Origin of the sequence: Neptunomonas japonica DSM 18939, assembly GCF_000422765.1 — a bacterium.
Lineage (GTDB): Bacteria > Pseudomonadota > Gammaproteobacteria > Pseudomonadales > Balneatricaceae > Neptunomonas > Neptunomonas japonica.
This window is the reverse complement of the sequence record NZ_AUGR01000016.1, coordinates 1-57,671: the sequence shown is the minus strand read 5'-3', so window position 1 is coordinate 57,671 and position 57,671 is coordinate 1. Positions and strand designations below refer to the sequence as shown.

The 57,671-nt window shown below is 43.1% G+C and carries 56 protein-coding genes (1 of these 56 running past the window's edge); 25 read left to right on the top strand and 31 right to left on the bottom strand.

What is annotated here, in order from left to right:
* The 5 genes from G511_RS0111405 to G511_RS24225 all read left to right on the top strand — a co-directional run.
* A protein-coding gene (locus tag G511_RS0111405) for a septation protein A (RefSeq protein WP_028469726.1) crosses the window boundary here: on the top strand, positions 1 to 61 show its final stretch. Its footprint begins 476 nt before the window's first position; 61 of the gene's 537 nt are visible here — the last part of the coding sequence; its start codon lies beyond the left edge, outside the window; it ends in the stop codon at positions 59 to 61.
* A 13-nt stretch (positions 62 to 74) separates the two neighbouring features.
* Positions 75 to 374, top strand: a complete 300-nt coding sequence (locus G511_RS0111400) for a YciI family protein (protein ID WP_028469725.1) — start codon at positions 75 to 77, stop codon at positions 372 to 374.
* 193 nt (positions 375 to 567) lie between these two features.
* The gene (locus tag G511_RS0111395) at positions 568 to 1,167 is read left to right on the top strand and encodes an OmpA family protein (protein WP_028469724.1); all 600 of its coding nucleotides are present in this window, start codon (positions 568 to 570) and stop codon (positions 1,165 to 1,167) included.
* 70 nt (positions 1,168 to 1,237) lie between these two features.
* Positions 1,238 to 1,675: a DsrE family protein gene (locus tag G511_RS0111390; protein ID WP_028469723.1), complete on the top strand. Its 438-nt coding sequence runs from the start codon at positions 1,238 to 1,240 to the stop codon at positions 1,673 to 1,675.
* The gene (locus G511_RS24225) at positions 1,672 to 2,013 is read left to right on the top strand and encodes a rhodanese-like domain-containing protein (RefSeq protein ID WP_084629090.1); all 342 of its coding nucleotides are present in this window, start codon (positions 1,672 to 1,674) and stop codon (positions 2,011 to 2,013) included. Before G511_RS0111390 ends, G511_RS24225 begins: the two co-directional genes overlap by 4 nt.
* A gap of 58 nt (positions 2,014 to 2,071) precedes the next feature.
* Here the strand turns inward: G511_RS24225 and purL are convergent, their stop codons facing one another.
* On the bottom strand, positions 2,072 to 5,974 hold the full coding sequence (gene purL, locus G511_RS0111385) for a phosphoribosylformylglycinamidine synthase (RefSeq protein WP_028469722.1): 3,903 nt from the start codon (positions 5,972 to 5,974) through the stop codon (positions 2,072 to 2,074).
* Between the two features lie 94 nt (positions 5,975 to 6,068).
* Here purL and mltF point away from each other — a divergent pair, with 94 nt between their 5' ends.
* Positions 6,069 to 7,550, top strand: a complete 1,482-nt coding sequence (mltF, locus tag G511_RS0111380) for a membrane-bound lytic murein transglycosylase MltF (RefSeq protein WP_028469721.1) — start codon at positions 6,069 to 6,071, stop codon at positions 7,548 to 7,550.
* On the opposite strand, the gene tadA is transcribed toward mltF, so the two are convergent.
* The 3 genes from tadA to guaB all read right to left on the bottom strand — a co-directional run bounded on the left by tadA (position 7,545) and on the right by guaB (position 11,336).
* The gene (tadA, locus tag G511_RS0111375; RefSeq protein ID WP_084629089.1) at positions 7,545 to 8,105 is read right to left on the bottom strand and encodes a tRNA adenosine(34) deaminase TadA; all 561 of its coding nucleotides are present in this window, start codon (positions 8,103 to 8,105) and stop codon (positions 7,545 to 7,547) included. The genes mltF and tadA overlap by 6 nt on opposite strands.
* Before the next feature lie 87 nt (positions 8,106 to 8,192).
* Positions 8,193 to 9,773 (bottom strand): glutamine-hydrolyzing GMP synthase, encoded by a 1,581-nt coding sequence (gene guaA / locus G511_RS0111370; protein ID WP_028469719.1) that lies wholly within the window; start codon positions 9,771 to 9,773, stop codon positions 8,193 to 8,195.
* A gap of 93 nt (positions 9,774 to 9,866) precedes the next feature.
* Complete coding sequence (gene guaB, locus G511_RS0111365; RefSeq protein ID WP_028469718.1) at positions 9,867 to 11,336, bottom strand: IMP dehydrogenase; 1,470 nt, start codon at positions 11,334 to 11,336, stop codon at positions 9,867 to 9,869.
* A 145-nt stretch (positions 11,337 to 11,481) separates the two neighbouring features.
* Here guaB and xseA point away from each other — a divergent pair, with 145 nt between their 5' ends.
* The 4 genes from xseA to G511_RS0111345 all read left to right on the top strand — a co-directional run bounded on the left by xseA (position 11,482) and on the right by G511_RS0111345 (position 15,192).
* Positions 11,482 to 12,861, top strand: a complete 1,380-nt coding sequence (xseA, locus tag G511_RS0111360) for an exodeoxyribonuclease VII large subunit (protein ID WP_028469717.1) — start codon at positions 11,482 to 11,484, stop codon at positions 12,859 to 12,861.
* On the top strand, positions 12,854 to 13,696 hold the full coding sequence (locus G511_RS0111355) for a M23 family metallopeptidase (RefSeq protein WP_028469716.1): 843 nt from the start codon (positions 12,854 to 12,856) through the stop codon (positions 13,694 to 13,696). Before xseA ends, G511_RS0111355 begins: the two co-directional genes overlap by 8 nt.
* Before the next feature lie 44 nt (positions 13,697 to 13,740).
* Positions 13,741 to 14,367 (top strand): BamJ family beta-barrel-assembly machinery protein, encoded by a 627-nt coding sequence (bamJ, locus tag G511_RS0111350; protein WP_028469715.1) that lies wholly within the window; start codon positions 13,741 to 13,743, stop codon positions 14,365 to 14,367.
* Positions 14,368 to 14,430: 63 nt separating this feature from the next.
* Positions 14,431 to 15,192, top strand: coding sequence for an alpha/beta fold hydrolase (locus G511_RS0111345; protein WP_028469714.1), 762 nt, complete (start codon positions 14,431 to 14,433; stop codon positions 15,190 to 15,192).
* A gap of 102 nt (positions 15,193 to 15,294) precedes the next feature.
* Here the strand turns inward: G511_RS0111345 and G511_RS22700 are convergent, their stop codons facing one another.
* The 7 genes from G511_RS22700 to bioB all read right to left on the bottom strand — a co-directional run bounded on the left by G511_RS22700 (position 15,295) and on the right by bioB (position 21,177).
* Positions 15,295 to 16,221 carry a putative metalloprotease CJM1_0395 family protein gene (locus G511_RS22700; RefSeq protein ID WP_051221938.1) on the bottom strand — a complete coding sequence of 309 codons (927 nt, stop codon included), beginning with the start codon at positions 16,219 to 16,221 and terminating at the stop codon, positions 15,295 to 15,297.
* A gap of 62 nt (positions 16,222 to 16,283) precedes the next feature.
* The gene (locus G511_RS0111335; RefSeq protein ID WP_028469713.1) at positions 16,284 to 16,529 is read right to left on the bottom strand and encodes a hypothetical protein; all 246 of its coding nucleotides are present in this window, start codon (positions 16,527 to 16,529) and stop codon (positions 16,284 to 16,286) included.
* Positions 16,530 to 16,625: 96 nt separating this feature from the next.
* Complete coding sequence (bioD, locus tag G511_RS0111330) at positions 16,626 to 17,312, bottom strand: dethiobiotin synthase (protein ID WP_028469712.1); 687 nt, start codon at positions 17,310 to 17,312, stop codon at positions 16,626 to 16,628.
* Positions 17,312 to 18,112 (bottom strand): malonyl-ACP O-methyltransferase BioC, encoded by an 801-nt coding sequence (bioC, locus tag G511_RS0111325; protein WP_028469711.1) that lies wholly within the window; start codon positions 18,110 to 18,112, stop codon positions 17,312 to 17,314. Before bioC ends, bioD begins: the two co-directional genes overlap by 1 nt.
* Complete coding sequence (bioH, locus tag G511_RS0111320; RefSeq protein WP_036551922.1) at positions 18,105 to 18,908, bottom strand: pimeloyl-ACP methyl ester esterase BioH; 804 nt, start codon at positions 18,906 to 18,908, stop codon at positions 18,105 to 18,107. The genes bioC and bioH overlap by 8 nt, the downstream gene beginning before the upstream one ends.
* Complete coding sequence (gene bioF / locus G511_RS0111315) at positions 18,908 to 20,062, bottom strand: 8-amino-7-oxononanoate synthase (RefSeq protein WP_028469709.1); 1,155 nt, start codon at positions 20,060 to 20,062, stop codon at positions 18,908 to 18,910. Before bioF ends, bioH begins: the two co-directional genes overlap by 1 nt.
* A 71-nt stretch (positions 20,063 to 20,133) precedes the next feature.
* Positions 20,134 to 21,177: a biotin synthase BioB gene (bioB, locus tag G511_RS0111310; protein ID WP_028469708.1), complete on the bottom strand. Its 1,044-nt coding sequence runs from the start codon at positions 21,175 to 21,177 to the stop codon at positions 20,134 to 20,136.
* Positions 21,178 to 21,265: 88 nt separating this feature from the next.
* Here bioB and G511_RS22695 point away from each other — a divergent pair, with 88 nt between their 5' ends.
* From G511_RS22695 to bioA, 6 genes are all read left to right on the top strand, one after another.
* The gene (locus tag G511_RS22695; RefSeq protein ID WP_051221937.1) at positions 21,266 to 21,970 is read left to right on the top strand and encodes a ComFC family protein; all 705 of its coding nucleotides are present in this window, start codon (positions 21,266 to 21,268) and stop codon (positions 21,968 to 21,970) included.
* A 123-nt stretch (positions 21,971 to 22,093) separates the two neighbouring features.
* The gene (locus tag G511_RS0111300; RefSeq protein ID WP_028469707.1) at positions 22,094 to 23,731 is read left to right on the top strand and encodes a Na/Pi cotransporter family protein; all 1,638 of its coding nucleotides are present in this window, start codon (positions 22,094 to 22,096) and stop codon (positions 23,729 to 23,731) included.
* Positions 23,732 to 23,758: 27 nt separating this feature from the next.
* On the top strand, positions 23,759 to 24,499 hold the full coding sequence (locus G511_RS0111295) for a sulfite exporter TauE/SafE family protein (protein ID WP_028469706.1): 741 nt from the start codon (positions 23,759 to 23,761) through the stop codon (positions 24,497 to 24,499).
* Between the two features lie 60 nt (positions 24,500 to 24,559).
* Positions 24,560 to 25,276: a tRNA (N6-threonylcarbamoyladenosine(37)-N6)-methyltransferase TrmO gene (tsaA, locus tag G511_RS0111290; RefSeq protein WP_028469705.1), complete on the top strand. Its 717-nt coding sequence runs from the start codon at positions 24,560 to 24,562 to the stop codon at positions 25,274 to 25,276.
* A gap of 74 nt (positions 25,277 to 25,350) precedes the next feature.
* On the top strand, positions 25,351 to 26,334 hold the full coding sequence (locus G511_RS0111285; protein ID WP_028469704.1) for an SLAC1 anion channel family protein: 984 nt from the start codon (positions 25,351 to 25,353) through the stop codon (positions 26,332 to 26,334).
* A gap of 110 nt (positions 26,335 to 26,444) precedes the next feature.
* Positions 26,445 to 27,740, top strand: a complete 1,296-nt coding sequence (gene bioA, locus G511_RS0111280) for an adenosylmethionine--8-amino-7-oxononanoate transaminase (protein ID WP_036551920.1) — start codon at positions 26,445 to 26,447, stop codon at positions 27,738 to 27,740.
* Positions 27,741 to 27,766: 26 nt separating this feature from the next.
* Here bioA and G511_RS0111275 read toward each other — a convergent pair whose 3' ends face one another.
* Positions 27,767 to 28,393: a class I SAM-dependent methyltransferase gene (locus G511_RS0111275; protein ID WP_051221936.1), complete on the bottom strand. Its 627-nt coding sequence runs from the start codon at positions 28,391 to 28,393 to the stop codon at positions 27,767 to 27,769.
* A gap of 53 nt (positions 28,394 to 28,446) precedes the next feature.
* Here G511_RS0111275 and G511_RS0111270 point away from each other — a divergent pair, with 53 nt between their 5' ends.
* Entirely contained in the window at positions 28,447 to 28,878 is a 432-nt protein-coding gene (locus G511_RS0111270; protein WP_028469701.1) for an acyl-CoA thioesterase, read from the top strand.
* Positions 28,879 to 28,979: 101 nt separating this feature from the next.
* On the opposite strand, the gene dnaB is transcribed toward G511_RS0111270, so the two are convergent.
* The 4 genes from dnaB to rpsF all read right to left on the bottom strand — a co-directional run bounded on the left by dnaB (position 28,980) and on the right by rpsF (position 31,727).
* Positions 28,980 to 30,365 (bottom strand): replicative DNA helicase, encoded by a 1,386-nt coding sequence (gene dnaB, locus G511_RS0111265; protein ID WP_156905204.1) that lies wholly within the window; start codon positions 30,363 to 30,365, stop codon positions 28,980 to 28,982.
* 81 nt (positions 30,366 to 30,446) lie between these two features.
* On the bottom strand, positions 30,447 to 30,896 hold the full coding sequence (gene rplI / locus G511_RS0111260) for a 50S ribosomal protein L9 (protein WP_028469699.1): 450 nt from the start codon (positions 30,894 to 30,896) through the stop codon (positions 30,447 to 30,449).
* A gap of 154 nt (positions 30,897 to 31,050) precedes the next feature.
* Positions 31,051 to 31,278, bottom strand: a complete 228-nt coding sequence (rpsR, locus tag G511_RS0111255; RefSeq protein ID WP_028469698.1) for a 30S ribosomal protein S18 — start codon at positions 31,276 to 31,278, stop codon at positions 31,051 to 31,053.
* Positions 31,279 to 31,301: 23 nt separating this feature from the next.
* Positions 31,302 to 31,727: a 30S ribosomal protein S6 gene (gene rpsF / locus G511_RS0111250; RefSeq protein ID WP_028469697.1), complete on the bottom strand. Its 426-nt coding sequence runs from the start codon at positions 31,725 to 31,727 to the stop codon at positions 31,302 to 31,304.
* Between the two features lie 224 nt (positions 31,728 to 31,951).
* Here rpsF and G511_RS0111245 point away from each other — a divergent pair, with 224 nt between their 5' ends.
* The gene (locus G511_RS0111245; protein ID WP_028469696.1) at positions 31,952 to 32,233 is read left to right on the top strand and encodes a DUF4124 domain-containing protein; all 282 of its coding nucleotides are present in this window, start codon (positions 31,952 to 31,954) and stop codon (positions 32,231 to 32,233) included.
* 32 nt (positions 32,234 to 32,265) lie between these two features.
* Here G511_RS0111245 and G511_RS0111240 read toward each other — a convergent pair whose 3' ends face one another.
* The 8 genes from G511_RS0111240 to G511_RS23870 all read right to left on the bottom strand — a co-directional run bounded on the left by G511_RS0111240 (position 32,266) and on the right by G511_RS23870 (position 39,850).
* Positions 32,266 to 32,676 carry an OsmC family protein gene (locus G511_RS0111240; protein WP_036551918.1) on the bottom strand — a complete coding sequence of 137 codons (411 nt, stop codon included), beginning with the start codon at positions 32,674 to 32,676 and terminating at the stop codon, positions 32,266 to 32,268.
* Positions 32,677 to 32,693: 17 nt separating this feature from the next.
* Complete coding sequence (gene trpC / locus G511_RS0111235) at positions 32,694 to 33,506, bottom strand: indole-3-glycerol phosphate synthase TrpC (RefSeq protein WP_028469694.1); 813 nt, start codon at positions 33,504 to 33,506, stop codon at positions 32,694 to 32,696.
* A gap of 4 nt (positions 33,507 to 33,510) precedes the next feature.
* On the bottom strand, positions 33,511 to 34,533 hold the full coding sequence (gene trpD, locus G511_RS0111230) for an anthranilate phosphoribosyltransferase (protein ID WP_028469693.1): 1,023 nt from the start codon (positions 34,531 to 34,533) through the stop codon (positions 33,511 to 33,513).
* 40 nt (positions 34,534 to 34,573) lie between these two features.
* Complete coding sequence (locus G511_RS0111225) at positions 34,574 to 35,152, bottom strand: aminodeoxychorismate/anthranilate synthase component II (RefSeq protein WP_028469692.1); 579 nt, start codon at positions 35,150 to 35,152, stop codon at positions 34,574 to 34,576.
* A 257-nt stretch (positions 35,153 to 35,409) separates the two neighbouring features.
* A complete protein-coding gene (locus tag G511_RS0111220) occupies positions 35,410 to 35,934 on the bottom strand; it encodes a DUF411 domain-containing protein (protein WP_028469691.1) in 525 nt (174 codons plus the stop codon).
* A 606-nt stretch (positions 35,935 to 36,540) separates the two neighbouring features.
* Positions 36,541 to 37,347: a spondin domain-containing protein gene (locus G511_RS22690; protein ID WP_051221934.1), complete on the bottom strand. Its 807-nt coding sequence runs from the start codon at positions 37,345 to 37,347 to the stop codon at positions 36,541 to 36,543.
* A gap of 256 nt (positions 37,348 to 37,603) precedes the next feature.
* Positions 37,604 to 38,512, bottom strand: a complete 909-nt coding sequence (locus tag G511_RS22685; protein WP_051221933.1) for a D-alanyl-D-alanine carboxypeptidase family protein — start codon at positions 38,510 to 38,512, stop codon at positions 37,604 to 37,606.
* A 27-nt stretch (positions 38,513 to 38,539) separates the two neighbouring features.
* On the bottom strand, positions 38,540 to 39,850 hold the full coding sequence (locus tag G511_RS23870) for an ExeA family protein (protein WP_051221932.1): 1,311 nt from the start codon (positions 39,848 to 39,850) through the stop codon (positions 38,540 to 38,542).
* Positions 39,851 to 40,132: 282 nt separating this feature from the next.
* Between G511_RS23870 and G511_RS22675 the strand changes: the two genes are divergently transcribed.
* Both G511_RS22675 and G511_RS0111195 read left to right on the top strand, forming a co-directional pair.
* The gene (locus G511_RS22675; protein ID WP_051221930.1) at positions 40,133 to 40,975 is read left to right on the top strand and encodes an ExeA family protein; all 843 of its coding nucleotides are present in this window, start codon (positions 40,133 to 40,135) and stop codon (positions 40,973 to 40,975) included.
* 32 nt (positions 40,976 to 41,007) lie between these two features.
* Positions 41,008 to 41,748: a GAF domain-containing protein gene (locus G511_RS0111195; RefSeq protein ID WP_051221928.1), complete on the top strand. Its 741-nt coding sequence runs from the start codon at positions 41,008 to 41,010 to the stop codon at positions 41,746 to 41,748.
* Positions 41,749 to 41,782: 34 nt separating this feature from the next.
* On the opposite strand, the gene G511_RS0111190 is transcribed toward G511_RS0111195, so the two are convergent.
* The 4 genes from G511_RS0111190 to G511_RS0111175 are packed head-to-tail and all read right to left on the bottom strand — an operon-like array spanning position 41,783 to position 44,852.
* Entirely contained in the window at positions 41,783 to 42,874 is a 1,092-nt protein-coding gene (locus G511_RS0111190; protein WP_028469689.1) for a nucleotidyltransferase domain-containing protein, read from the bottom strand.
* Entirely contained in the window at positions 42,871 to 43,770 is a 900-nt protein-coding gene (locus tag G511_RS0111185) for an HprK-related kinase A (RefSeq protein ID WP_211224900.1), read from the bottom strand. Before G511_RS0111185 ends, G511_RS0111190 begins: the two co-directional genes overlap by 4 nt.
* 2 nt (positions 43,771 to 43,772) lie before the next feature.
* Positions 43,773 to 44,066: a hypothetical protein gene (locus G511_RS0111180; RefSeq protein WP_028469687.1), complete on the bottom strand. Its 294-nt coding sequence runs from the start codon at positions 44,064 to 44,066 to the stop codon at positions 43,773 to 43,775.
* 27 nt (positions 44,067 to 44,093) lie between these two features.
* Positions 44,094 to 44,852 (bottom strand): hypothetical protein, encoded by a 759-nt coding sequence (locus G511_RS0111175; protein WP_156905203.1) that lies wholly within the window; start codon positions 44,850 to 44,852, stop codon positions 44,094 to 44,096.
* 501 nt (positions 44,853 to 45,353) lie between these two features.
* On the opposite strand from G511_RS0111175, the gene prsK reads away from it, so the two are divergent.
* Positions 45,354 to 47,432: an XrtA/PEP-CTERM system histidine kinase PrsK gene (gene prsK / locus G511_RS0111170; protein WP_028469685.1), complete on the top strand. Its 2,079-nt coding sequence runs from the start codon at positions 45,354 to 45,356 to the stop codon at positions 47,430 to 47,432.
* Positions 47,433 to 47,462: 30 nt separating this feature from the next.
* Positions 47,463 to 48,824 (top strand): PEP-CTERM-box response regulator transcription factor, encoded by a 1,362-nt coding sequence (gene prsR / locus G511_RS0111165; RefSeq protein ID WP_028469684.1) that lies wholly within the window; start codon positions 47,463 to 47,465, stop codon positions 48,822 to 48,824.
* A 67-nt stretch (positions 48,825 to 48,891) separates the two neighbouring features.
* On the opposite strand, the gene G511_RS0111160 is transcribed toward prsR, so the two are convergent.
* Together G511_RS0111160 and prsT are read right to left on the bottom strand one after the other, a co-directional pair.
* The gene (locus G511_RS0111160) at positions 48,892 to 50,385 is read right to left on the bottom strand and encodes a TIGR03013 family XrtA/PEP-CTERM system glycosyltransferase (protein ID WP_051221926.1); all 1,494 of its coding nucleotides are present in this window, start codon (positions 50,383 to 50,385) and stop codon (positions 48,892 to 48,894) included.
* Positions 50,386 to 50,708: 323 nt separating this feature from the next.
* A complete protein-coding gene (prsT, locus tag G511_RS0111155) occupies positions 50,709 to 53,528 on the bottom strand; it encodes an XrtA/PEP-CTERM system TPR-repeat protein PrsT (protein WP_028469682.1) in 2,820 nt (939 codons plus the stop codon).
* A 931-nt stretch (positions 53,529 to 54,459) separates the two neighbouring features.
* Between prsT and G511_RS0111150 the strand changes: the two genes are divergently transcribed.
* From G511_RS0111150 to G511_RS22670, 3 genes are all read left to right on the top strand, one after another.
* Complete coding sequence (locus tag G511_RS0111150; RefSeq protein WP_156905202.1) at positions 54,460 to 55,203, top strand: PEP-CTERM/exosortase system-associated acyltransferase; 744 nt, start codon at positions 54,460 to 54,462, stop codon at positions 55,201 to 55,203.
* A 210-nt stretch (positions 55,204 to 55,413) separates the two neighbouring features.
* Complete coding sequence (locus G511_RS0111145; protein ID WP_028469680.1) at positions 55,414 to 56,301, top strand: N-acyl amino acid synthase FeeM domain-containing protein; 888 nt, start codon at positions 55,414 to 55,416, stop codon at positions 56,299 to 56,301.
* A gap of 35 nt (positions 56,302 to 56,336) precedes the next feature.
* Complete coding sequence (locus tag G511_RS22670; protein ID WP_051221924.1) at positions 56,337 to 57,221, top strand: ThiF family adenylyltransferase; 885 nt, start codon at positions 56,337 to 56,339, stop codon at positions 57,219 to 57,221.
* 220 nt (positions 57,222 to 57,441) lie between these two features.
* Here the strand turns inward: G511_RS22670 and G511_RS22665 are convergent.
* A partial coding sequence (locus G511_RS22665; RefSeq protein WP_036551915.1) for a PEP-CTERM sorting domain-containing protein occupies positions 57,442 to 57,671 on the bottom strand: 230 nt, incomplete at its 5' end.

Sequence of the window (57,671 nt, the reverse complement as noted above, 5' to 3'; positions counted from 1 at the left end):
TATTGTATTTATAGTCCTTCAGGGGCTTTATATGTCTAAATATATAAAGAACACAGACTAGGAAACCTTACCTTATGTTTTACGCTATTATCGCTGAAGACAAACCCGGCACTCACGATGCTCGCATGGCCGCCAGACCCGACCACCTCAGTAGATTGGTTGCACTGAAAGACCAAGGCAAGCTATTTGTAGCGGGCCCACATCCCGCTATTGATTCAGAGGATCCAGGATCAGCCGGCTTTACTGGCAGCCTTGTGATTGCAGAGTTTGACTCATTAGCGCAGGCACAAGACTGGGCTAACACCGACCCTTATGTGGCCGCCGGAGTTTATGCCAAAGTCACTGTAAAGCCTTATAAGAAAGTATTGCCCTAAATAAAAGCTAAATTATTAATAATAGTGGCTTTAAATGGTTCCAAACTTGCGACAGTCAACGTAAAATACTATAAAGCTTATGTATATGAATGTTTTCCCATTTTTAGATCTGCTAAACGTAGATTAATAGACAGTGGGCTAGATTCATGAAATATTACGAATGCTATAACCCACTTTTTACAAGGATATTAATATGAAAAAGCTCGCTATGACCGCAGGTTTCGCTCTTGCGATGAGCATGTCAGCTGCTGCCCTGGCTCACCCAGTAAACAGCGGTTACGTTACTGACTCTGGTGATACTGTATGGCGCACAGGTTTTGGTGAGTGCTGGCATACTGGTACCTGGGGACAAGACGACGCAACAGTTGAAGGTTGTGACGGTTACCAGAAAATGACTGCCGCTGCTCCAGCTCCAACACCAGCTGCTCCAGCTCCAGCAATGATGGCTGCTGACAAAAAATTCGCTGTATTCTTTGATTTCGATAGCGCTGTTGTAGATAGCGTTTCTGACATCGCTAACTACGTTAACGGTTTGGCTACTGTTAAGAGCATCCGCTTAATCGGTAACGCTGACCCTATCGGTTCAAGCGCATACAATGACGCCCTATCTCGTCGTCGTGCTGACAACGTTGCAGCAGCTCTTCGCTCTGCTGGTGTTGATAGCAACGCTATGACTGTTGACGCTCTAGGTGAAACTGCTCCTATCGCTCAATGCTCTGGCCGTGGTGCTGCTTTAATCAGCTGCCTACGTGCTGATCGTCGCGTAGACGTTCAGATCTCTGGCAAGAAGTAATACTTTGCTTTTAGAAAAAGGCTGACCCTGTGTCGGCCTTTTTTTTAATCTTTTTTTAGCAGGTGATTATATGCGTGCCCTTAAAACACTTATTTTAGCAGCCGGCCTATTATTACTAAGCCTCAATAGTTTTTCAGCCCCTCTCTACAACGATCAAAAAGTTGTCTATCACATGAATTATCATGATGAGAGCCGCATCGCCGAAACAATGACTAACATATCAAACCACCTTCAATCACTTGGAGAAGAGCATATTGATATCAAGGTAGTCGTTCACGGTAGAGCCATTGAATATTTTATGGACGCAGTAGAGGATCAAGCAAAACAGATAAGCATAGACTCCCTTCGCCTTAGGGATGTGCAGTTTATCATGTGCGGCAATACACTTGATGGCTATAATATTACTCGCGAAGATCTATACGAAGTGGAAGAAGAAGATGTTGTTCAAGCAGGCTTACCTACCATTGTTGATCTACAACAGAAAGGCTACATATACGTGCGCCCATGAAAATCAAAGACTGGCTATCATTTACGTCAACCCCTCAAATTTCAGCTCAAGCATTAAACAAACAGCTGAGCGAGGAACATCACAACCTATTCTTACTTGATGTACGCAGCCATACTGAGTGGAAATTAAGCCATATTCCTTCAAGTCATTCCAACTCGGTTTTTAACGTAAACCTATCCAATATCCCCAAAGATAAAACCATTATTTGTATCTGCCTAACAGCCCACCGAAGTACGCCGGTTGTTAGAGAACTATTACGTCATGGATATGATGCCTACGAACTCCACGGCGGAATGCGACTCTGGTGGAAACACAATTTCCCTACAGAAAATTCATAAAAAAGGCAGCTAGATTAGCTGCCTTTTAAATGGATCTATTCAGTATTTAGCTAAGCGACTAACCAACCCAAACACGCGCATTACGGAACATCCGCATCCACGCCCCATCTTCACTCCACTCATCTGGAGCCCAAGAGTTTTGAACTGCTCTAAAGACACGCTCAGGGTGAGGCATCATAATAGTGACGCGACCATCAGGCGTAGTCAGTCCTGTAATACCGCCCACAGAACCATTTGGATTCAGAGGGTATTCTTGCGTAACCTTACCGTAGTTATCTACATACTTTAAGGCAACCGTACCGGACGACTGCAACGCCGCCAACTGCTCAGAGGAAGCAAACTCCGCATGCCCTTCTCCATGCGCTACAGCGATTGGCATACGTGAACCTTCCATTCCTTTCAAGAAAATAGAATCACTTTCTTGCACTTCAACCGTAGCAACACGCGCTTCAAACTGCTCAGACATGTTGCGTACAAAGTGAGGCCACAGCTCAGCACCAGGAATAAGCTCGTGCAAGTTGGACAGCATCTGACAACCATTACAAACCCCTAGCGTGAATGTGTCTTCACGCTTGAAAAATGCACTAAATTGCTCGCGCGCAAGCTGATTGAAAAGAATGGATTTAGCCCACCCCTCTCCTGCCCCCAATACATCACCGTACGAGAAACCACCACATGCCACTAAGCCTTTAAACGCATCTAAAGAAACACGCCCTTCAAGAATATCGCTCATATGAACATCAATAGTCGCAAAACCTGCACGATCAAACGCAGCCGCCATCTCTATCTGGCCATTAACGCCTTGCTCACGAAGAATAGCAACGCGCGGACGCTCACCAGAGGCAATTAGAGGCGCTGCCACATCTTCATTAACATCATATGACAATGCAACTTGAATACCTGGATCTGCTTTATCCAACACACGATCAAATTCTTGGTCTGCACACGAAGAGTTATCACGCAAAGACTGTAAACAATAAGAAGTTTCAGACCACCAACGCTGTAGCTGCACACGCGACGCACTATAAATCTCATCTTCATCAAAGTGCAGACGTATCTCATCATCAGAGTTAGTCGACCCTACAACCATGACAATATCACCCAAGCCTGCAGCGTTTAACTCCACCAATACACGCTCAGTATCTTCACGCCTTACCTGAATAACTGCACCCAACTCTTCATTAAAGAGAGACGCAAGCCATTCTGATTTATCTTCAGCAATCAGGTCTAGATTAAGATCAACACCAACATGCCCTGCAAAAGACATTTCAGTAATAGTTGCTAACAACCCACCATCAGAACGGTCATGATAAGCCAACAACAGCCCTAAGTTATTAAGCTCTTGAATAGCAGAAAAGAATGTCGCCAACTGCTGTGCATCATCGACATTAGGCACCGTCGTACCAACGCGGTTATAAACCTGCGCCAAGGCAGATAAACCCAAACGGTTTTTGCCATTACCAAGATCAAGCAGAATCAGATCTGTATGCCCCTGATCAGAACGCAACTGCGGTGTTAACGCTTTACGCGCGTCAGTCACAGGAGCAAAACCAGAAATAATTAGTGATAGTGGCGCCGTTACGCTCTTATCTTCCTCACCATCTTTCCATACCGTGCGCATCGACATAGAGTCTTTACCCACGGGCACAGTAATACCTAGCTCAGGACACAGCTCCATACCGACAGCTTTCACCGTGTCATACAGCTTCTCATCTTCACCGGGATGCCCTGCAGCACACATCCAGTTAGCTGATAGCTTCACATCGGAAATATCAGCGATAGGCGCTGCTGCAATATTTGTTAGCACTTCACCAATAGCCATTCGCCCTGAAGCGGCAGCATCAACCAACGCGAGCGGCGTGCGCTCACCCATAGCCATCGCTTCTCCGGCATAAGTATCATATGCAGCAGTAGTAACAGCACAATCAGCTACAGGAACCTGCCAAGGACCCACCATCTGATCACGTGCAACCTGCCCAGTAATGGAACGGTCACCAATGGTGATCAAGAATGATTTTGAGGCTACCGCCGGGAACTTAAGAACACGCTCAATTGCTTCACCCAGCTGAATATCGCTTGTTACGAATTCAGGCACTTGATAAGCAATACGCTCTACTGATCGATGCATTTTTGGCGGCTTACCAAAAAGCACGTTCATTGGCAGATCAACAGGCTTATTATCAAAGTGCGTATCACCAAGCGTTAAGTGATGCTCAGCAGTCGCATCCCCAACAACAGCATATGGGCAACGCTCGCGCGCGCACAAAGCTTCAAAACGCGCCATATCTTCTGGCTTAACAGCCATGACATAACGCTCTTGAGCTTCGTTACACCAGATCTCCAAAGGAGACATGCCTGGCTCATCATTATTCACATTACGCAGTTCAAAATGCCCACCACAACCGCCATCTTTAACAAGCTCAGGGAATGCGTTAGACAAACCACCTGCCCCAACATCATGGATAAATGCGATAGGGTTGTTTTCCCCTTGCTGCCAGCAGCGATCAATTACTTCCTGACAACGACGTTCCAGTTCAGGATTGTCACGCTGAACCGATGCAAAATCTAAATTCTCAGAAGACGTACCCGATGACATAGAAGATGCAGCACCACCTCCCAGACCAATTAACATGGCAGGACCGCCCAAGCAGATCAACTTAGCACCCACACTAATCTGGCCTTTATCAACGTGACCATCACGGATATTGCCCATACCACCGGCAATCATGATCGGCTTGTGGTAACCACGTACTTCTTCACCTGCAGCACCATTAACTTTTTGCTCGAATGTTCTGAAATAACCTGTCAGATTTGGACGACCAAACTCATTATTGAATGCAGCTCCGCCGATAGGTCCTTCAAGCATGATATCTAAGGCAGAAACGATACGCCCCGGCTTACCGTACTGAGACTCCCAAGGCTGACCAAAACCAGGAATATTAAGATCTGAAACCGTAAACCCAGACAAGCCTGCTTTTGGTTTACCACCTTTACCTGTTGCACCCTCATCACGGATTTCACCACCGGAACCAGTTGCCGCACCAGGATGCGGAGCAATAGCCGTAGGATGGTTATGTGTTTCCACCTTAATCAAGATATGTATATCTTCCTGATTAGCAGAATACTCAGCAGTTTGTGGATCTGGGAAGAAACGCCCTGCTTTACTTCCCGCAATAACAGCCGCGTTATCAGAATAAGCCGACAGTACATTTTCGCCGCCCAACTCATTCGTATTACGAATCATAGAAAAGAGTGATTTTTCCTGCGCTTCGCCATCAATATCCCACGACGCATTAAAAATCTTATGACGGCAATGCTCAGAGTTTGCTTGCGCAAACATCATCAACTCAACATCAGAAGGGTCACGCTGTAATGTAGTAAAGCTAGAAACTAGATAATCAATTTCATCTTCAGCCAGCGCTAAACCCAAATCAACATTGGCTTTGGCTAATGCCTTATGACCATCTCCCTTAATGCTAATAAGGTTAAGAGGCTTAGGCTGAGTATGAATAAACAACTCACCGGCAGCTTCAATATCAGACAATACACGCTCAACCATACGGTCATGTAACAGCGCTGCCACAGCAGATTTTTGCTCTTCAGATAGTGCAGCCGATGATTCAACAGAGTAAGCGACACCTCTTTCGAGACGATTAATTTTGCTTAGGCCGCAATTTCTGGCAATATCTGTTGCCTTGCTTGACCAAGGAGAGATAGTACCGGGACGAGGGACAACCAATTGCATCAAGCCTGCAGGCTCTTGAACCTCGGCTTTAGGGCCATAACGAAGAATACGAGACAGTATTTGCTGCTCGTCATCAGTCAACTCTTCAGAGATGTCGGCAAAGTGATAAAATTCACCATAAACAGCGGTCACTACAGAAATTTCACTCTGTAAAGCGGCTAACAGTTTATCGTGACGGAAGGCAGAAAGAGCAGGCGCTCCACGCATTACTAGCATGTTGATCTCGAGCCTCTTGAATGAGCAAAAACAGACAGGAAAGAAAACAGGCATTTTACCCGAAATTATCACTTGAGTACCAGAAAACCACCCTATGTTATTTAACTTACGCAGAAGAAAAGACGTTTTACACCTGCTGACGATCCTCGTGATCATCAGTTTGCCTGCGCTTGTCAGTTATAACACCATATCTCAGCTCGAAGTGATCCAAGCCAACGGCAGCATCAGAGTCGCCACACGCAATACTCCTAGCGCTTACTACATTGATAAAAGCGGACCTGCCGGATTCGAATATGAGCTAGCGAAGGCCTTTGCAGATGATTTGGGTGTAGAAATAGACCTCATCATCCCAGACACTATCAATGGACTTTTCCAAACCATTGAGAAGCGTGACGCCCATATCGTGGCCGCGGGCATTAATATTTCCAGTGCACGACAAACTTCTTTTGAATTCTCCACGCCTTATGCTGAAAGTATTTCCACTGTCATCTACCGCCTAAAACAAGGCATCCCAGCCCCCAAAAGCGTTGATGACCTAATAGACAAAAAAACACTTGTACTAGCAAACTCAATTCAAGAAGAGCAACTTGAAAATATAAAATCTGCACATCCTAACTTAGCTTGGCAAGCAACTAGCGAATTAACCAACACAGATATTCTCGACAAGGTATTTTCGCAAGAAGTCGATTACGCCATCGTTGATTCAAGCGTTTACGAGTCTCAAAGCTCATTCTACCCCGGCTTAAACTCTGCATTTACTATTGGCAAAAGCCAACCTATCGCCTGGGTACTAACACCAAACCAAGACGGATCTCTCAAACGCGCGGTTAATAAGTTTCTGGAAAAGCCCAAAACAAAAACGTTAATCAAAAGCCTAAAAGAGAAATACTTCGAAAAACGCAACCCTCTCAACTATTTTGACACGGTCACATTTAAGCAAGACATGGAAACTCGCCTTTCCTGTTTAGAGCAGTATTTCTATATGGCTGAACAAGAAACAGACTTTGATTGGATGCTATTAGCCTCAATTGCTTACCAAGAGTCGCACTGGAAAGCCGATGCGGTATCACCAACTGGCGTAAGGGGCATCATGATGCTCACCAATGCGGCAGCAAAAGAAGTCGGGGTTGCTGACCGAACTGACCCTATTCAAAGCATTCGGGGGGGCGCTGAATACTTACTCAATGTGAAAAGGAAAATCCCTGAGCGCATAAAGGAGCCTGACCATACATGGTTTGCGCTAGCTGGGTACAATGTAGGCTTTGGACATTTAGAAGATGCCAGAGTACTGACACAACGTGCCAATAAAGATCCTGACAAGTGGGATGATGTTAAAGAGTTTTTACCACTACTGTCTAAGAAGAAATATTTTTCTACCGTCAAATACGGCTACGCACGCGGCCAAGAGCCGGTTCAGTACGTTGCAAACATCAAGAAATATATAGAGTTACTTGAGTGGGAAAAGCAGATTCAGCAAATAAGAAAAGCACGCGACGCATCATTACGCGCTGAGCAGAAAGCTAAAACCGAACCCGCTGCACTGATTGAACTACAAAGCATTCCTGCAACGCTATAATTTTTGATCCGCGTCTTGATCTTTATCACGACGCTTTTGCGCTCGTCTACTTTTGAAAAACTGACTTAGTTTCTTACTACAGACATCTGCTAACACTCCTGCGGTATGCTCTACGTTATGATTTAGCCAGCCCTGCTCTAAGAAGTGCTGCTGACTCACAATTACGCCAGCTTTGGGCTCGTAAGCACCAAAAATCACCCGACGGACACGCGCATGCACCATAGCCCCAGCGCACATAGAGCAAGGCTCAAGCGTCACATAAAGATCTGCATTAACAACCCGATAATTACCTACATTAGATGCAGCTTCTCGTAGCGCTATTATCTCAGCATGCGCGGTAGGATCATGAAGACCAATCGGCTGATTCCAGCCTTGCCCGATGATTTCTCCATCTAATACCACAACAGCACCTACTGGCACCTCACCAAGCTCTGCAGCCTTATCAGCAAGCAACAAAGCTTTTAACATCCACCCCTGATCTATTAATTCTTGCTGAGAGCCTGACTGAGACTCTTCACTCTCTTCAACTACACCTTGATCGTCTTTGTGCTGCATTTAACTATTCCACCACACCCACAAAAAAGCTCACCTTATGTGAGCTTTTAAATGTTATCAATTACTTAAGCGCAAATTACTCGCAGCTTATTCCCACTCGATAGTTGCAGGCGGCTTACTAGATACATCATAAGCAACGCGGGAAACCTTTGGAATCTCGTTGATAATACGGCCTGAGACCGTTTCTAGCAGCTCATAAGGCAGATGCGCCCAGCGTGCTGTCATAAAGTCGATCGTTTCAACCGCACGAATAGCAATAACATATTCATAACGACGCCCATCACCTACCACTCCGACAGATTTCACTGGCAAGAAGACAGCAAATGCCTGGCTGGTTTTATGATACCAATCCGCTTTATGCAACTCTTCAAGAAAGATTGCATCCGCTTCGCGTAGAATATCAGCATATTCTTTTTTCACTTCGCCTAAGATACGCACACCTAGACCCGGCCCAGGAAACGGATGGCGATAAACCATATCATACGGCAAGCCTAGCTCAAGGCCGATTTTGCGCACTTCGTCTTTAAATAATTCACGAAGAGGCTCAACTAAGTCCATCTTCATATCATCAGGCAAACCACCTACATTGTGGTGGGATTTTATGACATGAGCCTTACCTGTTTTAGCACCTGCAGACTCAATTACATCAGGGTAAATAGTCCCCTGCGCAAGGAAGTTAACGTCTTTAAGCTTGGTCGCTTCTTCATCAAATACCTCGATAAAAGAATTGCCAATGATTTTACGTTTTTTCTCAGGGTCATTTTCGCCTTTCAAGCGCCCCAAAAACAGGTCAGCGCTATCTGAACGGATCACTTTGACACCCATGTTCTTAGCGAACATATCCATCACCTGGTCACCTTCGTTCTTACGCAACAAACCGTTATCAACGAAGACACATGTCAGCTGATCACCAATTGCCTTGTGTAGTAATGCCGCTACAACAGAGGAGTCCACACCACCAGAAAGCCCCAAAAGCACTTTTTGATCACCAACTTGCTCACGCACTTTTTCGATCTGATCACTGATAATATTTTCAGCAGTCCACAGCGCTTCTGTTTGGCAAATTTCACGAACGAAACGCTCAAGAATACGCCCACCTTGCTTGGTGTGCGTAACCTCTGGGTGAAACTGAACACCGTAAAAGTGTTTAGCTGGATGGCAAATAGCAGCGATAGGAGCAGAATCAGTAGAAGCAATAACAGCAAAGCCTTCTGGCAATTCTGTCACTTTATCACCGTGGCTCATCCATACATCCAGTAACAAAGACCCATTATTAGCAATGTGATCTTCTATACCTTCCAGCAAACGGCTCGCACTATCGGACAAGCGTACTTTTGCATAACCAAACTCACGCTGATCAGAGGTTTCGACTTTACCTCCCAATTGAGCTGCCATAGTTTGCATGCCATAACAGATACCCAACACAGGAACACCCAGATCAAACACCAGTTCAGGAGCTCGTGGTGAATCACCTTCAGTTACCGATTCAGGGCCACCCGCCAGAATAACCCCCTTAGGGTTAAACTCACGAATTTCTGCCTCTTCCATATCCCAGGCACGAATTTCACAATACACTCCAATCTCACGAATACGACGTGCGATTAATTGCGTGTATTGAGATCCAAAATCAAGAATTAGTATACGTTGTGCGTGAATATCTGTAGTCATGCTCAGTGGCTCCACCGAATGGCTGTTTAACAGCCCTTAAAACTAAAAATGGGGCAACCATAGCAGCGCCCCACTTAATAAAAATCTAGAAATTTAACCGACGCGATAGTTAGGAGCTTCTTTAGTAATGCTCACATCATGTACGTGGCTTTCATTCATACCTGCATTAGTAATACGTACAAACTGAGGCTTAGTACGCATCTCTTCAATATCTTGGCTACCGGTATACCCCATGGAAGCACGTACACCACCCATCAATTGATGAACAACGCCTACCATAGGCCCTTTACAGGCAACACGCCCTTCGATACCTTCTGGTACTAGTTTCTCAGCACCTTCTGAAGCATCTTGGAAGTAGCGATCAGATGAACCTGTGCTTTGTGCCATCGCACCAATAGAACCCATACCACGGTATGACTTATAAGCTCGTCCCTGGAAAAGTTCTACTTCACCCGGTGCTTCATCAGTCCCCGCCAACATAGACCCAACCATGACTGCAGAGGCCCCTGCCGCAATCGCTTTAGCGATATCACCAGAGAAACGAATACCACCATCAGCAATCAAAGGAACACCGCGCCCTTTTAGGGCTTCAGCAACATTTGCTACTGCTGTAATTTGTGGAACACCGATACCTGACACAATACGTGTTGTGCAAATAGAACCAGGACCAATACCTACTTTAACACCGTCTGCTCCAGCATCAGCCAATGCTGTTGCTGCAGCGGCTGTAGCAATATTTCCGCCAATAACCTGTACCTTAGGAAAGTTTTTCTTCACCCACGATACACGTTCAATTACACCCTTAGAATGACCATGTGCTGTATCAACAACAATAACGTCAACCCCAGATTCAGCAAGCGCAGTCACACGATCCGGTGTTTCAGGACCGGTACCAACAGCTGCACCGACAATCAAACGGCCCTTACTGTCTTTTGCTGCATGCGGAAAAGCTTCAGCTTTATACATATCTTTAACAGTCATCATGCCTTTTAGCTTGAAGGCACCATCGACTACTAAAATCTTTTCGATGCGATGCTTGCGTAGCAAATTACGAACTTTGTCTTTATCAACACCTTCATCAACCGTCACTAAACGATCTTTAGGTGTCATAACAGAAGCAACGGTAGCATCTAGGTAGTTTTCAAAACGCATATCACGGCTAGTAACAATACCCACTAGCTCGCCATTATCGATAACAGGGAAGCCAGAAAAACCTAATCGAACAGCCATTTGGCGCAGCTCGCCAACCGTCATATCTGAAGAACAAGTAATAGGGTCACTAACAACACCCGCTTCGTATTTTTTAACTTTACGAACTTCGTTTGCCTGCTCTTCAATGGTCAGATTTTTATGAATAATACCAATACCACCTTCCTGAGCCATGGCAATTGCCAATCGAGACTCAGTTACAGTATCCATCGCAGCAGATACCAATGGTATATTCAGAGAGATCCCTTTAGTGATCTGAGTAGCCAGAGAAACGTCCTTCGGCAGAACTTCTGAATACCCAGGCATCAGTAAAACATCATCAAAAGTCAGTGCTTCTTCAACGATTCGTAACATTGTCTAAACAACCCGTTTCTTTAAGAAAAATTTAATCGATCAATTATACAGATTTAGCCATATACGAACAATCATATTTGCATTTTAAGCAGTGAAATGTTTTAGCTTAATGACTATTCTGCAAAGCTTAGATTAAGATAGCCCCATGCATTCATTTTCTGACCGATCTCATCACGCTTTTAGCGTTTCCGAACTTAACCGCCAAGTTAAGTCACTACTCGAATCTTCCTTTTTACAAGTCAGGGTTCAAGGGGAGATTTCTAACTTTGCCAAGCCCTCATCTGGCCATTGGTATTTCACCTTAAAAGATGGAAAGGCGCAGGTTAAATGCGCACTTTTTCGCAATAAAAACCTTCGCGTTAAATTTTTACCTAAAGACGGCGATCAAGTAGTACTCACGGCTAAAGTTAGTCTTTACGAAGGTCGCGGTGATTTCCAATTGATCGGAGAAATGCTTGAAGCCGACGGTGAAGGCCAACTACAGCAAGCCTACGAGGCACTAAAAGCCTCACTTTCCAAAGAAGGACTATTTTCAACTGAGCACAAACAGCCAATCCCAAATCACCCTAAACACCTAGGCGTTATTACCTCACCAAGCGGGGCTGCTGTTCATGATATTTTGTCAGTCCTTAAGCGCCGCTTTCCTAGCCTTCCTGTCACTATTTACCCTTCCGCCGTACAGGGAGCAGAAGCGGCCCCGCAGCTAAAAGCGGCATTAACGTTAGCCCAACAACACAACCAGGCTGACTTAATCATTATTGGACGTGGCGGTGGCTCTCTTGAAGACCTTTGGCCATTCAATGATGAAGCACTAGCACGAGCTATATTTGCCTGCCCAATTCCTATTATTAGTGCCGTCGGGCATGAGGTAGATTTTTCTATAGCCGACTTAGTCGCTGATCTCAGAGCACCCACCCCCTCTGCTGCTGCTGAGGTCATCAGTCCCGACCAAGATGCTATGCACATACTACTAGACCAGCAAACTAATCGCTTGAGCAGGCAATTCAAAGAGTTACTATCCCGCCAGCATCAGCGTGTTTTACACTTACGCCAGCGATTGCGCCACCCCGGAGAGCGTATAAGAGAACAACAGAATAAACTTAACACCACACAGCAGCGCTTGATCTCGGCAATCAATCAGCATTTAACAAAAGCCAAACACAGCTTCTCTCTGCAAGACCAAAAACTCAACCAATTGCATCCCAGCAGTAAAATTGAGCAGAGACGTTCACTACTACTGAGACATGAGGAGCACCTCACTCATCTATTACATCAGCGCAGCGACCAAAGACGCTACACTCTAGGGCAGCTCGTCACACGCCTTAATGCTGTCAGCCCTTTAGCAACCCTTGAACGAGGCTATGCTATTGTTCAAAGCGCTAACGGCAAAGTGATTACACAATCAGAACAAATAAATATTGGTGACATTGTCACAAACCGACTTCATAAGGGCTCATTTAATAGCCGTGTTGAAGCCATATACCCAGATAACAAACCGGCTAATCCAAGGAATGAACATGATTAGATCTTTCATCGTTTTTATCGGCCTTTTACTTTCAGTTAACAGTTACGCGCTAACCTTACCGAAAGATTCCAACACCCCGGGAGGCATAGTCATTGTGCCGCTCGAGGGCATCATTTCTGAGCGCTTACCCAATGCGTGGTATAGAAGCAACCGTGTCATGGTGGTTGCAAGCAAAGCCACGCCTTATGCAGATAAGGCAAAGTGGTTAGCTATTGTCGGTATTCGCCTATCGGCCAAACATACGAAAGAGCAGCTATTGGTCGCCAACGGCATTTCCTACCCATTTACTATTGAGGGCAAAGAATACAAAGCACAGTACCTCACCATTAAAAATAAGAAGCATGTCAACCCAGATCCTAAGCAAATAGAGCGCTGGAAACGTGAAAAAGCAGAAATGGTCGCGGCTTTCAAACTATGGACAACCCCTGAGCAAACCGTCAGCGAATTCATTCTGCCAGCAAAAGGGCCTTTTAGCAGTCCCTTCGGTTTAAAACGTTTTTTTAATAAGCAAGCTCGCAACCCCCATAGCGGGCTAGATATCGCAGCGCCAATGGGTGCTCCCATCTGGGCTCCAGCAAACGCTACTGTTGCCGCTGTAGGTAACTATTTTTTTAATGGCAACACCGTTATTTTAGATCACGGCAACGGCCTAACAACTATGTACTGCCATATGAGTAAAATTGATGTCAAAGTAGGCGACAAGCTCAACACAGGCGACGTAATAGGTGAGATTGGTAAGACAGGACGTGTTACAGGGCCGCACCTTCATTGGGGCGTTAGCCTTAACAATACCCGCGTTGACCCTCTTCTCTTTGTGACCGAGAAAAGCCAATAATAATATGTTAATCTGCAGCTTCATTTTCATCGGTAGAAAAAAGAATGTCTGAACTAAAATTTGAAACACTAGAACAACACGCCAGCTATGGTATCGGCCGCCAAATGGGTGACCAACTTGCACAAAACGGCTTCGAAGGTATTGACCTTGATGCAGTTGCTGCAGGTTTGAAAGATTCTTACGCAGGTGAAGAGCTCGCAGTACCTGTTGAAAGCATTCAAACTGCTTTTAACGAAATTAACACTCGCATTCAGGCAGCACGTGAAGCAGCAGCAAAAGAAGCAGGCGCTGCTGGCGAAGCTCTTTTGGCTGAAAATGCAAAACGTGAAGGCGTTTTCGTACTTGAATCTGGTCTTCAATACGAAATCACTGAAGCAGGTAACGCTGAAAGCGATAAACCAAATGCAGCATCTACTGTTCGCGTGCATTATCACGGCACCTTCCCTGACGGTAAGGTTTTTGATAGTTCATATGATCGTGGGCAACCCGCTGAGTTCCCAGTGAACGGCGTTATTGCTGGCTGGACTGAAGCTCTACAGCTAATGAACACGGGTGCAAAATGGCGCTTAACTGTTCCTTACCACCTTGCTTACGGCGAACAGGGTTCACCAGGCGGCATCCCTCCATTTGCTACACTAGTGTTCGATGTAGAACTACTCGACATTCTGTAAGCAGTTGCAGAAACCGGGCAATACACATGCCCGGTTTTATCCCCCATTTTATCCGAGGCCTTCATGAAACTTCACTACCAACAACATGGCACAGGAACCCCTTTGGTTATCCTTCATGGCTTATTTGGTACGCTGGAGAATTGGGGCAGCCAAATCAAAACACTATCTGAGCACTTTCAAGTCATTGCAGTAGACATACGAAACCATGGACGCAGCCCTCATTCTGACACCATGAACTACCCTGCTATGGTGGAAGATATTATCGAGCTTCTCGATGAACTAGAGCTAGATTCAGTCGACTTAATGGGGCATTCGATGGGTGGAAAAGTCGCCATGCAACTGGCACTCACCTACCCTGCACGCATACAAAAACTCATTGTTGTTGATATATCACCTGTCACCTACCCACACCACCATAAAGATGTTTTAAAAGGGCTGTTTTCAATAGACCTTCAGCAGGTTAAGTCTCGTACAGAAGCTGATAAACAACTCAGCACTTACATTAGCGAGCCAGGAGTCAGAGCTTTTTTATTAAAGAACCTATATCGGAATGACGACAAGCAATTCCAATGGCGAATGAACTTACCTGTACTCAGCAAAGCATATAGCAATATCAGTGAAGCACCATCAGGCACACCCTTTACTGGTAATACACTATTCATTAAAGGTATCGAGTCTGACTATATTCAAGCAGAGCATCGCGACTCAATACTAGCGCTATTCCCGCAAGCAACATATAAGCTAATACAAGGTGCAGGGCACTGGCCTCATGCAGAAAAACCTGTAGTCTTCACAAAGTTACTACTCAATTTTCTACGAGCTTAATAGTAAAGCACTTGCTATAACAAGCTTCAGCTTACGGTATTGTGGAAGTGGCTTTTAAAAACACTTAGGTTCAAATACTGACAAACTCAGCGAGTTTACACACTACACATTTTTGTCAATGATAGTGCCTTCAGGAAAAAGCTTTTGGAATACGCCTGCATCAACTAAACGTAGATTAATATCATGCAGGGTTTTATTGATATCGTTCAAACGACTATTAAACTCTTGTAAAGATTCTGTTACAGCTTGTGCCGACGCTGTTGTTTCTGCATTTACTTGTGCAAGAGTTTTTCTGTCTTTATTATTCTCATCAGGTTCTTCTTCATTTTTTTCTGAACTCTTTGCTGAAGCCTCGATCTCTTTTTCATTTCCTGCATCACTACGAATTCGAATCGATTCATCTACAGCATCATCGGTTTGTGTAGCTTTCTCATTTGGCGATTCAAGCAACGCCATTTCTGCTTGAGCCTCTGTAGCCATAACACGTGCTTGAGCGGCAACCTGCCGGTCTTGAACTGAAGGCTCAGGCACAGAAAGTGCTGCACGAATAATAACTTGAGCCTTTTCTAGGGTGGCACGCGGATCACCCGCTACGGCAGAAGTATCAATACTAACATCTCCCCCCACCGCATAAAGCTGACCATCCGGGCCTTTTTGATAAGTAAAGTTGGGAGCTGATGCGAAAGCGCCACCAATTGAGGCATGTATTCGCTCATGGTTTTTAACCTCACGATCACGCTGCGCAAGGTTCTGAATGATAGTCTTATCTGCTTCTGCCTGCTTAGAAGACTTATCCGATGATTGGTGGGTAGTTGCTTGGCTGGCAGAGACACTTGTTTGGCTGACTGATGCGCCTTGCGAGGAGAGCTTATCTACATTTTTTGCTGGATCAGCTATCGCAGCCTGCGTTTGAGAGTGCGAAGAAGACAGATGGGTTTTAGATTGATCAGACGTAATAGCTTTAGCCGCAGAAGCACTCTCGGTCTGCGATGATATGGCCATTACTGAAGAGTAATTGCTAATAATCACCCTGCTATCCTTTCTTTATTTAACCCAATTTAATAGCGAGCTAAACGTCATCCTTTTAAGAATTAAGCTCGCGTATCAATATTCGTACCTAACACTTCACCAGCATCCGTCACCACCTTGGTTGATGGTGCCTGTGCGCTCGCATCTAATGTTGTTTCAGTTACTGCACTATTCAATGCTTTTCCAGAAGCGAGTTCAGGCACTTCAGGCTTGCCACTGCCGACCTGATCACTAGAAGATTTGAGCGTATTGTCTAACGTGCGGTTTAAACCAATAACGCCCGTTTGTAAGGCTCCAGTCACGTTCATGATACTAACCTACATACTAAGTTTAAAATGCCAAATAAATATACCGCACCCTCAGTATAGAACAACATCACAAAGCTGGCTGTTTTTTGTACAGATTTAGACGATTAAACTACTAATATCCAAAAACTCAGCAACAGAACTCGGGGATAAATCATCAAGGTAAGGTATTTCACCCAATAAAGGGGCTTGAAACATAGTGTCTATCGTCGCGACGTTATCTTCATAGCAACTCATATCGGGATCTATACGATTAGCCACCCATCCAACAAGCTGCAGCCCATCTCTCACAATCGCCTCCGCCGTTAATAATGCGTGATTAATACATCCCAGCTTTACTCCAACCACAAGAATTACAGGAGTGCCCAACAATTTGGGAACATCAGCAAAAGTTTCTTTACGGCTAAACGGAACTCGCCAACCACCAGCCCCCTCTATTAGTAAAAAGTCTGAAGGATTCATCATCGAACCTCGGCATATTGCTGCGATTCGATCCGCTGATAAGCGTCTGCCTGTTTGTTCGGCAGCAATATGCGGAGCAATCGCTGCCTCAAAAGCAATAGGGTTTACTTCGCTATAACTCAACTTAACACTGGCGGTTTTTTGTAATAATAGCGCATCACTGTTTTGCAGCCCTTCTTCTGTCTGCACACAACCCGCGGCAACAGGCTTCAAACCAATAGTTCGCAAGCCTTGCTGATTAGCTTTTTCAAGCAAACCTGCGGTTACTACCGTCTTACCTACGTCAGTATCAGTTCCCGCTACAAAAAACTGTCGCTTGGCCATTAACGCTTCCTCAAAATCAAATAGAGCACTTCATAACTTGCCGGCAAGTACCCTTGTGGGTCACGAAACGACTCATATGCCTTTCTAAAGGCTTTCACCCTAGCAGGTCCTGTTAAGCCTTTGGCCTGCCCTGCATTCATATTATGCGCACCGATCCCTTTGAGTTCATGAGTCAGTTCTTTTAAGTGTGAGTAATGCAATACTCGCATCTCACTCTCACTTTGAACAACCTCAAGATCACTCGGTAATGCTTCAATAAGATTTTCCATAGACTGGAACTGATTAACATGCCGATAATCGTCTACGGTTGACCATGACTCTCGCAACTCGAACAAGGTTTTAGGACCCAGGGTAGCAAGACACGCAATACCATCAGACTGTAAAACGCGAGAAATCTCAGAAAAAAGCGCGACGCTATTCTCACACCATTGAATCGCTAAACTTGAAAACACCATTGAGGATGATTGGCTTTTTAAAGGAAGGCTCTCAGCATCACCACACACCCAGGAAACCTCACAACCCAGTTCGCGATGGTGACGAGCATGAGCCAACATACCTGAAGCAATATCCAAGCCGACTAAACGGTTTTCAGAAAACATCCTGTGCAATTGAGAAGTGAAATAACCAGTACCGCATCCTAGATCTAAGAGTCTAGAAGACTTAGCAACCTCCAAATCAACAGGTAGCTTAAGCAACAACTGGTGGCCGATATCTCGTTGCAAAGCCGCCTCGTTATCATAGGTAGAGGCAGCCTTACTAAAAGACTCAGCCACACGCTGCTTATTTATCAATTCACCCATGTTTTTTTATCGATTCAATAAAGACCAGAATCGCCTGTAAAAACGCCTCTGGGGATGACAAAAATGGTAAATGACCCGCGCCCGGAAAACTCACTGTTTTCTGCTGCGCTCTAGCCTGCGCCTGGATAGCAGCAATAGTACTATTAGGCACTAGGTGATCTTCACTTCCATACATATGCAGAACAGGGCAACTCAATTTAGACAAAGGCTCTCTAAGATCGTTTTCTAATAACGCTAATGTTGCTAACAGCTGTGTAGGCTGGCTATCAGCCAGAACAGCCTTGATCTGCTTTAGAATAGGTTTAGCTGCTTCCCCACCCTGTATTTGCAGCATCGCAAAGCGTGATAAGGTTTTTTGGGGTGAAGACTCTATCGCCGCTTTAAACTGTCGATACATCACAGGATTCATTCCATGCTCCCAGCCTTCTTTTTGTACAAAACAAGGGTTAGAAGCCACCGTCATTAAAGCATGTGCCTTTTCTGGGTATTGACTGGCAATTTGCAGAGCAACCATTCCACCCAAAGACCAGCCTAGCCAATAAGCAGGCTGCGTTAACGGCTCAGCGGTACTGCTTTCTAACTCACTAACAATAGATGAGGCCACCTTCTCTAAGGTCATGGCGGTGTCAGTGCTCGCTGAACGACCTAGCCCTGGAAGATCAACAACTGTCACATAAAAATGTGGAGTTAGTATGGGAAGTAAAGAGCTCCAAATAGAAGAACTCATCCCCCAGCCATGTAATAAAATCAGTGTAGGATTATCTTTACTGCCAAAAGACTCATGATATAAGCCCATTATTTCACCTGATCCAAAGCATCTAGCAGACGATCAACATGTTCCAATGAGTGACTAGCACTGAGAGTAACGCGAAGTCGCGCACTGCCACTAGGGACAGTTGGCGGGCGAATAGCCGTAACAAACACTCCCTTCTCACGTAGCGCTTCACTAATAGACATAGCCTTATCTGCATCCCCAATAAGAATAGGCTGTATCGGTGTAAGAGAGTCCATGAGGTTTAGCCCCAGCTGCTCACAACCATCACGAAAACGTTTGATAAGCTCATTCAAATGCTCACGTCGCCAGTGATCTGCTTGCACTAACTTGAGACTTGCTCTTGTAGCGGCAGCAATAGCGGGAGGCATACTCGTGGTATAGATATACGTTCTCGCATGCTGAATTAAGGTTTCAATCAACTCCTCACTACCAGCGACAAACGCACCAGAAGTACCAAACGCTTTCCCTAAGGTCCCCATCAACACAGGTAACTGCTGCTGAGACAGCTCAAAATATTCAGCGCAACCGCCCCCATTGCCACCTAAACAGCCTATACCATGTGCATCATCTACCATTACCCAAGCATTATGCTCATTGGCGGTGTCACATATAGCTGGCAGATCAGCGATATCGCCATCCATGCTAAACACACCATCAGTCACTACCAATGAGCGTCTTGCAGTAGCTTTGCTTAAACGTTGCGAAAGGCTATTCACATCATTGTGTAAGTAACGCTGAAAGCGTGCGCCACTGAGCAAGCCCGCATCAAGTAGCGATGCATGATTAAGGCGATCTTCAAACACGGCATCTTGCTTATTTAACAGCGCATTAATCGTTCCAATGTTCGCCATGTAACCATTTGAGAAAAGCAGAGCTCGCGATCTACCCGTAAATTCAGCCAACTCTTCCTCAAGCGCATGATGATGAAAACTATGACCATTCACCAAGTGTGAAGCTCCACCACCTACACCGTATTCATCAGCAGCCTGCTTAAACTCGGCAATAATAGCTGGATGATTAGCCAGACCAAGATAATCATTTGAACAAAAAGCTAGGTAGGCTTTACCATCAACAATCACATCAGGCTGTTGCGGGCTTTGCAAGACCTTACGTTCGCGATACAAGGATGCTTGTTTACGTGCATGCAACTCAGATGCTAACTGATCAAATGACATGTTTATTCACCTGAGAGTGTCTAGACAAGAATGAGAGAAGGCAGCCATATTACAGGCTGCCTTATAATTCGTTAGGCTTCGTAGAAATGCTTACTATCTTGCTGCTTTTGCAGATCTTTGATGATAGCGGCTTCCTGCACATCATCATCGACAGAGATACGCTGCTCTGGATTGATACCCAAACGCTTAAACAACTGTAGATCACGGTTTGTTTCAGGATTAGGCGTTGTCAGCAAACAGTCTCCGTAAAAGATCGAGTTTGCTCCAGCAAAGAAAGTCATCGCTTGCATCTCATCACTCATGCTCTCGCGCCCTGCGGATAAGCGAACATGAGACGCTGGCATCATAATACGAGCAACAGCAATAGTACGTATAAAGACCAAATGATCGAGGTCTTCAACATTTTCCATTGGCGTACCTTTAACTTTCACCAGCATATTAATAGGCACACTTTCAGGTTGAACCGGCATATTTGCCAACTGGCGTAGCAGACCTATGCGGTCAGTCGCTGTTTCGCCCATACCTAAAATACCACCACTGCAAATTTTCATGCCTGAATCGCGTACATTCTGCAATGTATCCAAGCGATCTTGGAAAGTACGGGTTGTGATGATCTTGTCGTAATACTCAGGTGAGGTATCTAAATTGTGGTTATAGTAATCCAAGCCAGCATCGGCAAGTTGATCAGCTTTACCTTCATCCAACATACCTAACGTCATACAGGTTTCTAACCCTAGCGCTTTAACCTGTTTCACCATATCAACGACATAAGGCATATCTTTATCAGCTGGGTGCTTCCAAGCCGCCCCCATACAGAAGCGCGTTGAGCCTGAGGCTTTGGCCTGACGCGCTTTCTCAAGCACTTTATCTACCTTCATCAAACGCTCTTTTTCAAGACCTGTGTTGTAATGCCCACTTTGCGGGCAGTACTTACAATCTTCAGGACATGCACCGGTCTTGATAGAGAGTAAAGTACTTACTTGTACTTCATTAGGATTAAAGTATTGCCTATGCACTGTTTGTGCATTAAACATAAGATCATTAAAGGGAAGATCAAAAAGGGCTTGCACCTCTTCTACAGTCCAATCATTACGAACAGGCGCTTTACCGGTCATGCGTGCTTTCCCCTTTTAATCTGGCTTTGAGCTAAAAAATACTGCTAATAGTCACTTATGATAATTCGACAGAAGGAACTGTCAACTTATGTTTACTTTATTTGAAAACATCTGTACAAAAACAAACCAAAATTGCGCATTATGTCACTCTGAAGCCTCCTCAGACATAGCTCTTTGTAAAAGCTGCTATGAAGATCTCCCATGGCTAACCTCTGCTTGCCATATTTGCGCCCTGCCTCTTACAGCAACAGATGCCCCTCGTATCTGCGGAGAGTGCCTAAAAAACCCACCTGTTTTTTCCAGTACACAGGCCGTATTTCTTTACCGCTTCCCGATCAATGCCATTATTCCCCAAATTAAGCATCATAATGGATTACACCACACAACATGGCTGGCCAGCTGTTTACTGAATCGCTTATTAGAACAGCCTCAAGCTTGGCCACAAGCTATTATTCCAGTCCCCGTACACTCATTGCGATTAATTAGCCGCGGATTTAATCAGTCCTCATTGATCGCAAGCCAGTTAAGCCAACACTTAAAAATCCCCTTATTGCTTAACCATCTAAAAAAGGTAAAACGTACAAAGTCTCAATCAACATTGTCGGCTCAGCAAAGAAAAACAAATCTCCAACATGCGTTTACTTATAATGGCCCAAGTCTCAAACACATTGCACTCGTTGATGATGTTGTAACCACTGGCACAACAATAAAAGAGATTAGCAGTGTTCTGCGACAAGCCGGTATACAGCGTATAGATATCTGGGTTATCGCACGCACACCAGCACCTAGTTGAAAACTATTTACATATACAACAACATAGCGTTTTGGATTGATTTACAAAGTTTTTCTTAATAAATAGATCCTCTTATTTATTGAGACTATGATTATGATAAGTGTTAATTAAAGGAGTTCGTAATTGGATATTGCGATTTTAGGTAGCCTAGCGGGCGGTATTGGCCTGTTTTTATTGGGCATGCATCTCATGACGCAAGGGCTGCGCCAAGCGGCCGGTAAATCATTAAAGAACGTCCTACATGCTGCCACCCAAAGTCGCCTAAAAGGTTTGCTATCTGGCACATTAATTACAGCTCTCGTGCAATCATCGAGTGCGGTCACCGTAGCCACTATCGGTTTTGTAAATGCCGGCTTGTTAACCATTCCACAATCAGTTGCCGTTATTTATGGATGTAACATTGGCACAACAATGACTGGCTGGCTTGTTGCTCTAATAGGTTTTAAATTTAAAATAAGCGCATTTGCTCTGCCTATCATCGCTTTAGGCATGTTGCTGAATACTGTGGCATCAAAAGAGCGCTTTCGCCAAATTGGCTTCGCTTTAGCTGGCTTCGGTGTATTCTTCATTGGTCTAGACTTTCTCAAAGGAAGTTTTGAAGATCTGGAAAAAAATATTGATCTCACTGTTATTAGCGCCCTACCGTTCAGTCTATTGTTGTTTTTAGTCGCGGGCTTCATGCTCACTTTTTTGATGCAAGCATCGGCTGCCTCAATGGCTATTACTTTGTCATTGGCTGCTACCGGCTCTATTAGCATTACCGCTGCTGCAGCGCTTGTCATCGGCGCTAATTTAGGCACAACCTCTACTGCCATGTTGGCTGTCATTGGAGCAACTCCCAATGCTAAAAGGATTGCGGCCGCTCATGTCATTTTTAACGTCATTACAGGTGCAGTAGGTTTTTCGCTTTTAATACTTTTCTCGTCACAAGTAAATAACCTACACAACCAAGAGATCATTAGCACAGTGACCTTGCTTGCACTGTTTCATACAGTCTTCAATGTACTCGGGGTGGTTATCATGTGGCCCTTAACTGATGCGATGGTAAAACTATTGAAACGCCGCTTCCTCTCTCAAGAAGAGAACATCAGTAAACCCCAATATCTTGATAAAAATATACTATCAACTCCTTATCTAGCTGTTGAAGCAATGACCATGGAGCTCGGAAGAGTCAGCCGGCTATGCTCTTCAATGGCGCTTGCCGCAGTGAGTGAAGAAGGCCCAAATCCACCTCAGCTAGAGAAAGAACTCACTAGTGTAATGACGCTAGTATCCGCAGTTGGAGAGTTTAATCAGCAGATTGCTCAGCAAAACCTTGATCCCGATATTACTGACATCTTACCTTCTTCTTTACGCACCGCTCGTTACCTCAACGAAATAGCACGGCTATCCACTCGCCTAGTGGATTATCACGAAACACTTGAAAACATCTCTGACACCAGCATCAAGCAAAACGTATTCATCTTTAAAAAAGATATTAGCAAACTACTACAAGCTAGCCGGATTGAAAAAGAGAGTGATACTCAGAGCGAACCCGCACGCAAAATTTTGCATAAATTAGAATATAATTACCAAGCGCTAAAAACAGAAATTCTCAACGCTGCCACCTCAGGAAAACTAGACGCAACAGAAAGTGTTACTTTACTGGACGCTCTAAGCCACTTGCGCCGCCTAGCCGAACAAGCAGAAAAGTCTTCATCATATTGGAGTAGCATGTTACCTATACATTCACGCGGCGCATCATCTGCTACTTCAGCATAATGCTTAATCATCTGAGTCGATAACCAAATGATTTCTGATCCATGGTTTTATGCTGTCGCCATACCCGCAGTATTAATCACTGCCGTTTCTAAAGGAGGCTTCGGTGGTGGGCTCGGCTTACTCGGCGTTCCCATTATGGCGCTGATCATCGCCCCCCAACAGGCAGCGGCCATCTTACTGCCTATTCTCTGTTTAATGGACATCGTCGGCATATGGAGCTTTCGGGGCAAAGCTAACCGTCATGCCCTGCAAACACTACTGCCCTCTGCTTGTATTGGTATTATCATTGGCGCTCTGACTTTTAGGTATTTTTCAGCCGATAGCATCCGTATTATTGTTGGGATCATTGCCGTCACTTTTTCACTTAACTTCTGGTTAAAACCTAAAAACAGTACGCCTAAAAAACCTAGCCGATTGCGTGGTAGCTTTTGGGGAACCATTGCAGGCTTTACTAGCTTTGGCGTGCACGCTGGCGGTGCACCACTTAACGCTTACCTTCTACCGCTAAAGTTAGAAAAATATGATTATGTCGGCACCAGTATTATTTTTTTCAGTGCCATCAATTTTATTAAACTAGTGCCCTACACCTTTTTAGGACAATTCACTTACGAGACCTTAAGCACTGCTGCTGCCTTAGCTATCTTCGCGCCAATAGGCGTCCTGCTAGGAGTGCGTTTACATCATAAAATACCGGACAAGTGGTTCTATCAGCTCTGCTACACATTCCTGTTTATAATGGGCCTAAAATTACTCTTTGATGCGTTTTAAAACCTAGCTATTAATTAGCAACGCCACGTCATAACTACTCAACCGATAGCGATTACATCAATGAACTTTGAACCAATAGGTATAATCCACTCTGGATTTAAAGAAAAATTTGGCATCCCACGCCAACCAGGGCTCGCTAGCTCAATGCAGGCAAGCATTGAACTACTACCAGGCTACGCCTCTGAAGAGATTGTCAGAGGACTAGAAGGCTGCTCACACATCTGGCTCATATTTATCTTCAGTGCTTGCGCGGATAAAGGCTGGACCCCAACTGTTCGCCCTCCGAGACTAGGAGGGAACCGTCGTGTTGGGGTTTTAGCGACACGATCTCCCTTTCGGCCCAACCCTATTGGCCTTTCTGCCGTAAAACTAGACGGCGTAATATGCAGCCACGGCAAAGTTCAGCTACAAGTCAGCGGAGCTGATTTGATGGACCAAACGCCCATTTTAGATATTAAACCTTATTTACCCTACTCAGATCAGATCCCAACAGCAGAGTTTTCTTTAGCGGAGAGTTATCGGGCTTTGGAGGTCCCTGTCATATTTAATAATGAAGCCAAACAGCAGTGCGATATTATTAAGCAAAAAACAAAATTACCTATAGAGCAGCAGATCACAGAGATTTTACGCTGCGACCCCCGTCCTGCTTACCAACGTTCAGCAGAGCGCGAATATGGAATCCGCTTACACGACTACAATGTTCGTTGGTCAATTACCGACGAAGAAGCAATCTATGTACACTCGATAGAAATGACTACAGATGTTTTAAATAATTAATGTAATTCAGCTTGGCCCAAGAGCATAAAAACACTAATATATTAGAATATTCTAAATTAATAACTGGAAAGCATATGTCAGATTCATCTTCTGCAAATACAACGGCCAGCAGACGCTTGCAACACTTTCCCGTGGCCTTTTTCGCTATGGTTATGGGAACACTCGGCTTAACACTAGCATGGCAAAAATCAGCTCATGTTTTAGCCCTGCCTCCTATCATCTCGGACGTATTACTGATCGTATCTGCTACGATATTCGCTGTCATTGTGAGTGTTTACCTGCTGAAAATAATACGTCATGCTCCCGAAGTCATTGCCGAGTTTAACCATCCCATTAAAATGAGTTTTTTCCCTGCCTTTTCTATCGGTATTATTCTAACAAGCATCGCAACGCTAGAAGTTTCGAGTGAGCTATCTCGGTTTCTGTGGATACTAGGCAGTACACTGCAATTAATTTTCACTCTAAATGTTCTAACACGCTGGATTCACCACCAGCATTTTCAGATAGCACACAGCACCCCTGCATGGTTCATTCCTGTGGTCGGGAATATTCTGGTACCTATTTCAGGTGTGGAGCACGATTTTTATGAAATATCATGGTTTTTCTTCAGCATTGGCATTATCTATTGGATCATTTTGAAAACATTAATTTTTAACCGTATTATTTTTCATGACCCACTACCTGAAAAACTACTACCCACCTTATTTATTCTCATAGCACCTCCTGCTGTTGGCTTTCTTTCCTACATGAAGTTAAACCATGAGGTTGTCGATGGGTTTGCACGCATTTTGTATTACACAGCGGCCTTTTTAGTACTGCTCCTAATGACACAGTTTAGCCGTTTTTTGCGTATTCAATTCTTCATGTCCTGGTGGGCCTATTCATTCCCCCTGGCAGCTTTCACAATTGCCTCACTCGTCATGTATGCAAGAACAGGGAGCCCTGGATTTGCAACGATAAGCTATCTGATGCTTGCTGTTGTTTCACTGGTCGTCAGTCTTTTGCTCTACAAAACAGCTAAAGCTATTATCAGTGGAAATGTATTTAAACCAGATTAGCTACTAAGGCCTTTGCTAGCCATCCTGCGCCTAAACAACTTACACTCTTGCACTCCTCTCTAGATCGGGCTCTAATAAAGCCCGTTTTTTTTATCGCAGAGGCCCTCAGGATGACAACCATTAGCGCCGAACAGATCCGTTATGATCAGGATCACATCTGGCACCCCTACTCATCAATGATCAACCCACCACCGGCTTATCCTATTGTTTCAGCCAAAGGGGTTCGCCTTAAAATGGCAGATGGACGAGAACTCATTGATGGCATGGCATCTTGGTGGTCGACTATTCATGGCTATAACAACCCAGCACTCAATGCTGCTGCACATAACCAGATCGACCTAATGTCACATGTGATGTTTGGGGGCATAACTCACGCCCCTGCTATAGAGCTAGCTAGAAAGCTAGTAGACCTAACACCAGAGCCTTTAGATAAAGTCTTTATTGCAGACTCAGGATCCGTCGCTGTCGAAGTCGCTATTAAAATGGCAATACAGTACTGGCATGCACTAGGCAAACCTGAAAAGCATAAGCTAGTTACTATCAGAAATGGCTATCACGGAGACACATTTGGTGCGATGTCCGTATGCGATCCAGTCAATGGTATGCATGAAATCTTTACGGCCGTTTTGCCTAAACACCACTTTGCCGAAGCACCGCAAATAGGTTTTAACCAAGCATGGGATGACGCCGATATAGCTTCTCTAAAAAGCATCATCGAACAGCAGCATCATGAACTTGCAGCATTAATACTTGAGCCAATTGTGCAAGGCGCTGGCGGTATGCGCTTTTACTCTCCACACTACTTAAAAGCGGCAAAAGCGCTATGTGATGAATACGGACTCCTCTTAATTGCCGACGAAATCGCTACTGGCTTTGCTAGAACAGGGAAGATGTTTGCTTGCCAACATGCAGACGTAATACCCGATATTATTTGCTTAGGAAAGGCAATAACTGGGGGCTATATGTCATTAGCAGCCACCCTTACTACAACGAAGATTGCCCAAACCATCTCTACAGGTGGCGCTGGTTGCTTTATGCATGGCCCTACTTTCATGGGTAACCCATTGGCATGCGCTGTCGCCAACACAAGCTTACAGTTGCTAACCGATTCTGATTGGCAACCGAATATGCAACGCATTGAAACAGCCCTTAAACAAGGTCTTGGACCAGCAGCAGCAATGAATGGAGTCGCAGAAGTACGCTGTTTAGGTGGCATTGGTGTCATTGAACTACAGCGAGGCGTGGACTCAGCCAAAATACAAAAGATGTTCGTAGAGAAAGGTATTTGGGTAAGACCGTTTGGCAAGCTCGTCTATATCATGCCTCCCTATGTCATGGATACGGAAACACTCAACCAACTTACCTCAGGTATCATTGACGTACTTCACAGCTATCTAAAGCATTAAACGGCCAAAAGATTAAACCAACAACCTTAAGGCTTAGTAGCTACACCTTCCAGCATGGTGCCGACAAGTGCTGGAAGGTCATTATGACGATATATCAACAGATCATCCGTTAAAAAACCAGCCTGCTTAATGAGCTGCAAGGTATCTCTTTGCAAACAACAGCCACACGCCAATGGACGCCAAACAGGGTTCAAAACCTGCTGAAAAGCATGCGTCACTCTATGATCACTTTTAACATGCTCAAATAACACTAGATGACCACCAGGTTTTAAGACTCTATATATTTCTGACAATGCACGTAATGGATTCGAAATAGAACACAATACCAAGCAGCAAAGTACTGTATCTAAACTGTTAGAAGCCAATGGCAGCTCATGCCCATCACCCTGTACCAGGTAAAATTTACCCGCCTGCACAACTTCCAATACCGCTTTTTGTTTAGCCGCTCGTTGCAATAACGCTGCATCAGGCTCTATAGCAATCAATGAATTAATAGTTGGAGAATAGAACGAGAAGTTAACGCCTGTTCCTACTCCTAACTCAAGCACATCACCCGTCAGAAACGGCAAAATCCGCTGCCTGTCTGTATTTAACTTTCTAGACACCTTATCTAGAAGATATGGAAAAATATGCTTTCGATAGAGGTTTATCATCTCGCCCGCTCTGCTAAGATGTTAGAAATTGCTGTAATTTAAAAGGAACCTATATGGCGCGAATTAAAATTGACATGCCGGATCATTATACATTTACTACTGAGCTTCCGGTCAGAATAAGTGATATCAATTATGGCGGGCACTTAGGCAATGATGCTGTGCTTTCTATGATTCACGAAGCCAGAATTCGTTTTCTCAACTATTATCACTACACCGAGCTAGATGTTGAAGGCGCAGGCATCATCATGACCGATTCTGCAATAGTCTATCGTGCTGAGGGCTTTCATGGAGATATGATACAACTTGATGTTACGGTGGGAGATTTTAACAAATACGGCTGTGATATCTATTACGTGTTATCCAACAAGAAAACTGCGGCTGAAATTGCCCATGCCAAAACTGGTATTGTATTTTTTGATTATGAGCAACGTAAAGTAATACCTGTTCCAGAAGGCTTCAAAGCCAGCATGGAAAAAGACGCATAACGTTAAGAGCATGGCATTAGGGCAATAGTAACAATATTGCCCTAATTAACATTACTCGGCAGAACAACACGTAAGCGTTTTACCTGCTGATCAACAACCCACTACTCGTCGAAGTCGGCGTAACTTCCTTTAGCCAGATTTTCAAAACGCGTATATTTACCAATAAACGCCAGCTTCAAAGATCCTATTGGCCCATTACGCTGCTTACCAATAATGATTTCAGCGATACCCTTATCTACTGAATCTTCGTTATAAACTTCATCGCGATATATAAACATGATGACATCGGCATCCTGCTCTATCGCTCCAGACTCTCGTAAGTCAGAGTTAACCGGACGTTTATTGGGCCTGTTCTCCAAACTACGGTTAAGCTGAGATAATGCAATCACTGGACACTGCATCTCTTTAGCTAACGCTTTCAAGGAGCGAGAAATTTCTGAAATTTCTTCAGTACGACTGTTTGCCTTACCCGTTTTGATCTGCATTAACTGAAGATAATCAACCATGATCATACCCAACTCACCATGCTCACGCACAATGCGTCGCGCCCTTGTACGCATCTCATTTGGGCTAATGCCTGAAGTATCATCAATAAATAATGGTTTATCTCGCAGCATATTAACGGCAGTAGTCAGCTTCGGCCAATCTTCTTCGTCCAGCTGACCAGAACGAACCTTGGTCTGATCTATTCTACCAACAGAAGATAGCATACGAGAAAGCAGCTGATCAGCAGGCATCTCTAGACTAAAAACTAACACAGGCTTTTCTTCAGCCATTAGGGCGTTTTCAACAAGGTTCATGGCAAAAGTAGTTTTGCCCATAGAGGGACGCGCCGCAACAATAATTAAATCTGACGGTTGCATACCTGCGGTACGATCATCAAGATCATCAAAACCTGTGGTAACCCCTGTTATCTGATCACTGTTATTAAACAAAAAATCTATGCGATCAACAGCACGTTTTAACAACGGGTTAACCGGTTCTGGACCCCCTTGGTTTGGACGGTTTTCAGCAATCTCAAAAATGCGCTGTTCCGCATCATTTAAGATCTCTTCCGATCCCCTACCTTCAGGGCTAAAAGCATTTTCTGCTATTTCATGCGCTACGCTAATCATCTGGCGAAGCAATGCACGGTCACGCACAATCTCAGAATACGCACGAATGTTTGAAGCACTTGGTGTGTTTCGAGCTAGCTTAACGAGGTAATCAAGACCGCCGGCTTTATCAAGCTCAGCTATGCGGTCCAACTCTTCAGACAGGGTAACGACATCGACAGGTTGCTGGTTATTCACCAGCTTCTGCATCACACGAAAAATCAGGCGGTGATCATGACGATAGAAATGTTCTTCGGTAACCACTTCGGATGCAGTATCCCAAGCATCGTTATCCAACATTAAACCGCCAAGAACAGATTGCTCAGCCTCTATTGAATGAGGAGAAACCTTAACGTTCGCAACCTCTTCATCATGCAGTTCGGCAAAATCCATCGAAACCATACCCCTGAAAATAAAAAAGCACCACGTATATTCTACGCAGTGCTTTTCATTACTTGAATGTTTTTTTGCGAATTAGTTCGCGCCAACAACACTCACGATTGCAGTCGCATTTACTTCAGCGTGCAAATGCAGAACGACTTCAAATTCACCTGTGTGGCGCAAAGCACCTTCAGGTAAACGAACTTCGCTCTTATCAACAGCCTGGCCAGCAGCAGTAATTGCTTCAGCAATATCGCGAGTACCGATAGAACCGAACAATTTACCTTCGTCACCCGCTTTAGAAGCGATAGTAACAGTAAGGCCAGACAACGCTTCAGCGCGAACGTTAGCAGCGTTTAGCTTTTCAGCAGCAGTTGCTTCTAGCTCAGCACGACGTTCTTCGAATTTTGCAACATTAACAGCTGTTGCTGGGACTGCTTTACCTTGTGGAAAAAGGTAGTTACGTCCGAAACCAGATTTCACAGACACTTTATCGCCTAATGCACCCAGCTTACCAATTTTTTCGAGCAGGATAACTTCCATCTCGTAAACCTCATTTGTTCTGCAGCTTACTTACTGCAGTACTAAATCTCAGCTGGCTTATCACTTTCTATTTTCAAGAAAGTCACTTACCAGCCCCGCAATCACCTAAGCGCTATCTATTAATGTCGATAAGACAAAAACAAATAACTATGACTTACTGATGGCTATCAGAGTAAGGCAACAATGCTAGAAAACGAGCACGCTTGATAGCAGTAGCCAGCTGACGCTGGTAACGAGCTTTAGTACCTGTGATACGGCTTGGTACGATTTTACCAGTTTCGCTTACGTAGCCTTTTAGTACTTCAAGATCTTTATAATCGATCTCAGTAACACCTTCAGCAGTAAAACGGCAAAATTTGCGACGACGAAAAAAACGAGCCATCTTGATATCTCCTAATTGTTAAATTATTCAGCAGCCGCTTCAACAGCAGGCGCTTCAGCAACAGGGGCAGCAGCAGGTTTTTCTTCCTGGCGCGGCTCTTCAGTACGACGAGGCTTGCGCTCTTCACGTGCTTCAGATGCTTTGATTGGAGATACTTCTGTGACCGCTTCTTTGCGACGGATCATCATGTTACGCAAAACAGCATCGTTATAACGGAACATGTTTTCTAGTTCATCCAGAGTTTCCTGGTTGCACTCGATGTTCATCAGAATGTAATGTGCTTTGTGAGCATTGTTGATTGGGTAAGCCAACTGACGACGGCCCCAGTCTTCCATGCGATGGATTTTACCGTCAGCACCTTCGATAACACCAGTGTAACGCTCGACCATTGCTGGAACTTGTTCGCTCTGGTTCGGATGAACCATGAATACGATTTCGTAATGACGCATTGTAGCTCCTTACGGTTTGAAGTCTTTGGACAAACTAAGCTATTTAAAAATTTAAACAGTGCCAAAAACAAGGAGGTTAATAGTATTCTCTCAAAGAGAGCGCGAAATTATACGTATTTACAGCAATATATGCAATACACGTGAAATCAAGGCTCTCATTAAAATGAGTGTGCTATATTTAATTTGATAGGGGAACTGGAACCCCAACACTTTCGGAGTGACACATGGCTTGTATGAAACCGCTGCTGTTAACGATAACACTGTTAACATTATCTTCTGCTGTTAATGCGGACTTTGTATACAAGTGTAAAAGCTCAGAAGGCAGGAAAGTATTTAGCGGTTTACCTTGTGGACCAAATGCCACTAGAGAAGAATACAGAAACCTTGCACCCGCCCGTAAAGTGGCTGAAGACTTACCTCCTCGACAAGGAGAACTACTTAACGGCACAGCGACCACCAAAGAAGGAATGCAAAAGCCTAACGACAAAGGCTCAAAGAAAAAGTAACAGCGTCAATAAACATTAACGCTGCTGTCGCTTTACTTACCTACCTCTATAATTTCGTGACTATGTGTAATTTCTACACCGCCACGCTCAAGCATCAGAGAAGCAGAGCAATACTGTTCTGCAGATAACTTAACCGCTCGTGCCACCTGCTTTTCTTTTAAACCACGGCCACTAACAATAAACTTGACGTGAATTTTAGTAAAAACGGCGGGTACAGCATCCGCTCTTTGTGCAGAAATTTCGGCAACACAATCAACAACATCTTGTCGTGTTTTTTTCAAAATACCGACTACATCATAACTAGTGCAACCGCCGAGCCCTAGCAGCATCAGTTCCATTGGGCGTGGGCCCGCTTTTAGCTCTCCATCCAAGGTAATATCAAAACCAGACCCGGTGGTTCCTTGAAAGCGTACATCACCATCCCACTTAACTGTTGCATTCATCGTCACTACACTGCTCCTTAACTGAAAAGCTCTTTTAATTTTTCGCCCGGGTCATCCGCACGCATAAAGGTTTCACCTACTAAAAAGCTGAACACCTTATGATCTCGCATTGCTTTTACATCTTCACGCGTCAGTATTCCACTTTCGGTCACTACGATACGGTTATCCGGAATCTCTCGCAATAAATCAAACGTATTGTCTAGCGTGACTTCAAAAGTATGCAAGTTCCGATTATTGATACCTAGCATCCTGTTATCTAATCGCAGCGCTCTTTCCAATTCGTCACCGCCATGCACTTCCACCAGCACATCCATACCCAACTTATGAGCAATGCGATTTAGCTCCTGCATCTGCGCATCTTCAAGTGCTGATACGATGAGAAGAATACAATCTGCACCAATAGCTCGAGCTTCAAATACTTGGTATGGATCTACAATAAAGTCTTTACGAATCACAGGCAGCGAACATGCCGCACGCGCTTCTTTAAGATAAGTTTCATGCCCTTGAAAGAAGTCCGCATCGGTGAGTACTGAAAGACAACTCGCGCCGCCTCGCTGATAGGATTTAGCGATATCCGCCGGTATAAAAGGATCTCTTAACAGTCCTTTAGAAGGGCTCGCCTTTTTAATTTCAGCAATAACTGCAGAGATGCCGCCAGCAATGGAATGAGCCATCACATTAGTGAAGCCTCTGGGCTTCATATCTTCATCATTTAACTGATTTTTGATTTGCTTTTCTATGTCACCCAAAGAAACTGTTGCATTTCGCTCTTCAATTTCTTCGAATTTACGCTGTAAAATTTTCTTTAAAATAGTAGGTGTATCAGACATTTTTTTACTCTTTAAATCCTTGGCCAAACTCTACCAGTTGAGCCAGTTTATTCGCAGCAGAGCCATTAAGCATTGCCTCTTTAGCCAAAGCCACCCCTTCTTTCAGAGTAGCTGCCTTATCGGCCGCATATAAAGCAGCGCCAGAATTAAGCGCAATCATATCAATAGCTTTTGCATTGTTGCCTGCAAATGCGGCTTGAATTAGCGCTAAGCTTTCGGCTGAACTCCCTACTTGCAAGCCTTCCAACGACTGCCTATGCAACCCGGCATCTTCTGGCACCAAGGTGTACTCAGTTACTTCACCTTGTTTTAATTCAGCAACTTGAGTTTCACCTGCTAAACTGATCTCATCAAGCCCTTCCGCTGCATGCACTACCAGTGCATGAGTTGCCCCTAATGCCTTCAACGCCTCAACCATAGGCCGACATAATGCCTTATCAAAAACACCTAACAAATAATGCTTAACACCAGCAGGGTTGGTTAACGGACCTAAAATATTAAACAATGTACGAAGCGCCATCTCTTTTCGTGCGCCTATCGCATATTTCATTGCACTATGATGCTGAGGAGCAAACATAAAGCCAACACCCACCTCATCGATACAACGTGCTATCTGCTCAGGAGTGAGTGATAAATTAACGCCCGCAGCTTCTAATAAGTCAGCCGAACCCGAACTTGATGAAACCGAACGATTGCCATGTTTAGCAACATGCCCTCCCGCTGCAGCTACAACGAACCCACAAGCAGAAGAAACATTAAATAAGTTAGCACTATCTCCTCCGGTCCCTACAATGTCCACTGCATGGGGAGCGCTTATAGAAACAGGTACAGCCAAAGAGCGCATAACACTTGCAGCAGCAGTAATTTCATCGACTGTTTCGCCCTTCATACGTAAAGCGATTAACAACCCTCCTATCTGAGCATCTGTTGCTTGCCCAGACATTATTTGGTGCATTACAGCCTGCATCTCATCGATAGAAAGGTCACGGCGCTCAACAACTACCGCCAATGCCTGCTTAATATCCATCAAAAGCTCCTTTCTCTTATTATTAACGGCGTATTTATTGTTACCGACGTAAAAAGTTAGCTAGCAGAGAGTGCCCCTGCTCAGTCAAAATAGCCTCAGGGTGGAACTGCACACCTTCAATATCATACTCTCTATGCCGCAAGCCCATAATCTCATCGACTGCCCCCACAGAGTTCTCGGTCCAAGCTGTCACTTCGAGACAATCCGGTAGTGAATTTTTTTCAACCACCAGCGAATGATAACGCGTAACATCAAGCGGTCGATTTAAGTCTTTAAAGACGCCCACAGAGTGATGATATATTGGTGAGTTTTTTCCATGCATCACCTCTTTAGCCCGCACAATCATACCACCAAAAACTTGCCCAATACTTTGATGCCCTAAACAGATGCCTAATATAGGAATTTTGCCCGCAAAATGCTCAATAGCAGCTAAAGAAATACCCGCTTCATTGGGAGAACAAGGTCCTGGAGATATAACTAAGTGAGTAGGGCTAAGCGCTTCAATTTGCTCCAAGCTAATCTCATTATTACGATACACTTGAACATCAGCACCAAGCTCACCTAGGTATTGCACAATATTAAAGGTAAACGAATCAAAATTATCAATCATCAACAGCATATATAGTCCGACTTTCCACACAGACTCAATGCTATTACAAGGTCTGAAAAATAAACTTTAACACATTTAGCTTGAGTGAGTGCACTCACTAACACCTAAAGCACGACAATAGAAATAGACGTTGAAATGCCAAACATACCACTCGCTAATATCAGTGAGAGTTATCTCTTGCACATATCTAAGTACCGCAAATAATGATACTCTTATCGTTTAATTCAACGTCCATTTTCAGCCCTTATGCACTCAGCTTCCTTAGATTAATACTGTTCGGCGAAAGCATTAACTTGTGCATAAACCGAACTAGTACCATCTTTTTTCAATAGTAGAACAGCGTATGGCGACAGCCTGTCTCCCACCTCCATTCCCGGACTCCCCACAGGCATGCCAGGGACTGCTAAACCAATCGCATCAACAGGCTTATTTGCTAAAAATTGATTAATATACTTAACAGGAACATGCCCCTCAAATACATAACCTTCAGCAGAAACCGCCGTATGGCAAGAACGGTATCTAGGTAAAACACCTAGTTGACTTTTGATCTCACTCAAGTTCCCAGGGTGAATTGAGTCAACATCAGCTCCTTGCTTTTCAAGATACTCTATCCAACTGGTACAACAACCACATGCTGGGCTCTTATACACATTAAACACCTTATTATTATCCACTTTTTGCGCTGTTTCTACAGTTAACTCGGTAAGCTCAAAAGGCTCACTTGAATCGGAACAGGCAGTAAGTAATAAAGTAGAAATAAAAATCAATACAGAAATAGTTTTTGAATACATCACAGCTCCTCCAATAGGGCTTGAATTCACCCTATAGCCATTAATTATTAGTGCGCTATTTAAATTTGAGCGCACCCACTGCTGCCGACAATAGCAGCTAGGCAATTAAAAAAATAAGGATTATAAGTAAATGGGAGGCCGGTCTTGCCGCACGGTTCGTGAGAGCAACTTCTGAGAAATCACAGGATAATTTATAAAAGAAATACTATCAGCTATTGAGGTGCATGCAGAGTGAATACAGTTATTAAAACAGGAGCATTGAGCAGAGCAAACCTCACACCCTTCACAGTCCACCTGACTTTCACATAAATCAGAAATGAGCCCCTCGCATACTTCATTCTGGGAATGCTCGAGCACCAGCACAGAGTTGGCAGATAAATGAGCAACAAAAACCACTAGCAACAGAACCACAACAGTTAATGGATTAGCCTTATAAAGCATTGAATACCCTACGAAATAGATCGTTAAACTATAGCGGAATCAAAAACCTAGCAATGTAATGATAAAGTTTAATACGTGATAACGAAAGGTCTTAGTGGTATATCAAAAGATTGGAAAGAGCATAGAGATACAGCGCTCACACATGAGAGCGCTGCAAGAGCGTTATTACGCGCGCTTAATCCGCCTACTCATTAAAGCAAACAGACTCAAACCCAGCAAACTCAAGGTACCCGGCTCTGGGACAGCGTTAACACCAATGCGTGCTACTTCAAAGCCCACTTGTGTGAAGTCTGCTTCAGCGAAATTATTAGCCGCTGTACCAACAAAATTACCCGCCCCGTTCGTGCTGCCAAGCAGAGGGCCTAGACCGCTATGCAGAGCGATAGGATTATTGGTATCGGTTGACGCGCCACCATTAGTAGAGAAAGCAGCGCCCAAGCCATTATTATCCTCAGTTCCAACATCGTAAACTTGAGAGCCTAACACTGTTAAGTCGAGCCCTAAAAAGTAGCCTGCGGCATCAAAAATCTCGATACTCTCGGCATTTCCGATGAAGGCATCATTGGAGGGAATAACCATCGAAGCAAAGCTAAAATACCGGTTGGCTACTGGATCTAGCTCGAAGGACAACGATGCCGTCTCACCTGGATCTATAATAGGGGCACCAGCAAAGCCAGCAGGTCCAAAGATGACACCGTCAACACCGCCAGAATTCAGGCCTGAAGGGTCACCTTCTTCAGCAAGGTCTTCCAAGCCCTGACTGGCAAGAGCGCCACTATCAAATAGATCAAAGCTACCATCATGAAAGCCGACCCACAAAGGAGTCAGATACAAACCGTTGTCAACGCTTAAATTATCGATAGAGACCGTAACCTGCAAGGCATTGGCGTTTGCGCTGGCGAGCAGAGCTAGCAAAGCAAGGCCCGTAGCCCCGTTGCGTAGGCGCGTTGTGCGCTGTTTATTCGTGAACATGAATACTCCTAATTTCTGCTAATTTCTCAGGCACATTAGGCGCCCAAACCCTTGCGTCAAATGGCACCTTTCGAGTCCACGAGCAAGAAAGTTTAAGTTTAGGAGTCAAATCTCACGAAAGTATCACCAGCGAATAACTTTACTGTGATGCTGATTTACAGGATTACTCGATTGTTCAGTAATATGGGTTAGCAATAACAGGGGTACACGAAGGACTTAACTGCGGGGCAAAGAGCTACAACCTAACTCTTCACCATTACAAAGATTGGCAATGTGCCCCTTTTAATACAGCTGGCGCACCTAAACGAACTGATACACTTCCACGTAAAGCTAATAGAGTCAGCCCTGGCGCATCAGAGTTTACTTTAAAACCTTGATCCATTAATTCTTTTACCTTCCTTCGTCTTTGCTTAGCACTTTGCGCACCCAGCAAAACCACAATTAAGCGATTATCATCTTTCAACGCTGATGCTACTAAGTTGTATCCAGAGCCGCATGTATAACCTGTTTTAAAGCCATCAGCACCAGAGTAGGAATTTAGAAAACCGTTATGTGATACAAATGATTTCCCTTTATATTTGAGTGTACGGTTAGAAAAGAAATGGTAATACTCTGGAAAATCTAACAACAACCTTCTCGCTAAGATTGCCAAGTCACGAGCACTGCTCACCTGCTCTGCATCAGGAAGCCCTGTTGCATTTTTAAACAAGGAATCTCGCATGCCTATTTTCCGAGCTTCCTGGTTCATTTTGATGGCAAATTTCTTTTCAGTGCCACTTATCGCTTCAGCCAAAACCACAGCCACATCATTAGATGAAACTGTAGCTAAGGCTTTAATGGCTTTTCTTACTGTAATTTTCTCCCCTTTTAGCACACCCAATTTCATCGGAGGTTGCTTCTGTGCCCTTATCGAAACATTCAATGTGCCATTCAGTGATAACTTCTGTTTTTTTAAAGTCTGGAACGTGAGATATAGCGTCATCATTTTAGTTAGCGATGCGGGATACCAAGGCGCATCAGCATCTAACTGCTTAATAACCGTTCCTGACTTCGCCTCTACTACTATGTAAGGCGCATCAGCTTGTACATTAAGAGTAAAAAAAACCAAAAGAGTGCATAAAAAAGCCACCATCAGGGCTTTACGGCTATTTCCTGTAGTACACATGCTTTTTATCTTCTATTAACAATAGCTTCAACCAAGCTCGTTACGCTTTTTAGAAGGATCAACCTTTACGACTCCATACAAATTGACATCAGTACTTTTTATGACAGCACTTTCTTGCCCTAAAGATCGTTCAACCCAACTTTTAGCCTGCGTGAAGACAGCAGGCTTAACAAAGTACAACGCCGCAACCGCAATAATGGCAATAATGGCAACGGAGGCAACTAACAGCCCAAACCGACCACTCGAATCATGGGAAACAGGAGCATGTGTTACCGGCCTTTCAACCGTTCTATCGAAAAATTGAGCATTCTCTTGAGAGGAATCAGTAACAGTAAGGTTTTCATCACTATTTACTCCAGCCCCATATGATTCACTTTCAGCAATAATCGCTGGTTCCTCAACAACACAAGGTTCTGGCTCTGGCTCTGGCTCTGGCTCTGGCTCTGGCTCTAAAGCTGACACGGTAGTTTCATAAACATCTTCAGCGTCAAACTCATTTCCTGGCGGAATTCCCGCCGGTAATAAATGCTCATTACGTAGCTCTGAAATCACCAACTCAGATGCCCTAACGCCAATCTCATTTAACTCTTCTAAGCTGCCGTATAAAAACAAACGACTACAAATCAAGTTAATTCTTCTTGGAATCCCTTGGCTGTACTTAAAAATAATAGGAAAAACAGCTTCACTTATCGCTGGATCATTTTTCCACCCAGCGATCTCAAGACGATGCTTAACGTATTCTTTCGTTTCACTTTCCAATAAAGGTTTAAGGAAACAAGTAGCTACAAGTCGCTGATGTACTTGCTCCATTTCTGGACCATGAATTAGGTCCTGCAGCGCCTCTTGACCCAGTAAAAAAATCTGTATTAACGGGACGCTATTCAATTGAATGTTGGTTAATAATCTCAACTCTTCAAGTGCAGAAATAGAAAGCCCTTGTGCTTCATCAATAATCAATAAAGCACGACCACCATTTTTATGATTACTAATAAGCATTTCTGACATACGCTGCAACAGAACTGCTTTATTACTTATCTCTTCTTTAATGCCAAAAGAGTATGCAACCATGCGCAGCAGATCATTAGCCTCCATCTGAGTAGAAACCAACATAGCCACTTTTACACTACTAGTAGATTCAAGACTATGAACCAAATCATTAACCAGCGTGGTCTTTCCGGTTCCTGGCTGACCGGTAATCATTACAAAGCCTTCAGCACGCTCAAAAGCATATTGCATATAGGCACGAGCACGAGCAAAGCTCTTATGCCCATAACAGAAACGAAAATCAGAACTTAAACGAAATGGCTCTTCTGTAAGGTGATAATAAGCTTCATACATCAGTATTATTCCATAACCTGAAAACATCATTAGCGATATATCGCCACATATAATTCATTTACTTCGCCCCTGAAATAGCATCCAGCTGTAAACTACGAATCGGACTTGAGCCGCCGAGCCTGAACGAGTAATCTTTAGCATAGCATTAAGAAGATTCACAGACACTTAACAAGGCTTTATATTCTACCTTATTCATATAGAATCTAACTTCCAAATAAAAATTAAATCATTCTAATTTAAATATAGCTTTATGGTTTTATAGTTACCCGTTCTGGAGATCAGATGTACGAAGAACATTATGGCTTAACCGCAGACCCCTTTCGTCTGACTCCGGATGCAAGCCTTTGCTTTTTACACCCTGGGTTCCAGAAAGCGAAAGCATCAATGAGTTACGCCCTGCATCGCCAAGAAGGCTTTGTTCTAATTACAGGACTACCAGGCACGGGGAAGTCCACTCTCATTTGCGATCTCATCGAACACCTACCTGAAACAATTACGTTCATCCAAATCACATCATCACAACTGATAGCCGAAGACCTGCTGTGCTTAATTTGTCTGAACTTCGGTCTTTTCCCTGAAGAAGGCAACAGTGCCAAACTATTACACTCGCTTCATCGCTACTTTTTAGAACAGCAGAAAAAAGGCAAACATACTTTACTAATTATAGACGAAGCCCAGAACCTCTCAGAAAAAGCTCTTGAAGAGTTAAGACTTCTCACTACTCTTCAAACGACAAACAAGCCGCTATTACAAATCTTTCTTATCGGACAAGAAAAACTTCGCTCAACCATCGCATCCGCAAGTCAAACACAGTTACGACAGCGCATTACCGCTTCGTATCGTATGCGCCCTTTAAACGAAATCGATACTAAAGAGTATATTCTATATCGTCTGGCGCACTGTAACTGGCAGAAAAACCCCGAATTTGATAGCAAAATTTTTTACTATATCTATCGATTCAGTAACGGCATACCCCGAATAATAAATCTTATATGTAGCAGGCTTTTTTTGCACGGCTGGTTAACAAAAAGAAGCTATTTTGAAATACAAGACTTACACACCATTATTCACGAACTCGTTCAAGAGCAACTTCTTCCAATAAGCAAAAGCCTTGCTGAAGCATAAATACGTTAACAAAAAGAAAAAGGATTTACATCATGACCGAGCAAACAGAAGTAGAAGCGAGTACCGACTTCATTGATAGCGTCTTAAGCCTATCGCACTTTTTACACAACCACGAAAATATTGACGCATCACTAAATGAGCTAGCTGAACTCTTGGCAAAAACCTTAAAAACAGAAAACTGCTCGATTATGCTACTCAAAGACCAACATACAGATGAATCTTTTCCACTGCGTATACACGCCCACTCCGGTTCCCTACCTGATAGCGCTTACACCAAACCTACTTCAGCATCAGGTATCTCTGAGCATGTTGCTCGCTCCGGCAAACCTTTGCTAGTTCCTGATATAAACAACAGTCAGTTTTCTGCATCAGCCCGACAAAAAGGCGGGTTCATATCGCTACCTATTTGGACAGATAAAGTTGTCATAGGCGTCATAAACATCAGCAAACCATCAGACAATCGTATTTTTGCAGAATCTGATCTTGAACTAGCAACCATTCTTGGAATGTTTGTTGCCAAGTCCATCCAAACTCTTCATTTACAATATATCCTCAGGTCTAAATTTGCGATTGCCGCACTTGAACGAGAACAAAATGCACAAAAACAACCTATCGGTGATTTTACTCAAAACCCAAAAAAGGTTGCCAAGATTCTAGCTAAAGGCTTTTATCACGAGCTTTGCCATGCAGGGATTGAGTCAGACCATATTATTGTTGCGGTATCGGAAATCATTACATTATTAAATGAGCAGCTTGAGAACAAAAAGCAGTAAAATTAGAGGCCATTCAACACAAGCATAATAGAGCTTAAGCTGCCGAGGATTCTTTTTCGTTAGGTGAAATAAAAGCCTTATGAAAAAGATGCCTGATTAGAAGCCCAAATGGCATTCTCAGGTAATGCCCGCGGATAAAAAGAAGCTTACGCGCCAAAGCAGTACCAACCAACCGCGCACTATTGTGTGGCGGCATAATGACACGATCAAACAATACATCCATAAAACCTGCCGTGAGCACAGGAGTCCACTCCAGTTCACAGGAAGTAACGACATCTAACGGAATAGGGGTATTAAACATACGACGACTATACCTTAAGGCGTAGTATAGAGGCTGTATAAGATCCATCTCCCGCCCTCTAATCAAAAGAGCCTGCCAGTCGAACTCACGCATCAATACGTCCCTTATTAGCCCATCAAAATCTAATAGATCTCTAAAAGCATGATCAAACTCAGTATCCATGAACAAGTGAGTAGCACTGTGCAGCAACATATCAATGTCAGATAATGCCCAAACACCGTCTTCGACTTCTTGCGAGCCTGCAAAAAGATTGCTAGCTACCGGCTTAAGAGAAGCAGTCAAAGGTAAAATAGTATGATGAATATCAATAACTGTGTGCCGCTTAACATGCACTAGCGGAGGAATCTCATGCATCCAATCCCGATAATAACGCTGATCATAGGCACTTTGATTAGAGCTCGCCCAGCCATGCCATTGAAGCGCGGCTTCTAACCTATCAATATTGTCCTTTGGAACTAAAAGGTCAATATCAGAAAACGTCCTTCCCTTAGCACAAGGCTTATCAGAAATAACGTAGGCAGCCCCTTTCAACAAAATGAGCTTCACCCCCAAAGAGGCAAAAACCGGAAGGAAACGTTTAATTTCAGAGCGCGTATCACGTAGATATTTTTCTGAGACTATCGAGGCAGCTTCAAGATGCCACATAACAGACTTAGGAACATCAATCAGTTGCTCCCTCTGCTCAAGTCGATAGTAAAGCATGCTCAAAACATGCGTACTACGCCCTTGCTGGATGACCAAATTCCACTGAGTCAAAGAGACATCTTTAGCTGCGCAGTCTCCAGTAAGTAAACTGCACAGCACTTTAAATTTATTAGCCATCATGAAACTAACAACTCTAATTGAGATATTGCATCATTTAAATCACTGTAGGCAAGCTCATAAGCATCAGATTGCTGTACTAGATTAGACAACGCATGAAAAGCATGGGACCCAAGCAAGTGATAATTAAATGCATTCTCAACCAAAGACATATAAGCATAAGCTTTTTCTTTACTTTTCAGCTGCAATGCAGCACCAGCTTGATATTGCGGGAAAAGCACAATTGCCGCCTCTGCCTTCTCAGATGAACGCTGCACGCTCTCAGCAGGAGGCTTCACATGAGCTACCGAACCTTTTAGCGTATCAGTACAGATATGACCAAATACTGATTCTGGCCAGAATTCTTGAATAACTTGTATAGACTCATTTTTAAGACTCATGGGTTTTGGCAATGGCTGAAGCATTGAGTTCTTAGTAGAGATCATTGTCAATTCATCAGACAATAAGCGCCAACCACGAGCAACAAGAGCAGTACACAGGGTACTCTTACCAGAACCTGAAGGTGCTGGCATAATAATGGCCTTATTATTTTTTTCTACCGCTGCAGCATGCAAAATCAAGTACTGATGTGCGTGCGCTGACACGCACCAGTTAATACCCCACTCTGCTAATGCCGGGGATTGGTTCAAAGACAAGGGGGTAAAAGGTACATTTCCATTAAACGTAAACTCAACCAAGGGCTTAACCCAGCCACGCGTTCCTGACTTTCGCGAAATCTGTATAGGAAAATCAACAAACGCTCTATCTTGATCAATTATCGCATCGGGGTACAACTGATAAATATGAGCAGCTACCAATGGGAGAGAGGATCGAATATGGCACCAAAAAGGCCCTACATTCAATCTCAAACCGTCACAAGCTAGCTGATCGGCACATTCATCCACTGAAAAATCAGACACTATCATTGGATTTTTTTAATAATTCCCTGGCTGATCAGCAACATTAAGTACTCTTTACTGCTATCCATAGCCACATTTCCTTGCGCAGATACACAAAAAATAGTTTCTTGAATTAACTGCAATATGTCCGCCTCTTGCTCACCAGCTACAGAAATTCTCTTTAAGAGAGAAACTATGGAAGCACTTAACATGTGCAAACCATCACTTTCCTGCTCATGAACAACAGACATATCACCAAACTCAGCAATCAAGGCCGAGGATAAGTCTATAGCAGAGTTATAGATCACCATAGACATTCAATCCACCACCCTTACTAGTGCTAATTACTCTGCATAAGTATCGAAATACCCTTGCATGGTAAGACCAACGCCATTAGGGTCTGTATCCCAGAACACTACCTGCCCTGTTTCTGGAAGCGTATAACCACTTCCATTCATCAGAGCGCTGAAGATATCAATAACCTTGCTCTCAACGACGGATGTTCCGCCACTAACGAGACCTAGTGTTATTTTCCCAGAAGCCGCATTCAACAAAGCCGCTACAGCATGAGATTCAATACTAGAATTCGGTTTTGTAAGCAATACTTCTAATAATGATGCGTCAGGAGAAAGGGCAGCTGAAAAAATAGCATTAAAACTCTGCGGACCACGACAGTAAACCGTACTAGCAGTATCTACATAATATCCTACATAAGGATACCCTGCAGTTGTCGCTATAGTTTGACATGCTGCTTGTTGTGCCGGATCGGAGGTTTGCGCACCAATACTAGAATCTGCCACATAGGGTGCCGGCCAAGAGCCTGGAGAAGCCGCCCACGTTGACGGGCGAGCTCCAGCCAAAGCGCTACATGCAGGGTCACCCGGGTGGTGAGAAGCAAATGTTGCCGAATTAAACGCAGAAGGGGCACACAAAGCACCACCCCACGCGGTACGACTAGACATGCTCAAAATAATTGGAGCAGCAACACCAACACCAAAAATACGTCGGCGTGATGAATCAACACCCGATGATTCGTGACCAGTGCTTACCTTTTGATCTGTAAGCAATTCGTCATTTTTCGGACGATCCATTTTATCCTTCATCTGAGTAGCCCTACTGTTAATCTGTTAAGTAATGCAATTCTAAAAATGCATTCATATATAAACATACGTTCTGCAAAAAGCATGCCCTAAAACCCTAAAGCATGATTCATAAGTACTTTTAACTATTATCCTGCATAAGGTGACAACATCAAACGCTACGCTGTAAAAAATACTGACGTCAACACAGGACATTAGTATGACATCGTTTGAAACTCGTTGCCTATGCAAATAGAAATATCATAAGACCGCTTTAGCCATCGAACAACACTTCTTCTTAATGCCCATCAGTTTAGCACTTGTTCTATGTACATAATCTTAAACATGTCTGATTTATATAAGATTAATAAACTTTTTCAAACCACGTGCTACAATTTAATCCGTTAAGAATAAGCAACCTGATGTCCATACATAACCAGCTATTTATTGAAAACAGTTTACCCTAAAGCTGAGTAACACAATATACAAATACTTCAGTTCCATTAACCTACCAGAGAAACAGCTATGCTCGACAATGTCGGTTTTTATAGTTACTTATTTGCTTGCGTAAGCTATCTACTACTCGGCATCGTATTACTCTCATCATCAAAAGCTGACAAATCTGGTTTACCCGTAAAAGCAGCAACCATAGCAACCTTTATCTGGGCAGCCCTAATAGCTTTTTCTTACTTCTCAACAGAAGTACCTCTACAAGCTATACAGATAACAGAGATCTTACGCGATGTTGCTTGGTGCTTTTTCTTACTAAAAATAATCTCACCGAATAAGAATTCGACCAACATTAGCTCATCTATAGCTACTAGGTTAATAAACTCTCCATTACTTCTGATAAGCATAGTATTTATTCTGAGCTGCATGATTTTACTCATGAGCAGCTCAACCCTAGGCGAGCCATCCGAAAACCTAAAACATGACATCCCATTAATTGCCTGGATGGTATTCTCTATAATCGGCTTGTTACTCATAGAGCAGCTTTATAGAAACTCATCCAAAGAGCAGCACTGGTTTCTTAAACATCTATGCTTGGGACTAGGAAGTATTTTTGCCTATGATTTTTTTATTTATGCAGATGCCCTTCTCTTTAAGCACTTGGATCAACAGCTTTGGGATGCTCGCGGCGTGATCAATGGCATCGCAATGCCGCTGATCATGATATCCCTAACAAGAAACCCTAACTGGTCACTTAATTTACAAGTTTCGCGTCAAGTGGTCTTCCATACCGCCACATTAACAGGGGCTGGGTTCTACCTTGTACTCATGTCAGGAGCGGGTTACTTCATTAGATACTATGGCGGCACATGGGGTTCAGTATTACAAATAACTTTTCTTTTCGGAGCTGGACTGCTTCTTTTCATATTACTATTTTCAGACAAGATTCGCTCTAGTGTCCGCGTCGTCCTCAGCAAGCATTTCTTTAGCTACAAATATGACTATAGAGAGGAGTGGCAAAAGTTCACTCACCAACTTTCCGAACACGAACTCGAAACTCCCGAACGAATTTGCTCAGCCATTGGCTCCTTAGTACAAAGCAAAGGCGGTGTTATCTGGGGAAGAAACGAACATTCAACTTATCACCTACTTACCAATTGGGATATGGCAGCCCCAGCAATAAGCGCCTCACATTTACTCGAAATCAGCGAGTTTTTTGAACGAACAGAATGGGTGATTGATTTTGATGAATACAAACTAACTCCAGGCATATACGACGACCTAAATCTTCCAACAAGTTTATTAGACATACCAAATGCATGGCTAATGGTCCCCTTACTCTTTAATGCAGAAGTTTATGGCTTTGTACTCGTAAAACACTCTGATATCCAAAAGAATATAAATTGGGAAGATCGAGACCTACTAAAAATTGCCGGCAAACAAGCAGCCAGCCTTTTAGCACAATACCAAGCAAGCCAAGCACTTATACAAGCTCAACAGTTTGAAGCATTCAATCGCTTATCTGCCTATATTGTTCATGACCTGAAAAATATTTTAGCCCAACAATCACTCATCGTTTCCAATGCAGAAAAGCACAAACACAAACCCGAGTTTGTAGATGATGTCATCCTAACGGTACGCAACTCTGTCACAAGAATGACCCGACTAATGGAACAAATGCGCAATGGAATGCGTGGCACAACTCCCGTACCCATTGATATTAAACAATTACTTAAAACGGTCATTCAGCGCTTTAGCACACGCCTACCTATGCCAAAACTCATTGATACAGAGTTACAAGCTTTTGTCTTTGCCGATAATGAACAACTATCAAATGTCTTTAGTCACATCATCCAAAACGCTTTAGAGGCAACAGAAGAACATGGAAGTATAGAGATCAATTTATGCTGCTCTCCTTCTAGTGCTATTATTGAAATCAAAGATAGTGGCTGCGGTATGGATGAAAACTTTATTCAACACAGATTATTCAAAGCCTTTGACTCAACCAAAGGCTTAACAGGAATGGGCGTCGGCGCCTTTGAAAGCAGGGAAGTAGTTCGCTCTCTTGGTGGTGATATCCAAGTAACAAGTTCACTGGGTAGCGGAACAACATTCCACATTACACTACCATTACACAACCAAACCCCATCCTAAATACAAGATGCGCAAATAAGGAACTATTATATGAATGGATCTAAAAAAAACCTGCTTATCGTTGAGGATGATGAAGGCTTGCAAAGCCAGTTACGCTGGTGCTTTGATGGTTTTGAAGTCGCTATTTGCGGCACAAGGGCTGATGCCATTACACAATTACGACGCCTTCAGCCTGGAGTAGTTCTCCTTGACTTAGGACTCCCTCCTGATCCTGGTGGAGTGACTGAAGGCTTCGCTACATTGAAAGAAATATTATCGTTAACTCCTGAATGTAAAGTTATTGTGGTCACAGGGGATAACGACCGCACTAACGCGGTGAAAGCGATAGCACTAGGTGCTTATGACTTTTACCAAAAACCCGCTGATCCTGAAATATTAACCCTTATTGTAGAAAGAGCATACAGAGTCTACCAGTTAGAAGTTGAAAACAAACAACTACAACAAAGCCATCACAGCATGCCATTAGATGGAATCATTGCTGCAAGTGCCCCTATGCTCAAAGCATGCAGAACAATTGAAAAAGTTGCTCCATCTGACATCACCACATTGCTTTTAGGCGCAAGCGGAACTGGTAAAGAACTATTTGCTCAGGCCATCCACAAACTAAGCCCTCGCGCTAATGAGAAAATAGTTGCTATCAACTGTGCAGCTATTCCTGATAGCTTACTTGAAAGCGAACTTTTTGGTCATGAAAAAGGAGCTTTCACTGGCGCTACCAAACAAACAATAGGAAAAATCGAACTAGCCAACGGCGGGACACTTTTTCTCGACGAGATAGGAGATCTACCTTTTGAGCTACAAGCGAAACTTCTTCGTTTTTTTCAAGAGCGTATTATTGAAAGGGTTGGTGGTAGGGTGGAAATCCCAATTGATGTGCGCATTGTATGCGCGACACACCAAGACTTAACAACACACATAAAAGAAGGGCGCTTTAGAGAAGATTTATACTACAGAATCAGCGAAATAACCGTTCAGATACCTTCGTTAAAAGACAGAGAGGGCGACGCTCTTTTACTTGCAAAGTCTTTTTTGACACGACTAAACAAAGAATATGGTAAGACCATTAGAAATTTTGATTCAGAAGCAATAGCAGCAATTGAATCTTACAACTGGCCTGGAAATGTGCGGGAAATTGAGAGTAAAATCAAAAGAGCCGTCATAATGGCTGATGGCGCATACATAACAACTGAAGACTTGGAGCTTTGCTCAGAAGACGCCGATTACGCCCCACTAAATCTGAAGCAAATAAGAGATGAAGCAGAAAAGAAAGCAATCAAAAGAGCACTACACCATGCTGACTTTAGCATTTCAGATACAGCAAAAGCACTTGGAATCACACGCCCTACTCTTTACAGTATGCTAGACAAGTACAATCTACACCCTAAAACATAATAGCTAAACTGCTTTGCTTTCGACAAGGAAGGCATCACTACTTTCCTTGTCGATACGTACTTAAATATTAGCGAGAACCCTTCTTAAACAAAACCACTTCTACAGTCTGGATCAGAATATACATATCCAGAAAAATACTATGGTTTTTAACGTAATACAGGTCGTATTCGAGCTTTTGAATAGAGTCTTCATCCGAAGCCCCATAGGGATAACACAGCTGAGCCCACCCAGTAACACCAGGACTCAATCTATGCCTTTCTTCATACAAGGAGTTCAAATGATTCAACCTTGTTACAAACTCAGGCCTTTCTGGCCTTGGCCCTACTAGACTCATATCGCCGGACAATACATTCCATAATTGTGGCAACTCATCAAGTCTATACTTACGGATAAAATTACCTACTACGGTAACCCTAGTATCATTTTCCGTAGCCCAACGAGCTTTACCATCAGCTTCAGCATCTGTTCTCATGCTTCTGAATTTAATTACATCAAACGGGCGACCATTTCGACCTACGCGTTTTTGCCGATAAAGAATATCTCCAGAACCAAGGCTTTCAATATAAATAGCCAGAGCAGTCAACAACATAAATGGAGAGAAAACCACCAACAAACCCAAACTAACCATCACATCAACTGTGCGCTTCTTGAATGCACGAAACATATCTGGAGAAAAGCCTTTAGCAAATATAAGCCACCCTGGCTGCAGCAAGTCTAATTGAATTAACCCTCTTTCTCGTTCAAAGAAGTCCAGCATGTCAATTACATCTATGCCGCTCATCCTGCAATCTAAAAGCTCTTTAACAGGAAATTTCACACGTCGATCATCTAATGCGATGACAATCTCATCAATATCATTTGATACTGCGTAATTGCGGATACAATCACCGGGAGAGACTATTCTTTCTTTCGAAACCAAACTCTCATCTGCTGGATTCAGCTGAATGAAGCCTAATAGATTTACACCTCTCATATCCGCCTTACGGCGCAACTTATCAATATAAGAGGCTCTATCACCTGTACCCAATACAAGAACGCGACGCCGTAAAAGCTTGCCATCAACAAAGTTATAAAAAAGCGCTCTAATCAGCATCAACCCAGCAAGTGAAACCAAAGCTGTAACAGGTAAAACTGCATAACCACCGTAGGTATATGGGAAAAAGTAATTAATTATAATAGTTAATGTAATACCAAAAACAATAGCTACGACAAGACGCGACAGCACACCAACCAAACACTGCCTTTGGCGAGTATCATACAAGCCCATTGCTGAAAGGCTCAAAGATAACAAAACTGCTGGTAACAGCACACTGGCCGCCAACCCTGTCAATGTCTGGTTAACACTGCTATCAGCAAAAGAAACATGAACTAAATAGCTCCCCACCCCTAACAAAATAAACTCGAGCAGCGCAAGCAACAAAAACTGAGCATGCACATAGTGTCCAAACACTCTGAACTTCCCATGGCAAAAATGCAGCTTCACTCGTTTAGCCGACGCTCTTGACTCTCTATTATCAGATAACGAATCAGATCTACCATAACGAGCATTTACTTTATCCATGAAACTTTCCTAATTTTTTAAACAATTACACTTTGCATCGTATGTTTTTTAATAAAAAGACAACTCGTGATGCTAGCCAAAAAACTCTAACCAACACTCATAAGCCACTCCGGCTTCTCAGCACAAACCAAACCACTCAGGTGCATTGAGAACGAACAAATCACCAGCTTAACTCTCTTCTTACATCCATCTTCGCACTGATTTTAAAGCCTTTTATCAGGTATTGTAGACCGTCTTTCTTAGTGCAAGCATAGAAATTATAGACATAATTTCCATGCACACACCTTTAATTACTATATTTTCTTACATTCCCCATATTGAACTTATAAGCTACTCAGCAACTTACGAGCAACCCCTCGCCCTGCGAAGGCAACCTCAGAGTATTCTTCGCTAAGAATTTTCGTGAGTAAATTCTTAGCTTTAGGCGCCTCTCCTGTCTCCAAAAGCGTTTGAGCCAAATGCAACTGAATATCCAAATTGCCAGAGTCGATAACCAAAGCATTTATAAATAAAGTTTTGGCTTTATCAAACTCTCCTTTTTTAAACAATATAGTACCAAGTGTATCTATTATCTTGGGGTTATCAGGTATCAACTCTAATGCTTTCTCGGCGTAAGCTTCAGCCTTACTTAACTCTCCACGCTGCATTAGCAACCAAGATAAATTGTTATTAGCTACGGCGTTATTCGGTGTGAGCACCAGTAAATTTGTGAACTGCTCAATTGCCCCATCAACTTGCTTATCTGCTAAATAATAACTAGCTAATACATTAGTATTTAGAACATCCTTCGGAAACCGCTCTAGCCAATTAGACAGTGTTGATATAGCTTCAGAACGCTTCTCCTGCTGCCACAACGCAGAGGCGAGTTGCACATTAACCTGACTACTTTCTCGTGTAAGAAGTGTCTCTTTATACAGCAAGGCCGCTTTATTAAACTGTTTATCAGTAAAAGCAATTTGTGCTTCAAACTCTTTTAAGTAAGAGCTTTCTGGAGCAACTTTTAACAAGTCCTTAGATATAGATTGCGCATCACTAACATCACCTGCTTTAAGAGCCGCTCTCCCTTTAATCAACAGCGCGCCAAAGTGATCAGGATCTAGATCAAGCACTTTATCAACTGCGGCAAGAGCAAGGTCAAACTGGTTTATGTTTGTATACAGTTGAGCCAAAGCAAAATATGGAGAGGTCTTTTCTGGTGAGATTTGAATCGCTTTTTTATAATGTTCAACAGCTTTTTCTTGTTGACCACCTCTTAATCTCGCATTACCTGACAATATGTATAGATCCGAACTATCCTGTCTTAAGGTAAGCGCATCATCAATAACAGCCATCGCCTTCAAGGGCTGTTTATTTTTTAAATAAAACTCAGACAACACCATTCGTGGTCGTAATGCATCAGGATGGCTTTCAATTGCAAGGTCAAGTCTACGAGTAGCTTGCTCTACGCCTCCTGATTTTTGGTCTAATATAGCCAACTCAATTAAAGAGCCTAAGTTTTCCGGGTGATATTTAATAACACTCTCATGAACTTTACTTATTTCACTAGCACTTGCACCTTTACGCGACAAAAGAGATGCGAGATTATGACTAGCATTAGGGTTACCTGGCTCAATCACTAAAGCATTTAAGAAAGATTTTTCGGCTCTCTCATAATCTTTCATCATGACGTAGCTCAACCCTTCAAAGGTAGCGCCATTAGGGTTCTCTGGATGTTTTTCGGCTAAACTCTTAGCATGCTTAAGCGCAAAATCTGCTTGATTGTTTTGCAGGTAGGTTAAAATAAGTGCTGTTTCTGTTTGTAACGCATCAGGGGCTTTATCTAGAGCAGTCAGAAGCTCTGCAATCACTGCCTCACGATCCCCCTCTTGAGATGCTATAGAAGCCTGCCCTAAATAAACCCTAGGATCGTCACTATTTAAACCTGCTGCCAACTTTAGCAAACGCTTACCAAGCTCATTCTTATTAGTTTTCAGCAGCGCAAGGCCCGTTGAGGTTAGCAACTGACTGTCACTTTCTTTGAAAGCATCACCTTTAATACCAGATAAACTTTCTGCGGCATCATCAACAAGATCAAGCTTAAGAGAAATAGCGGCTTTTAATTTTAATGAGTCTACATGAGAGGGGTTACCTGTTAAAACCTTGTTTATCTGGCTTAATGCAACTTCATATCTCTTTAACGAATAATACGACGCAGCCGCAATATAGAGAATTTCAGGATCGCCTTCTATTTGCTGCAAGCTAGCCTCTGCATGCTCTGCTGCTTTCTGAAAGTTTTTATTAAAGAAATCTATTTTTGCTTGTAAAGCATTTGCTTCAGGATGATTTGCAGCCGTTGATAAAACCATTTTCAACTGCTTACTTGCTAGGTCAAGTTGCTGGTTAGCCATTAAAGCTTTTGCCAAAAGCAGATTTGCTATCCCAACCTGAGGCTGTATTTGAATAATTTTTTCAAAAGACTTAATGGCGGCTGGATAATTCTTTTCAAGAAAAAGCAAGTTACCTTGCAAAACCAAACCCTGAACGTGGTCAGGATCTATCGCAAACAGTTGCTCTAAATTTTTTGCAGCTAAATCTGGCTTAGAAAGGCTAGCCTGCAACTGAGCTTTAGCAAACAGCACGGTTGTATTTTCAGAATCAAGTTCAGAAGCCTCAAGTAGCAACCTACTCGCTTCGTCAGCTTCCCCATGAAAAATTTTAACTTGCGCTTCAAGAGCAAAAGCCTCGGCAACAAAAGCAGAAGACCAACCATCTTTTACAGACAGGACATTCTGAAGCTTTTCAAACTTTCGATATTGTAGAAGGACTTTCGCAAGAGCTATGCTTATTTCAGGGTTTTCAGGCTCCAAAAGATACGCGTCACTAATCTCTTTCTCGGCAGCAGGCAAATTCCCTAAACTCAGATAGATATTACCTAAAGCAAACCTAGCATTCGCGTCACTTGGATTGTCTTGAAGAACGTTTTTCAAAGTAATTACGGCACTACGTGCCTTACCTTGCTGTAAATACTCGTTCACATCTTGCATATACTCAGGCTCAACACTTGCCGCTGCAAAATGAGAAACCGGTAACGTAAGAAAGCCACATAAAAGCAACGAGGTGATTGCTTTGCGCTTGAACTGGATAACCGGCTTATTGTCATTCATCTTCAAAATCCATCTCCTAAATCACTACAATGTACTGACTATTGATATACGTTATGTGTTTTCATATCACGTATGCAAAAGAGCTAATATTCCTGCATCACCAGATGCACATAGATTCGGGCTATCATAACACTGGAGTGATCGATTTTCGCTACCTGATAGCTTCTTCTACCTCACGTATACTAAATGCCGATATTGTTTTCATAAGCTGCCTATCAATTAGCGCATAATACTTGAGGTTATATAAATAAAGGCTTAATCGATTCTGGCGATACGTAATAGGTGCATAGAAACCTATTTTTCATCGAGTATTTTCTTAATACGGCTGTACATGATCTTTTGTAAAGGATTACGATTACCAAAAGGTCACCAGCTTTTTTTAGCTTATTTAAGTAAGCATCAAAGTGCAGGCCTCTTAGTGCAGATACAATATCCCCTGACTCAATAGCAACTTGAGAACTTGCGTACAGGCAACTCCAGCGCTAATCGCTATACCCATTACTGCTGAGGGAACCTTTTTTCATTTAGAAAGTTAACAAAAACCTACCAACGATAGTATTTTCTCTGCAAAACTGCTGCCCCCCTCATGATGAAATAAATAATTTGATCCTCGAAACCCAAACCATCTAGAACATGCATTCCCAACTCCCAGTAGGATAATCTGCAATTTAGGTAAGTCTAATTCATAACATCGAGCAAAAAATCAAAGCTGTATCTCTAAGGTAATAATACCCAAGCTATCAACACTTTCCAAAAAATCACCTGAATTGTCACGAGTGATATTTTTATCAAACAAGTCAATATCAAGGCCAGGGTTGATATCCTGGCCGCTACGGCACTACCCAACAACTAAACTCTGAATCGCTTTACAGAAGCTCTTCTTATTTGTATAAATTACTTTCGAGCAAAAACACTATGGATGGCACGATGCATGAAAGGAACATTAGCAAATAATTTTCAGGAATATTTCACTGTCAACTTAGCCTTCAACGATGAACTTAAAAAACAGAGCTTTCGTACACGATTTAACGTCTATTGCAAAGAGTTTAATTATGAGGCTGCTGAAAATTTTCCCAACGAAGAAGAAAGCGATGAATTTGACCTACGCTCTCTACACTGCCTCATCAAGCACAAAGCGTCAGGAAAAACAGCAGGCTGCGTAAGACTGGTACCTACTAATTTTAACGAATCCCAATCACTGCTTCCTTTTGAAAAACACTGCGGTGCCAACCTAGACGCGGAGTTTATAGAGAAGCTAAATTTAGATAGAAATAAAATTTGCGAAATTTCTCGCCTAGCCGTAGATGGAACCTTCAGACGACGTACCAACGAAACTACTGACCGATTCGGAAACGCACAACAGTTTCAATTTACTGATGAAGAACGAAGGCACTTCCCTTTAATTGCTGTTTCCGCATTTCTAGCGGCCACTTCGCTTACAACACTCTCTGAACGCACTAATGTTTTTGCTATGATGGAGCCTTTTCTACCCAGATTATTAAAAAGGTCAGGTATCATATTTCAAAAAGCCGGCGAGGATATAGATTACCATGGAACAAGGGCTCCATATTTTATTAGAACTGAGTCTGCAATAGAGAACATGAAGCCTGAACTCAAAGAGCTTTATGACGCAATTCACAACAGCATAAGCAAAGACTACACACCAAATATGTAGAACTATCTAACCAAATAAATCAACAGTTGAAAACTGAGTTGGCCTCACACTAATAGCAAGTGCAAAATTTGCTTCTACGACAAATTGTCCTACACTAATTTATAAATATTAAATACTTTATAAATTATCATAATGTTTATATGTGGTGGTGCTATCTTCCTAGTAAGCAGCACATTTAACAAACCTAGCGACGAATCAATGAGGCCAAATGTGGATAACAACAATATTGAACGTCGACGTGCAGTTAGGTTACGTAGAAGCAACCTGATTGATAGCCTCGACAGTTGCGCGATTACTTTCAAAATAGCCCAATCAACAGAAGAAATTGAAAAAGCTTACGAACTAGTTTGGGACTCTTATGTCCAAGCAGGACTTCAGAGTGATACAGGCGACAAAATACGTTTCACCAAATATCATTTATTACCCAACACTCGTATTCTGATTGCGGTTTATCACCCTGAGCTAGACAAAGAAAAACCAGATTTCTCCAAATTCGATGAAGGAAGCATAATAGTTGGTACACTAACTATAGTTACAGACTCATCTGTAGGCTTACCTATGGAGGAGATTTGTGGCAACAACATCAAACAACTACGAAAAGAAGGTCATCGTTTAATAGAAGTTACCTCACTTGCTATCAACCCTGACTATCGTAAGCACAATATTGCTATGTACTTGTACAAACTAATGTTTGAATTTGTGAGGCATAAAAATGCAACAGATGTTGCCTGCTCAGTCACCAAGAAGCATTTAAGTTTTTACAGAAGAATGCTGCTATTTAGACCAATTGGTGAAGTAAAAAAGTATGCAGCAGCTAATCAACTTGAAACACAATGCCATATTTTAAACATACCTGAAGCAGAATCTGCAGCTGAAAAAGTTTACAACTCTGACCACTTTGACGCTAATTTATTCACATTCTTCTTTACTGACACGCCTGAGGCAAACCGCCTTAAGGGTGAAGGAGTAGCGCAAACAGCGGAGCAACTAAAGTATTTTTTATCTGAGCGCACTCAGATGCTCAGCCAGCTAGATGAGCCAACAATGAATTTACTGAGAGAAGAGCATAAAAAATCTTCTTCCGTCTTTCCTTTCTGATTAAAGCAATTGGTGCTTTATAGGGAACTTACATAATGAATACCTATTACGAAACAGCTGTTTGCAGAAATCTCGGCCTTGTTAATCCAGACGAACAACAAAAGCTCCTCTCCAGCCGCGTTGCTGTTGCAGGTTTAGGAGGGCTTGGCGGAATCAATCTACTAACTCTAGTAAGGATGGGCATAGGCGCATTTAATATAGCTGATCTAGACGAGTTTTCTGCTGCCAACTCCAATAGACAAATTGGCGCGACGAGCAGCACTGTAGATAGAAAGAAAACAGAAGTTCTAGCCGAAATGGCAAAAGACATACACCCCTCCTTATCCATGGAGGTTTTTAACGAAGGTGTTCAACCTGAAAACGTACACGCTTTTTTGAAGGATGTTGATGTTGTTATTGATAGTATCGATTTTTTTCAAATGGAAGCAAGGCGCCTGCTCCACAAAACTGCAAGGGAACTAAAAATACCAGTTGTATTTTCTGCACCACTTGGATTTTCTGGAACATTACATATATTCACGGCAGACTCTATGAGTTTTGATGAATATTTTGATATCGATGACGAGATGGATAACTACAACAAACTAGTAGCATTTGCTGTAGGCCTATGCCCCCGAGGCACGCACTGGAAATACATGGACTCGTCAAAAGTTGATTTAACTTCACAATCAGGCCCTTCGTTATCAAGCGCATGCAATATAGCTTCAGGCTTGCTCACTACAGAAGCTCTTTGTCTACTACTCAATAGAGACGAAAGACAAGTGAAGGCAGCACCTCATTATACTCAATTTGATCCTTATAGAAGAATATACCGCACAGGGTATCTTAGATTTGGTAATCGCGGGCCTATACAGAAACTAAAAAAATGGCTAGTAGCACGCCAGTTTAGAGATCAGGCCGACGCACTAAATCAAAAGTAACACAAAGGAATATAATAATTGGCACTAATAGAGCCAACCACTACTAAGCCGACACTAGCATATGTCGGCTTTTTTTATGAACTTACCCACCAGCAACCCTGAAACATATGCAAAAGCAGAAATCACAAAGAGTAAAACAACAGGCATAAAAAAGCCCCGAAGAAAACTTCAGGGCTCTTTACAGTATTACTAAAATAGAGAGTAATACTTACCGTAGAAATTAAGCTTTTGCTTTAGCTTTACGTCTTGCAACACCACCCATACCTAACAAACCTAAACCAAACAATGCTAAAGCACTTGGCTCTGGAACGTTAAATACTGCATCCAAAGAACCTACGATTGACTGTGTTCCTGAAACATTGAACTGATCAAACTGCCCTGATTGGAAAGATACATTGTAGAAAGGAATAGGAGCAGTAAAGAAATCTTTACCTGCAGCTGTAAGATTGA

Excerpts from the sequence above, each read along its gene's own strand:
- rpsF (WP_028469697.1), bottom strand. The coding sequence starts at position 31,727 with ATGCGTCATTACGAAATCGTATTCATGGTTCATCCGAACCAGAGCGAA.
- G511_RS0111160 (WP_051221926.1), bottom strand. The coding sequence starts at position 50,385 with ATGGATAAAGTAAATGCTCGTTATGGTAGATCTGATTCGTTATCTGAT.
- trpC (WP_028469694.1), bottom strand. The coding sequence starts at position 33,506 with ATGTCTGATACACCTACTATTTTAAAGAAAATTTTACAGCGTAAATTC.
- tsaA (WP_028469705.1), top strand. The coding sequence starts at position 24,560 with ATGAACTTTGAACCAATAGGTATAATCCACTCTGGATTTAAAGAAAAA.
- guaA (WP_028469719.1), bottom strand. The coding sequence starts at position 9,773 with ATGACTACAGATATTCACGCACAACGTATACTAATTCTTGATTTTGGA.
- G511_RS0111345 (WP_028469714.1), top strand. The coding sequence starts at position 14,431 with ATGAAACTTCACTACCAACAACATGGCACAGGAACCCCTTTGGTTATC.
- bioA (WP_036551920.1), top strand. The coding sequence starts at position 26,445 with ATGACAACCATTAGCGCCGAACAGATCCGTTATGATCAGGATCACATC.
- G511_RS0111245 (WP_028469696.1), top strand. The coding sequence starts at position 31,952 with ATGGCTTGTATGAAACCGCTGCTGTTAACGATAACACTGTTAACATTA.
- G511_RS24225 (WP_084629090.1), top strand. The coding sequence starts at position 1,672 with ATGAAAATCAAAGACTGGCTATCATTTACGTCAACCCCTCAAATTTCA.
- G511_RS0111190 (WP_028469689.1), bottom strand. The coding sequence starts at position 42,874 with ATGATGGCTAATAAATTTAAAGTGCTGTGCAGTTTACTTACTGGAGAC.
- prsT (WP_028469682.1), bottom strand. The coding sequence starts at position 53,528 with ATGAATGACAATAAGCCGGTTATCCAGTTCAAGCGCAAAGCAATCACC.
- purL (WP_028469722.1), bottom strand. The coding sequence starts at position 5,974 with ATGCTAGTAATGCGTGGAGCGCCTGCTCTTTCTGCCTTCCGTCACGAT.
- G511_RS0111400 (WP_028469725.1), top strand. The coding sequence starts at position 75 with ATGTTTTACGCTATTATCGCTGAAGACAAACCCGGCACTCACGATGCT.
- G511_RS0111335 (WP_028469713.1), bottom strand. The coding sequence starts at position 16,529 with ATGAACGTGACTGGAGCCTTACAAACGGGCGTTATTGGTTTAAACCGC.
- G511_RS0111150 (WP_156905202.1), top strand. The coding sequence starts at position 54,460 with ATGAAAGGAACATTAGCAAATAATTTTCAGGAATATTTCACTGTCAAC.
- G511_RS0111395 (WP_028469724.1), top strand. The coding sequence starts at position 568 with ATGAAAAAGCTCGCTATGACCGCAGGTTTCGCTCTTGCGATGAGCATG.
- bioF (WP_028469709.1), bottom strand. The coding sequence starts at position 20,062 with ATGTCATTTGATCAGTTAGCATCTGAGTTGCATGCACGTAAACAAGCA.
- G511_RS0111180 (WP_028469687.1), bottom strand. The coding sequence starts at position 44,066 with ATGTCTATGGTGATCTATAACTCTGCTATAGACTTATCCTCGGCCTTG.
- bamJ (WP_028469715.1), top strand. The coding sequence starts at position 13,741 with ATGTCTGAACTAAAATTTGAAACACTAGAACAACACGCCAGCTATGGT.
- G511_RS0111275 (WP_051221936.1), bottom strand. The coding sequence starts at position 28,393 with ATGATAAACCTCTATCGAAAGCATATTTTTCCATATCTTCTAGATAAG.
- bioC (WP_028469711.1), bottom strand. The coding sequence starts at position 18,112 with ATGGGTGAATTGATAAATAAGCAGCGTGTGGCTGAGTCTTTTAGTAAG.
- rpsR (WP_028469698.1), bottom strand. The coding sequence starts at position 31,278 with ATGGCTCGTTTTTTTCGTCGTCGCAAATTTTGCCGTTTTACTGCTGAA.
- G511_RS0111240 (WP_036551918.1), bottom strand. The coding sequence starts at position 32,676 with ATGAATGCAACAGTTAAGTGGGATGGTGATGTACGCTTTCAAGGAACC.
- G511_RS22685 (WP_051221933.1), bottom strand. The coding sequence starts at position 38,512 with ATGTGTACTACAGGAAATAGCCGTAAAGCCCTGATGGTGGCTTTTTTA.
- G511_RS0111390 (WP_028469723.1), top strand. The coding sequence starts at position 1,238 with ATGCGTGCCCTTAAAACACTTATTTTAGCAGCCGGCCTATTATTACTA.
- xseA (WP_028469717.1), top strand. The coding sequence starts at position 11,482 with ATGCATTCATTTTCTGACCGATCTCATCACGCTTTTAGCGTTTCCGAA.
- prsR (WP_028469684.1), top strand. The coding sequence starts at position 47,463 with ATGAATGGATCTAAAAAAAACCTGCTTATCGTTGAGGATGATGAAGGC.
- guaB (WP_028469718.1), bottom strand. The coding sequence starts at position 11,336 with ATGTTACGAATCGTTGAAGAAGCACTGACTTTTGATGATGTTTTACTG.
- G511_RS22695 (WP_051221937.1), top strand. The coding sequence starts at position 21,266 with ATGTTTACTTTATTTGAAAACATCTGTACAAAAACAAACCAAAATTGC.
- mltF (WP_028469721.1), top strand. The coding sequence starts at position 6,069 with ATGTTATTTAACTTACGCAGAAGAAAAGACGTTTTACACCTGCTGACG.
- G511_RS0111225 (WP_028469692.1), bottom strand. The coding sequence starts at position 35,152 with ATGCTGTTGATGATTGATAATTTTGATTCGTTTACCTTTAATATTGTG.
- bioH (WP_036551922.1), bottom strand. The coding sequence starts at position 18,908 with ATGGGCTTATATCATGAGTCTTTTGGCAGTAAAGATAATCCTACACTG.
- G511_RS23870 (WP_051221932.1), bottom strand. The coding sequence starts at position 39,850 with ATGTATGAAGCTTATTATCACCTTACAGAAGAGCCATTTCGTTTAAGT.
- G511_RS0111295 (WP_028469706.1), top strand. The coding sequence starts at position 23,759 with ATGATTTCTGATCCATGGTTTTATGCTGTCGCCATACCCGCAGTATTA.
- tadA (WP_084629089.1), bottom strand. The coding sequence starts at position 8,105 with ATGCAGCACAAAGACGATCAAGGTGTAGTTGAAGAGAGTGAAGAGTCT.
- G511_RS0111270 (WP_028469701.1), top strand. The coding sequence starts at position 28,447 with ATGGCGCGAATTAAAATTGACATGCCGGATCATTATACATTTACTACT.
- G511_RS22675 (WP_051221930.1), top strand. The coding sequence starts at position 40,133 with ATGTACGAAGAACATTATGGCTTAACCGCAGACCCCTTTCGTCTGACT.
- G511_RS0111220 (WP_028469691.1), bottom strand. The coding sequence starts at position 35,934 with ATGTATTCAAAAACTATTTCTGTATTGATTTTTATTTCTACTTTATTA.
- bioB (WP_028469708.1), bottom strand. The coding sequence starts at position 21,177 with ATGACCGGTAAAGCGCCTGTTCGTAATGATTGGACTGTAGAAGAGGTG.
- G511_RS22690 (WP_051221934.1), bottom strand. The coding sequence starts at position 37,347 with ATGTTCACGAATAAACAGCGCACAACGCGCCTACGCAACGGGGCTACG.
- trpD (WP_028469693.1), bottom strand. The coding sequence starts at position 34,533 with ATGGATATTAAGCAGGCATTGGCGGTAGTTGTTGAGCGCCGTGACCTT.
- G511_RS0111175 (WP_156905203.1), bottom strand. The coding sequence starts at position 44,852 with ATGAAGGATAAAATGGATCGTCCGAAAAATGACGAATTGCTTACAGAT.
- prsK (WP_028469685.1), top strand. The coding sequence starts at position 45,354 with ATGCTCGACAATGTCGGTTTTTATAGTTACTTATTTGCTTGCGTAAGC.
- dnaB (WP_156905204.1), bottom strand. The coding sequence starts at position 30,365 with ATGGATTTTGCCGAACTGCATGATGAAGAGGTTGCGAACGTTAAGGTT.
- G511_RS0111195 (WP_051221928.1), top strand. The coding sequence starts at position 41,008 with ATGACCGAGCAAACAGAAGTAGAAGCGAGTACCGACTTCATTGATAGC.
- rplI (WP_028469699.1), bottom strand. The coding sequence starts at position 30,896 with ATGGAAGTTATCCTGCTCGAAAAAATTGGTAAGCTGGGTGCATTAGGC.
- bioD (WP_028469712.1), bottom strand. The coding sequence starts at position 17,312 with ATGGCCAAGCGACAGTTTTTTGTAGCGGGAACTGATACTGACGTAGGT.
- G511_RS0111355 (WP_028469716.1), top strand. The coding sequence starts at position 12,854 with ATGATTAGATCTTTCATCGTTTTTATCGGCCTTTTACTTTCAGTTAAC.
- G511_RS0111285 (WP_028469704.1), top strand. The coding sequence starts at position 25,351 with ATGTCAGATTCATCTTCTGCAAATACAACGGCCAGCAGACGCTTGCAA.
- G511_RS22670 (WP_051221924.1), top strand. The coding sequence starts at position 56,337 with ATGAATACCTATTACGAAACAGCTGTTTGCAGAAATCTCGGCCTTGTT.